Below are 57671 nucleotides of genomic sequence, written 5' to 3'. Positions count from 1 at the left end.
CGTCCGTATTATCAATTTTAGCACCTGAATAGTACCTCTTTTATTTAACCACTTAGAGATAAGTGGCGGACGCGGGAGGATTCGAACCTCCGACCGCCTGGTTCGTAGCCAGGTACTCTATCCAGCTGAGCTACGCGTCCGTACTATCAATTTTAGCACTTGAATAGTGCCTCTTTTATTTAACCACTTAGAGATAAGTGGCGGACGCGGGAGGATTCGAACCTCCGACCGCCTGGTTCGTAGCCAGGTACTCTATCCAGCTGAGCTACGCGTCCGAAATATCATTTTTAACACCTGATCAGTGTCTCTTTTATTTAACCACTTAGAGATAAGTGGCGGACGCGGGAGGATTCGAACCTCCGACCGCCTGGTTCGTAGCCAGGTACTCTATCCAGCTGAGCTACGCGTCCGTATTATCAATTTTAGCACCTGAACAGTGCCTCTTTTATTTAACCACTTAGAGATAAGTGGCGGACGCGGGAGGATTCGAACCTCCGACCGCCTGGTTCGTAGCCAGGTACTCTATCCAGCTGAGCTACGCGTCCATACAAAGAAAACCATTATAAATGGCGGAGGGGGAGGGATTCGAACCCTCGATAGGGCTACAAACCCTATACTCCCTTAGCAGGGGAGCGCCTTCAGCCACTCGGCCACCTCTCCGTCTTTGTGGGGCGTATAATATAGAACAGAAAAAATAAGTCAAACACTTTTCTTGTAAAAAATGACTATCTGGTGACAGATTGAACACACTGTCTTTTTTTCTAACAGTTTGCTCTAATCCTAATCATTTCTGGGGGTTGTGGAGGTTGAAAACTTACTCATTAAGCGCTGTTTGTGATCGAATACCTCTTCAAGATAGGAGTCTAAATACCCCAACTTTTGGAATTCGATAATACATTGCCTACAATATTCCCTTCTTGCGGCCTCATGCTTTGATTGTTCTTCGTCTAATTTCGGCATAATCTATGTTTTCTTATAACTTATTATGTGTGATTCATCCTAAATGCCCCGTCAGTATAGAAATGCCATCAGAAATTGCCAACTAACCTGATTGAGAAAATATGAACCAATTTCAGAAACAACAACAATAAAACACTGTTTTCAAATGTAAACGCGATAATTATTGAGAAAATAAAAATTATTTTTGAGAGATATCTTACAAAGATACAAGAAAAGCACCGCTCAAATACTTTAGAGCAAAACACATCTGATGCTCCTGGATTTTTTTATCTTACTTAAAGCAATAAAAAAATATAACGGTCAAAAAGTCATGTTCTGTTAAGTAATATAGAAATTGTCGATAGAGCTCTGAGGGTGTGCTCCAAAAAAAACGGCTTTCCAAGAAAGCCGTTTTTCAATTGACCTGTTATTAGTCCGCTTGTGGGCGCATATGCGGGAATAAAATAACATCTTTAATCGTTGGTGAATCAGTAAATAGCATCACTAAACGGTCGATACCAATACCTTCACCCGCGGTTGGCGGTAAGCCATATTCAAGCGCTTGAATGTAATCTGCATCGTAGTGCATTGCTTCGTCATCACCAGCATCTTTTTCTTCAACCTGACGCGCAAAGCGCTCAGCTTGGTCTTGTGCATCATTAAGCTCAGAGAAACCATTAGCAAGCTCACGACCACCTACAAAGAACTCAAAACGATCTGTAATGAATGGGTTTTCATCGTTACGACGTGCAAGTGGCGATACTTCCCACGGGTATTCAGTGATAAAAGTCGGTTGAATTAACTTATGCTCAGCTGTTTCTTCAAAGATCTCACATAAGAACTTACCTGCACCCCATACACATTTCTCTGGGATTTTAACGTGTACTTTTTTCGCATAAGCAACAAGCTCATCGAAGTGGTTTTCAGGGTCTTTGAAAATATGCGCGATTTCTTCAGCGTCAGGGCCGTACTTGATGATCGCATCAGCCATAGATAGACGCTCGAACTGTTTACCAAAGTCATATTCGATAGTCTCAACAACTTCGCCTTCAGCATTCTTAACTGTGTTAATCACCGTTGTCGTACCAAGTACATCTTGTGCGACAGTACGAAGCATATCCTCAGTTAAGTTCATTAGGTCGTTGTAATCAGCGTACGCCTGGTAGAATTCAATCATTGTGAATTCAGGATTGTGACGTGTTGAAAGACCTTCGTTACGGAAATTACGGTTTATCTCAAATACACGGTCAAAGCCACCTACCACTAAGCGTTTAAGGTAAAGCTCTGGTGCGATACGTAGGTACATATCGATGTCAAGTGCATTGTGATGAGTTACGAATGGGCGTGCCGTTGCACCACCAGGAATAACCTGAAGCATAGGCGTTTCAACTTCCATGAAGTCTCGCTCAGCTAGGAAACGACGAATACCTTCAATCACTTTTGAACGAATACGGAAAGTCTCACGCGTATCCATATTTGTGATCAGGTCAACGTAACGCTGGCGGTATTTAGCTTCTTGGTCTGTTAAACCGTGAAACTTTTCTGGTAATGGACGTAGCGATTTAGTTAGTAGCTCATACTGAACCATATCTACGTAAAGGTCGCCTTTACCTGACTTATGCAGTGGACCCGATACACCGATGATGTCACCGATATCTAATTGACCATATTTTTCTTTAAGCGTTTTTTGCACGTCTTTTGATGCATACGCTTGAATACGACCTTTCATGTCTTGCAAAACAAGGAAAGGACCACGCTTAGCAAGAATACGGCCAGCAACAGAAACCTGATGGTCTAATTCAACAAGCTCTTCTTTCGATTTATCACCAAACTTAGCCTGTAGATCAGCCGTATAGTCTTCACGGCGGAAGGTGTTCGGGTGGCCATTGGCATCACAATTCTCACGAATTGCATCCAATTTAGCACGACGCTCAGCAATGAGTTTATTTTCGTCTTGGATTTGATCTGTCATTTTTTAGCTCTTAGTTTAGCTTGTTGATTAAAGGCCTGATTTCAGGCTAGCTTCGATAAATTTATCTAAATCACCGTCTAATACTGCTTGAGTATTACGGTTTTCAACGCCAGTGCGTAAATCTTTAATACGCGAGTCGTCCAATACGTATGAACGAATTTGACTCCCCCAACCGATATCAGATTTAGCATCTTCTTGGGACTGCTTTTCGGCGTTTTGTTTTTTCATTTCAAGTTCAAACAACTTAGCTTTTAATTGCTTCATTGCTTGCGCCTTGTTCTTGTGCTGTGAACGGTCATTTTGACACTGCACAACTGTATTCGTTGGTAAGTGGGTAATACGTACCGCAGATTCTGTACGGTTTACGTGCTGACCACCGGCGCCCGATGCACGATATACGTCAATACGCAAATCTGCTGGGTTAATATCAATTTCAATATTGTCGTCAATTTCTGGGTAAATAAATGCAGATGCAAATGAAGTATGACGGCGACCTGTTGAATCGAATGGGCTTTTACGCACTAAACGATGTACGCCAGTTTCTGTACGTAACCAACCATAAGCATATTCACCTGATACACGTACCGTTGCACCTTTAATACCAGCTACATCACCATCGGTCGCTTCAACGATTTCAACTTTAAAACCTTTTGCTTCAGCCCAGCGTAAATACATACGTAGCAGCATGTTACACCAGTCTTGCGCTTCAGTACCGCCCGAACCTGACTGTAAATCGATGTAGGCATCGTTGGCATCTTGTTCACCTGAGAACATGCGGCGGAATTCTAGTTTTTCTAATTGAGCAACCAAGCCCTCTACTTCTTGCTGCGCTTCAACAAAAGTGTCTTCGTCTTCCGCTTCAATGGCAAGTTCTACTAGACCTTCAGCATCATCAGCACCAGCGACTAGGTTGTCGATAGTTTCAACTATCGCCTCTAATGAGGACTTTTCACGGCCTAAAGCCTGTGCTTTTTCGGGCTCATTCCATACTGCCGGATCTTCAAGCTCTGCATTGACTTCCTCTAAACGTTCTTGTTTTAGAGCATAGTCAAAGATACCCCCGAAGAAGCTCAGTACGTTCGCGAATTTCCTTGATTTGATTAATCACAGGATTCACTTCAAACATCTACATTACTCCAATTTACACCTTAAACATCTAGCCCACACACAGTATTTTCAGTTCTATTTACGGTGTTTGTTCTGGCAGGCTATCTAAACGGCCAATACTAACAAAATTTGCCATCATATATCAGCCCCAAAATGCGATAATTTTGGGGTTTAACTCAGATATCTAGCACCAATGAGGAAAATCACTCGGCACCATGACCTTTTATAACGATGCTGCTTGAATTTCACGTACAATCAGTTGTAATGAAAATTTGCCTCTAAACTCATTAACATCTAGCTGATATGCTACGTCTGCGTACTGGGCGGACATATTTGGCCACGCTCTCACATCAACGTTAAATGCGATAGCATCTACCAATTTACCGGTTGGGTGTTTTAATACTAATTTAAGGTGTTTTTCTGCAACCAGTCGCTGCTGCACCATTTCAAAGCGCTCACTAAAAATAGGTTCAGGAAACTGCTGCCCCCATGGACCGGCTGCTTGGAGCATATTGGCAAAGTCCATATTAAAACACTCACTTGGCAGCGCACCATCAGTGAGTAACACACTTTGTTTCAACTCCTCGGTCAATTGCGTTTCAACTTCCGCTTCGAATGCAGTCTTAAATGCTGTAAATTGTGATTCGTTGATACTTAGCCCAGCGGCCATAGCATGACCACCGAATTTCAAAATGAGGCCTGGGTTTTGTGTATTAATATGCTCCAATAAATCACGCATATGAACACCTTCGATAGACCGGCAAGAGCCTTTGATCTGTCCATCATCACCTTGCGCAAATATCACCGCTGGTCTGTGATACTTTTCCTTAAGTCGACCGGCCAAGATACCGATAACACCTTGGTGCCAATCATCCTGATACAAGCACACTGCCGTAGGTACGCTTTGGGTTTTATAGCTTAATCGTTCTAAAACAGCCTGTGCCTCTTGCTGCATACCCTGCTCTATTTCACGCCGTTCATGATTTAAGCTATCAAGCTCATTCGCAATCCGCCGCGCTTGATACTCGTCTTTTGCCAATAAGCAGGCAATACCCAAACTCATATCATCCAGACGTCCGGCAGCATTGAGTCTTGGGGCAAGCGAAAACCCAAAGTCACTGGCTGTGAGTCGGTTCATATTGCGATTAGAGACTTCAATCAGCGCTTTTATGCCCGGCCGTGTTTGACCATTTTTAATACGTGCAAGACCCTGAAATACCAAAGTCCGGTTATTTGCATCTAAGGCCACCACATCTGCAACAGTGCCTAATGCCACAATATCGAGCAATGAGGCTAAATTAGGTTCTGAACGTTGATTATTTTCAAAGTAAGAAACCGAACGCAGGTGATGACGTAATGCAATCAGAAGATAAAATGCAACACCAACACCCGCTATTGACTTAGATGGAAACTGACAATCATGTCGATTCGGATTAATAATGGCGTCGGCATTTGGCAAGTGTTCGCCCTGCAAGTGATGATCGGTCACGATAACTTTGATACCCGATGCTTTTACAATATCAATACCAGCAATACAGGAAATACCATTATCAACTGTTATCACCAAATCTGGTGCTAGCTGCACAATTTGCTCTGCCAAAGCAGGGCTAAGCCCATATCCAAGACTAAACCTATCTGGTACCAAATAGTCTACATGCTTAAAGCCGAATTCAGGTAATCCCTGCATCAAAACAGCAGTACTGGTCGCGCCATCTGCATCAAAATCGCCAACAATCAGAATACGTTGCTGAGCATCGAGTGCGGATGCCAAAATATCACATGCAACAGACATATCTTTGAATAGTTTAAAATCTAGTAATGTCGCGGCACTATTATTAAGCTCAGACGCAGATTGCACACCACGCGCCGCATAAAGCTGCTTGATTACAGGGTGAAGGGTATTTGGCAAATAGCTATCATCAACACGTTCTCGTGGCTGGATCTTAGTTTGCATAGAACTCTGATTACTCTTTATTAAACTTTTTATTGTTAAATTTGTGCCTGTATAAATCATGTACATGGCATTCACAGGCACAAAAAAAGGCCTACCGGCCTTTTATCTCAATGCAGCTATTATACGTAAAGCTTAAGACTTTGCATTTCTTTCTAATGACGCGGCTAACTCAGCTGCTGGCTGATAACCCGGGATCACGGTGCCGTCTTCAAGGATAATCGCTGGAGTCCCTGTCACACCAAACTTCTGACCTAATTGATAATGCTCAGCAACAGGTGCACTACAGTCTTTCACATCAGCTACAGGGTTACCCGCTTTCGCTTCTGTCATTGCCGCCGCTGCATCCTTTGCACACCAGACATTCATTAAATCTTCATAACCTTGGCTTTGAATACCACCTCGAGGGAATGCAAGATACTTAACCGTGATCCCCGCCGCTAAGTAATCATCTAGCTCACGGTGCAACTTACGACAATAGCCACAAGTGATGTCGGTAAAAACCGTAACTTGATGCTTTTCGTCTTTTGCTTTGTATACGATCATAGAGTCTTCGTAGTCTTTTAAGCCTTCTTTACGTACACCACTCAGCGCATCTTCAGTAAGGTTTTTCCTATTAGGAATATCAATCAATGCCCCCTGCATTAAATAACGGCCGTCCGTACTTGAATAGAAAACGCCACGATCAGTGATCACCGTTTTCAACCCAGGGATCGGGCTATCAGTAATATCGTTAACCGATAAACCTAAGCTAGCCAGCGATTGCTGGATAGGATTAATTGCAAAAACTCCTTCTTTTTGCGTTGATTCCTCTGCATACGCAGAAGCTCCGGCCGCAAGCGCGGCTGCTAAAAATAACTTTTTCATCTTTGTTCTCGTAAATTCGTTTTTCATTCACCAATAAGACCGTGGAACCACAAAAAAATTCCATCAGGCCCTTGGGTGGTGTTGCTCGTGTAAGGATTTAAGTCGCTCACTAGCAACATGGGTATAAATTTGTGTCGTTGACAAGTCACTATGGCCCAACATCATTTGCACAACGCGTAAGTCTGCTCCATGATTCAGCAAATGTGTTGCAAACGCATGACGTAACGTATGTGGCGATAACGGAGACTTCACATCAGCCAACATAGCATAGTGTTTGATTCTATGCCAAAAAGTTTGCCGTGTCATACCAATACCACGTTTGGAAGGAAATACAAAATCATTTGCATGCTTGACCATTTGAGGTCTACCAACATTCAAAAATTGCTCCACCCAACGCAATGATTCTTCACCCATTGGCACCATGCGTTCTTTACCACCTTTGCCCTTAACTAAAACGACAGCTTGACGCAAGTTGATTTGCTCTATCCTTAAACCAACTAATTCAGTCACCCGAAGGCCCGTTGCATAGAGTAATTCCAACATGGCTTTGTCTCTAAGTCCCATAGCATCTTCAACATTCGGTGCATTTAAAAGTGCCTCAACCTCTTGCTCTGAAAGTGTTTTTGGTAAGGATTGTGCTGTTTTAGGTTGTGCAATATTAACAAGTGGACTTTGGCTGATTTTTTTCTGGTTTACCCAGTAAAGATAAAACCGTTTCAGCGCACTAATTGAGCGGGCTGTACTTCTTGGCTTAAGACCCAAATCAACACGGTATGCCAAGTAAGCCTCTACGTCAGCCACACTGATGGCCAATATATCTTGGCTATCAAGCTCCGTCTGTATAAAGCTTGAAAACTTTTCCAAATCGGTTCTATATGCAGAAATGGTATTGTCACTCAACCCTTGTTCTAAAAATAAGGCGTCTAAGAATGATTCTATAGGATCGAAATCATCTTCTTCTAGTTCTAATATGGTTTCTTGTTCGTTCACGGGCTGCCTGTATCAATTGATTAAACCTTAAGGTAGACTGCCCCCATATAATAACAGCCATTTGAGTGAAGAATACAATGCAAATCGGGTTATTTTACGGTTCAACAACCTGTTATACAGAAATGGCCGCTGAAAAAATACAAGAAATCATTGGTAAAGATGTCATTTCTTTACACAACATCAAAGATGATCCATTGAAAAATGCAGAGCAATTCGACTTTGTAATTTTTGGTATTTCAACATGGGACTTTGGTGAATTACAAGAAGATTGGGAATCTCAATGGGACGACATAGATGGCGTTGAACTGGGCGGTAAAACCATTGCCTTATTCGGCATGGGCGACCAGCAAGGTTACGGCCAGTGGTTCCAAGATGCACTAGGTATGCTGCATGATAAAATTACCCCTCAAGGAGTCAATTTTATCGGCTTTTGGCCAAATTCAGATGACTATGAGTTTGAAGCATCAAAAGCACTGACAGAAGATGGAAAACACTTTGTTGGCCTTGCTTTAGATGAAGACAGCCAATATGAAAAGAGTGATGAGCGTATCGCAACTTGGATTGAACAAGTTATGACTGAATACGCAGCGACACTATAAAACACATGTGAGCGGGCATACCCGCTCACACAAAACTCAAACCCAAGAGACCTTTCTTATCCACGTCTGCATATTTGGAAAACCTTGCTCTTTACAGCTCATTTGATAAGCACCTAATAGCGGATGACCGATACCTCCACCTTGTTCGAACGCACTTATCAAGCTTTTACTATTACCTCTATATCCCGCGTTATGAAAAACAATATCAAGAGAAAAACCGAGATGCTTCGCCGCCGCGACTGACCATGCCGTCGCCGCCATTTCCTCTCCCATCATTTGCTGTTTTGGCCGTTGATGCTTTAATCCTGTTTTGTAGATATCACCATCTAACAGATGCCGCTCTTTTGGTTCACATACTGCGTAATGACCGGCCTCATGTAATATATCTCCAGGGTACGCCAGTTTATCCATGTCTATTTCCAACATCCCTTGGTTATGTCTAAGCCCTGGTAAAAAAGTCTTTTCCTCAAAGCTCACCACCCTATATGGCAAACTAATTTCGTCTAAAAAGCTCAGAACCAACTGTATCTGTTGCGCGCGTTCCATCACACTCTCCTTTCATTGTGCATAAGCTCGTCGTGCACAGCATTTACATTTTTAAATAAAACGCACGGCACAAACGCGTAAACTCTGCACTGTATTGATTTTTATCATCATAAATACACAAAGATTCTGTCACCAACGCCTGCTCTACTTTGGATAACTCAAACATAACCCGTGACACAGATTTAAGGGGCGTCGTTTTCACGTCGCATTGACGAATCAAAAATAGCCCTTGCGATTGCGCTTGCTTAATAAATATGTGTGCACCATCTGATGGCAGTATAATAGCTAGCCTGCCACAGTCAGAAGAAAGACGCAAAAACGACGAAATTAAGTCTGTAAAGCTCAAACTATCTGTATGTCTGGCTAAGTTCCGCTGTGCATTTTCCCCTTTTAAGCTTGCCTGAAAATAAGGCGGGTTGCTGAATATCAAATCAAACTTTCCCGACGACTCAAATTCTTGCACAGCAATGCGATGTAATTGAATATCTGGCCAAGGCGAGCATGCAATATTATGGCTTGCATCTTTACTTGCCAGCTCATCTATTTCAATCGCAGATAATGTTAAGTCTGGTAACCGCTGTTTTGCCATTAAACTCAACAACCCCGTTCCTGCACCTATATCAAGTACATTTTTCGCATTATCGAGCGATAACCACGCGCCAAACATAATCCCATCCGTTGAAACCTTCATTGCGGCATGGTTTTGGTCAATTTTAAATTGTTTAAATGCAAAGCTTGCCATATTGCACCTTTTAGAAAACGCCAAGCACAAGTATAATTCGGCTATTGTCCTTTATTTGTGATGCATTATGCAATTTTCTGAATTTGACCTTGATGGCAAGGTACTCTCTGCCATAAAAAAAATTGGTTATACAACCGCCACCAGCATTCAACAGCTGGCTATTCCTGAAGCGCTACTTGGGCGTGACATTCTTGCATCAGCGCCCACTGGCACAGGAAAAACAGCCGCTTTTCTCATTCCTGCAATTCAATATTTGCTGGATTTCCCAAGAAAAGACCCTGGATTTGCACGTGTTTTAATTATGACACCCACCAGAGAGCTTGCTTATCAAGTGCATGAACAGTGTCAGGCGCTTGCAGAAAACACGCATTTACGTATTGGCGTTGTCACAGGTGGTATAAACTATGGTAGCCACAAAGAAATCTTTGAAAAAAACAATGACATTCTAATAGCAACCCCAGGTCGCTTAATGGAATATTTGGAAACTGAAAACTTCCATGCTGACAATGTCGAACTGTTGGTGCTTGATGAAGCTGACCGCATGCTAGACATGGGCTTCAAAAAAGAGATGCTACGTATCTGTGAAGAGGCTAAAAACCGCCGTCAGGGCTTCTTATTCTCCGCAACACTTGAAGGGGATAGCGTTGAGTTATTCGCTGAACGCATGCTCAATGATCCTGCATTACTAGAAGCTGAGCCATCGAGAAAAGAAAAAGGCAAAATCCACCAGTGGGCTCATCTTGCCGACGACTACACACATAAATTAGCGTTGCTAACGCACTTACTAAAAAGCGAAGAAGTGCAAAAAGCCATTGTTTTCGTTAAAACTCGAGAGCGTCTAGAGCAGTTAATTGGTGAGCTGTATGCCAATGAAATCAAGACTACTTGGCTTCGAGGAGAAATGCCGCAAGATAAACGAATGACAGCGATGGCAAGTTTTCACAGTGGCAGAACCAATATCTTGGTTGCAACAGATGTTGCTGCAAGAGGGATTGATGTTCCCGACATAACGCACGTAATCAACTTTGATATGCCGCGCACTGCAGATATTTATGTTCACCGTATTGGCCGTACAGGCCGTGCAGGTAAAAAAGGTACGGCTATCTCACTGATTGAAGCACATGATGTTGAAATTTTAGGTAAGGTCGAGCGTTATACCGATCAAAAACTTAAACGACGTGCCATTGAAGGTCTAGAGCCGAAACACAAAGAAGCTAAGGCGCCGAAAAAGAAAAAGGACGCAGCAAAAATTAAAGCCAAGAAAAAAGCGGCTAAAACTAAGAGTAAAAAGAAAAAATAATAAAAAGCCCCAACAGGGGCTTTTTTGTACCGCACCGTTGCTGCTACTCTTAGTTTAACTTTGTGTGGTTAACACACAACGAAATGACGCATTTCATATTTCTGACGTGTTTAAATATCACACTCTACTTAGGCCAATATAAAATATAATCATCATGAATGAGCAGCAACGGCAACAATTAGAAAATCACTTGGCACACCTGAGACTCGAAATCGACCCTATATTAGCGAAACAATATCCAAGCTTTGCGGGGAAACCCTACCCCTTAGGCCGATGTAAAGAAATACGCAATGCCGTGCTTGATAAGTTGCATACACAATTAACACAAGAAAAAGTACCTGAAGCAATAGAGCCACTCTCAGCCAAGCTAAGTGGTGGGCAAGTACTTAAACCTGTCTGGGGGACACTCAGAGATGAATACTTCCAAAATGCGATTTTAATTGACGATTGGTATATTGATGCTGCAAACGATACCGTGAACCCCAACAAACCACGCGTTGAAATTGTAAAACTTGCCGAAAGTGGCTTTAGCGCCATCTCAAGTTTTGAGCAGTTTTGTACGATTGCACAAAAATACTGGCAGGTCACCTTATATCAGAACGATCTCTTTCCTGCACTTGCGCCGTTTTTACCGCTCGTATGCGTAAATCAGCAGGGCGCCTGTTGGCTAGGTGCTGCCAATGACGACATGATTTCATTGGCCAGAAAGTCAGAATTCAGGTTGAGCGAGCGTATTCTCTCTACGCTACCAAATACACCACAGCACATTAAAACCGCTTGGTACACGCAATATGGCTATCTCAGTGACCATTTATTACAGCGTACTGAAGTAGACCCTACAACATTTTGCCAATCATACCGCGCGCAGCAAAAAGACTCGGATTTATTATTCCGTGACGCTATCGTGAAAGCTTACTTACAGCTGGCGAAGGGGGTGAGTATTGCTTAAACCAAGCAGAGCCCAATAAAGCAAGTGTGACTATTGGGATTGACCATATATTCAGTGCTTGCCAGCCAATTTTACTTTCAAGCCAACCTGCAAATAGTGACGATAGCACCACCATACTAAATACAAAAAATTCATTTGCAGCTTGTGCCTTTGCGCGCTCGTGAGGTTGATATGTCTCACTCACCATTGACGTCGCACTGATAAACATAAAGTTCCACCCCACTCCGAGCAAAAATAATGCAACGAGAAAGTGCCAATGGCTCAGCCCGAGCAAATTGATGATGGCACAACCCAACATAAGCAAACAACCCACGATGACCATAACCACGGGAGTATACTGCTCCACCAACTTTCCAGTGAAAAAAGAAGGTAAAAACATGCCCAGTACATGCCATTCAATCACCAAAGCAGACTCTGCTAAATCAAAGCCATGGCGATGCATTGCCAGAGGGGTTGCGGTCATCAATAAATTCATCACAGAGTAACTGATCATGCCAATGAAGGCAGCAATCATAAATTGCGGTTGTGAAACGATTCGCTTGATCGGCCTTTGATGAAGTTGGCTCTGCTGTCCAGACACTTCGTTAAAAGTCACCAGTTGCAACAGTGTCAGGGCTATTAGATACACACAGGTTAATGCCAAAAATGAATTTGCAAAATTAACTTCAGGTAAATAGTGATTCACCCATACAGCTAAATTGGGTCCAAGTACCGCAGCAATAACCCCACTGGCCATTATCATAGAAATCGCACGAGCGGGTTTGTCACTGACCTCGATGGCCGCAAAACGATACAAGGTGGCGAAACCAATTCCTATGCCAATTAAAAATGTAGCTAAACAAAACAAATAAAACTGACTATTTACCAGTGCCATATAACCCAATATTGCACCTGATGTCCCAATAAGGTTACCCATACTAAAGCCTAACTTTCGGCCTGTTTTAGCCATCACCAATGAAGCGGGTACAGTTGCAAGCAATAATCCCAGCATTTGGGTCGCGATCGGCAAAGTAATTAAGGTGTCAGAGGCACTTAACTTCTGACCAACCAAAGCACTGATTGTCACCAGTAAGATATTGCCCGTGGTCATCAACCCTTGGCAGCATGCCAATAAAAAGACATTTTTATTCATTGTTCAGTGTCCTTACTTTTTTGCAAAAAATAGAGGATTTCCGCTAAGGCTAGAAAATAATATAGAAATGAAAACGGGTAATTAATTAACAAGTCAGACAGTTACAGCGTATGTTACCTCATCACAGCGGTATAATGCGATGAGGTAATAATCACTAACGTACTGCGTTATACATTCAGTACTTTTTAGAGCTAAATACAATAACTAGGCTTGCTCTTCACGCAAAAATACCGGCTCATTCGCTTTTTGTGTCGCTTCTTCGCTAAAATAATAGCCCGCAATGTCGAAAGCTTTCAGTGATTCAATATCTTTAACATTATTCTCCATAATGTATCTCGCCATCATGCCACGGGCTTTTTTCGCATAGAAGCTTATCACTTTATATTGGCCATTTTTACAGTCTTTAAATACCGGCGTAATAATGTCAGCATTAAGTGCTTTCTTGTCTACGGCTTTAAAGTATTCGTTAGAAGCCAAATTGATTAACTGGGTAGAACCAGATTCTGATAACGCTTCGTTAAGCTTTTCTGCGATAACCGCACCCCAGAATTCATACAAGTTTTTCCCGCGCGTGTTCGCCAATTTCGTACCCATTTCCAGACGATACGCCTGCATCAAATCTAATGGTTTTAATACCCCATAAAGGCCAGACAAAATCCTCAAATGTTGCTGTGTGTAATCAATCGTCTGATCTGATAGCGTAGTCGCATCAAGACCCGTATACACATCACCATTAAAAGCAAAAATCGCTTGCTTTGCATTATCCGCTGTAAATGGCTGAGACCAGTCGGCAAATCTCGCTGCGTTTAAACCAGCCAGCTTATCGCTGATTTTCATCAAACTGCCGATTTCTTGAGGACTTAAGTCACGACAGACTGAAATTAATGCTTCAGAATGCGTCAATAACTCAGGTAAGGTGTGGCGCGTTGTTGGCGCACTAGAGTCGTAATCGAGATTTTTTGCGGGTGAAATAACCGTGATCATTGATAGCCTATTGACTTAAATATTGATTAATGTCAATTTCAACACTATCCACAGTTGATCGCAAGCGTAAAATCTTCCGCCTTTAGGTGTTCAAACAAATAGCCGTAAGGTAAGACCGCACCTTTACTGTGGGTAAACACAACTCACCTAACCATAACAATAACCGTACCGGCAATGTCGAGCCATATGATCATCAATCATAAGGACATTTGACCTATAAAAGCTGATCACGGTATTGCAACATACGGTGTGTAATTTATTTAAGCTGCAAAATTAGGAATGAGGACAGCATGACTTCAGCATTAGATAGGCTAAAACAGCATTCATCGATCGTTGCCGATACAGGCGACATCGAAGCGATCCGTAAACATCAACCGGAAGACGCAACAACTAACCCTTCTCTTTTATTAAAAGCAGCACAGACGCCGGCCTATCAGCCGTTTCTAAAACAAGCTTTAGATTACGCAAAATCTCAAGAACAAGATGAGCAAAAGCAAATTGAACTCGCTTGTGACTACTTCGCGGTTTTAATTGGTAAAGAAATTGCTAATATCGTACCTGGCTATATCTCGACAGAAGTTGATGCTCGCTTGTCATTTGATACACAAGCCACTATTGCTAAAGCGGAGCAGCTTCTTGCGCTATATGCTGAGCAAGGCGTTAGCAAAGATAAGATCTTAATCAAAATCGCCTCTACTTGGGAAGGCATCAAGGCAGCAGAAGCACTAGAAAAACAAGGTGTAAAATGTAATCTCACGCTGCTATTCAGCCAAGCGCAAGCACGCGCATGTGCAGATGCAAACGTATTTCTCATTTCACCGTTTGTTGGCCGTATTCTTGACTGGCATGTAGCAAATGGTGTCGATAAGCCAACTGATCCACTTGACGATCCGGGTGTTCAGTCTGTTCGCACTATTTATGATTTCTACAAGCGTCATGGCTACAAAACAGTGGTGATGGGTGCAAGTTTCCGTAACACGGGTGAAATCGTCGCTCTAACAGGGTGTGATAAGCTGACGATTAGCCCAGCGCTGCTAGAAGAGCTAGGTGAATTAGCGGCAACTGAAGATTACCTACTAGAAAACGCACCAGCATCAGCAGACAAACCAGCACCGCTCACTGAGAGTGAATTCCGCTGGTTGCATAACCAAGATGCTATGGCCACAGAAAAGCTTGCTGAAGGCATCAGAGCGTTCGCGCATGCACAAGAAATTTTAGAGTCAGAAGTTTCTAAACTATAGTAGGAACTGAAATTAAAAAAGCGCCTCATTGGGCGCTTTTTTTTGCTATGTAAAACCAACTATCGGCGCATACTCAAATTCCTAAGTTTGATTACAGAGTTACCACACCAACTAACCGGCGTGTTACTACGATTAAATACATTGCCAGCCGGTTTGCCAGATACCGCCATTGTCATAGCCATACTATACAAACGATTATAATGGCCTTCAGAAAACTCTTTACTGTCAAACAAATATAGTTGATTACCCATTAATACCGCAAAATCATCTTCACATGTAAAAACAAGGTCAACTGTCTTACCCGATGCACCTGAAGAGCTTGATAAAGCACCAAAAGATGCGAATATCAAAGATAAAGCCAGTAGAGCTACTTTCATAATTATTTCCTTTAAGTCTTTTTAAGAAGCCATATTGTACCTATTAAGTATCTAAATCAAAAGCAAAATAAGTAGCTTCCCCCGACTTTCAATGTCATCAAAGTGTCACCTTGTTTTCACTTTATAGACATATTTGTGTTTTATTTTTCTACTGTCTGTGGTATACCAGCATTACTCAAGTGTGTTTTTCATGCAAATGGGGTAATGCTTAAACACATGTTTTGAGGTTAGTACATCAATAGGAGATATTCATGGATAGCCTAGACGATATGATTGAAGTTGTAGAAAGTCCAGAACCAAAAAAAAGAGCCTCTTCGAAGGGGAAAAAAAGAAAATGGCGTGAAATTGAAGCGCTAAAAGACAGACAACGCCTTCGTAAGGAATTGGAAGAACTAGATATATTCGCAGACAGTGTCGATTTAGACGAACTCGACTTTATATAGCAAAAAGGCTCTTTTATAGAGCCTTTTTGTTTGTCTGTATCTTACCTACTGACATGCTTGGCATGTCAGTTATAAGGCTTATATTTGCCAGTCGATGGGGGGTTTACCCATAGATTGTAGCAACGCGTTGGTTTTGGAAAAATGCTGACATCCAAAAAAACCTCTATGCGCCGACAGCGGTGAGGGATGTGGCGCATGCAAAACATGATGGCGTGACGTGTCTATCTCTTTACCTTTCTTTTGCGCGTGTGCGCCCCACAATAAAAATATCACCCCATCACAATGTTCATTAATGGTGTTTATCACCACATCAGTGAAACGCTCCCACCCCAACTTTTTATGAGAGTGAGCCTGACCTTGTTCGACAGTCAGCACCGTATTTAGTAACAAAACACCTTGTTGGGCCCAGGGTAATAAGTAACCATGAGCGGGGATCTCAAACCCATCAATATCGTTAACCAACTCTTTATACATGTTGACCAAAGAAGGAGGAACCTTTACCCCTGGTAATACCGAAAAACATAATCCGTGAGCTTGGTTTGGGCCATGGTAGGGATCTTGTCCCAGTATCACGACCTTAATATCCTCAAGTGCCGTTTCATTTAGCGCTGAAAATACCTGTTCATCGGGTGGATAAACTGTTACGCCCTCACTGCGTCTTTGCGCAACATGCGCCAAAGTTTCCTGTAAATAAGGCTGCTGCTTTTGAGCTTCAATGAGCGTTTGCCACGATATCATAGTCGCTTTCCGTAATAGTTTCTTGAGGCGTGCAGTTTATCACACAAATCTTGCACCCCTTCTAGCATTCGCGTGCTAAAACGATGCAGTAGGTCTGCATCAACTTCAATATATTGCTTGTGTTTGACAGCGGGGATCTCTGTCCACTTTTGCCACTGGACTTGCTGCGGTTGCTTTGCCGCTTTCTCGTTTGGAATAATAATAACTTGAGGGTGCTTAGCAATCACATTCTCGAGGCTAATTTGTGGATAGTCAGTGGTTGCTTCAGCAAATACATTTCGCACGCCGCACATAGTCAGTGTCTGATGTATCCATGTTTTGCCATTGATAGTCATCAATGGAGATGGCCAAAGCTGATAAAAAACATCCACTGTCACCTTATCATGGTACTGATTAATTATCTGCTGATAACGTTTATTAAACTTATCAGCAAGTTTCTCAGCTTGTACTTGGTGGCCAGTGAGTTTACCCAGCTTGATCAATTCCGCAGGCACTTGACGTATATCTTTGGAAACACTGTAAGCGATAGGAATACCCAGTGATTTTAACTTTTCAATATCTGCTTCTTTGTTTCCATTTTTCCAAACTATAACCATATCAGGTGACAGTGCGAGTACCTTTTCCAACTGGATCCCGTGGTAACCGCCAATTCGAGGTATACGATTGGCCGCTTCAGGGTAATCTGCATACTCGACAGTACCGACTATTTTATCACCTGCTCCAATCGCATATAAATTTTCAACAATATGCGGAGCCAATGCGATAATCCTGCTGGGCAGTTTAATTTCTTGCGCAAAGCTGCTTGCTGTGAATAACAAAGCCAGAACCAGCCACCAAATATGTATGGCCATTAGTAATCAAACCCTTTTTGCGCCTGAATACCAGCTTCAAAAGCGTGTTTTACATTTCTCACTTCACTGACGGTGTCTGCCAGCTCAGTAAGCCTACGGTGCGCACCACGACCGGTGATGATCACTGACTGCATTTTCGGCCTATTACTGAGCGCTTCAATCACCTCATCAAGGTCTAGATAATCGTAACTCACCATGTAAGTCAGCTCGTCTAATAAAACCAAGTCAATATTCTCATCTTGTAGCCATGCCTTTGCATGCTGCCACGTTACTTGTGCAGCTTGTGTGTCGCTTTCTCTATCTTGTGTTTCCCACGTAAAGCCCGTTTTCATTACCGCAAATGGGACACCCGCATTCTCTAGTAAATTACGCTCACCGCATTCCCATGTGCCTTTGATAAATTGCACCACTGCGGCGTTCATACCATGCCCAACACAACGAGCTACTGTGCCAAAACCCGATGTTGATTTGCCTTTACCATTACCGGTTATGACCTGCAAAATACCCTGCTCTATATTGGCTTTAGCCACTTTTTGGTCAACTTGTTCTTTTACTTTTTGCTGTCGCTCTTTGTGCTTATCTTGATTCTTATCCGTCATACTGGGCTCCTATACCTTAAGTTCAAATATCTTATCTATATCTAAATGTTGCTCACAAATATCCGCTAATTTATCAAGCTGAGCTTCACGATGCTGCGCCAGATCAAAGCCATCAAAATCAAACTGCTCATCACATGCCCATTGTAAAATTGCACGACTTGCAATGGGATTATCAAACAACCCATGCAAGTAAGTACCCGCTATCAAATTATCATCAGAAATAAAGCCATCTTTATGAAAACCTAATGGATGATCATTGAAGGTGAGAAAGGGTCGCTTTAACGCCTCTCCTCGACTTTGACCACAGTGGATCTCATACCCAGAAATGGCGACGGCTTTACCATTCAATAAACAGTGCCCAGACACATTGGTTAGCTGCTTTTTTTTACCAAGTTCTGTAGTCAATGCGGCTAATCCGAGCGCTTTGGTATGGGCTTGTGATGACTCCATATGCAGCGGATCATTAATTGCTTGTCCAAGCATTTGCAAACCACCACAAATGCCTAGCACCTTACCTTGATACCTAAGATGTCGATTGATTTCTTTATCCCAGCCTTCGCTGCGCAAAAAGGCTAAATCATTGATGACATTTTTACTGCCTGGAATGATGATCAGATCAACGTTACCAATTTTCTCACCATGACGCACATAGTTTAAATCCACTTTTGGATGTAATCTCAAACTGTCAAAGTCGGTATGATTGGAAATATGCGGCAACAATAAAACAGCGATACTTAACAGCGCATCATCGGTACGATTCTCTATAGAGATTGCATCTTCCGCGTCCAGAGCCAAACCATGTAAGTAAGGCAAAACACCTAACACGGGTTTGCCCGTATAGTCTTCAAGCCAGTCTAAACCGGATTGTAATAGACCGATATCACCACGAAACCGGTTGATCACAAACCCTTGCACCAAGGCTTGCTCCTGTTCACTCAACAACGCAAGCGTACCGACAAGATGCGCAAATACACCGCCTTTATCAATATCAGCAATAATGATCACTGGGCATTCGACTTCACATGCAAACCCCATATTGGCAATATCGTTTTCTCGAAGATTGATTTCAGCAGGACTGCCTGCGCCTTCCACCATGCAATATTGATAGGTTTGTCCTAATCGCTCATGGGACTCAATCACAGCCTGCATCGCAACCGCTTTATAATCATGATACTTGCCAGCTTCCATATTGGTCAGTGCTTGCCCATGCACAATGACTTGTGCACCTGTATCAGAATTGGGTTTCAGTAAAATGGGATTAAAATCAACACTGAGTGGCACCTTTGCCGCCACCGCCTGCAATGCCTGTGCCCGACCAATTTCTCCGCCACAGGGCGTAACGGCGCTATTAAGCGCCATATTTTGAGGTTTAAAAGGAGCAACTTTAAGTCCCTTGCGAGCCGCTACACGACACAGGCCTGCAACCAATGTGCTCTTACCTGCATCGGAAGTGGTGCCCTGTACCATCAATGTCTTCATTTTTGTTCACTTTTTTAAATTTAATGCCAAACCTGCCATGACAAAATCTACATGATCTGCCACAGCTGCAATATCTTGATGCAGACGACCTGACTCATCTACAAATTGACGACTCAGCGCTCCCATCGGCACAATGCCATGGCCCACTTCATTACTAACGAGTATTACCTTGCCTTTCGTTACCTGAAGCGCTGTAACTAGTTGAGATTTTTGTTTTTCGTACTCTGCGAACTCAACCTCACACAGACCATGAGTCAGCCATAATGTTAGGCAATCAACCAGTGCACACTGTGACGACGATAGATTGGCAATGATCGGTACGATGTCCCATGGACATTCAATCACGTTCCAGCAAGACAGCCTTGAAGCTTGATGATGTGCAATACGCTCGGCCATCTCTTCATCTTTGCTTTGTGCGGTTGCCACATAGATAAGCTCCTTGACTGAGCCACTCTCCAGCCAGTTTTGTGCTCTTTGCTCGGCAAGCGTACTCTTCCCCGAGCGTGCACCACCCAAAATGAGTTCAACATGCTTAGTCATATTAGGCTTACAACCAAAAAAGTATAAATCATTAATTCTGAGATTTGCTGCGCTGCGCCCAAGCAATCTCCAGTGTAACCGCCCAACTGTTTTTTAAACCAACACTGACACAAAAGGCGGGTAAGCCATAAAGTGACGATTAAAGCAATCACTTGCCATAACGTAAGCACTGAGCAGACTAAAGCAACAGCTATAACGGCAATGCCTGTTAAGTATAAAGTCGCACGACAGGCTAGCTGTAGGCTTTTTGCCACAGGCTTGACTTTACTCTGTGCATCTAGCTGTACATAAGGCAGCTTGCCAATCAAACTGGTCGCGCTTAGGCGGCTCAAAGACTGCGCCAACACAATCCCCCATAGCAGTGCAAATAGGTTGCCGCTAAGGGTAAGCATCAAGTGAAATTTACTCAGCATTAAGATAAGCAGCGCCACACTACCATAGGTGCCCAGGCGACTGTCCTTCATGATGTCCAGCTTCTGCTGCTGACTCCAACCACCGCCAAAGCCATCCCACACATCTGCAAACCCATCTTCATGAAATGCGCCTGTGAGCAAAACGCTTGCACCGATAGTGAACAGAATTGCAACGCTCATAGGCAATACAAGCGACAAAGCCCACAGCAAGAGTGCCATCACCAAGCCGATGCAAACACCCACACAGGCAAAGTAACGGCTAGACTGATTTATATCGGCATCCGTAACAGACGCCGTTAATTTAATCGGGACCCGAGTTAAAAATATCACGGCCAATTTAAATAGAGACCACTGTGTCATATCAGCCAACAACCTGGGTTACTTGCGCTTGGGAAAAGCTCGCCATATCGTTATAAATAGCCAATGCACTTTGAATTATTGGCAGTGCTAATGCTGCACCGCTTCCTTCCCCTAAGCGCATATCTAACTGCAGTAATGGCTCTACATTTAGCCACTCTAGCATCTTCTTATGCCCTTGTTCGTTAGAGCAATGCGCAAACACCATATATTGCTTCGCGTTGGGCAACATCGAAATAGCCAACATAGCCGCAGCTGTCGCAATAAAACCATCGACTAAAATTGGTTTTTGCGCCTCAGCGACGGCGAGCATAGCACCAACCATATGGGCAATTTCAAATCCGCCAACGCATTGTAAAATCTGTTTAGGGGCGTTGCTATCCAACTGATGAAGGTCAAGCGCCTGCTCTATCAGCAGCTGTTTTTTCGCAACAATATCTTGGCTTACACCTGTACCCTGTCCGACAGTCTCTTTCGGAGCTAAATTACATAGCACAGAAAAAATGGCGGCGGCAGACGTGGTGTTACCTATCCCCATTTCACCAAACGCAAACAAATTACAACCCATGTCCAACTCTGCTGCAACAAGCTGTTTGGCGTTCTCAAAACCTTGCGTTAACTGAGCTTCAGTCATCGCAGGCTGCAAATGAAAAGACGCAGTCGTTACCCCAAGCCTGTTGTCAATCACGCGACTGTTTTGAACAGGCTTAAGAATACCGCAATCCACTATATTTAGACGCCAACCCAATTGACGGGCCAAGACACAAATTGCAGCACCGCCATCAGCAAAATTTGCCACCATTTGGCCGGTGACTTCACTTGGTGCAATAGAGACGCCTTCGCTGGCAATGCCATGGTCGCCAGCAAAAATACTGACTGATGGATTTTCAATGCTAAAATGTTGCGCGGTCATTGTCTCTTTTGACATGCCTTGTGCGTAAATCAACACCAATTGCTTTGCCAGTGCCTCTAACTTACCCAATGAGCCTTGAGGTTTTGTTTTTAAATCTAGTTTTTGCTGTACAAAATCATTGTGTGTTAAATCTAAAGCAGGGATCATATGGGCCTCTGTTAAATACTTGCCGCTCGCTTGCGAAACATAAGTAAAGATAAGAAAAAGACGCTACCTATGGCCGCTGTAATCACACCAATAGGTAATTCTTGGTTTTCTATGATTATTCGGGCTAGCACATCCACCCACAGCATCAATAATCCACCGCTTAAAGCCGTGACTAACATGCCTAATACACGCGCTTGAGAGATAAAAAACCGTACTATGTGTGGGATCATTAAGCCAACAAAGCCTACACCACCACATGCTGCGACTAACACAGCCGTGATCAAAGAGCTCACTAATAACATGCCCAAGCGCAACCGGTGTACATTAACACCTAAAGTTACCGCGCTTTCATCGCCCAATAACAACGCATTTAAGTGCCTTCTAAAACATACGACTGTCATGATCCCACCTAACACCACAATCGCGGGTAACCACATCCACATCCAATCAGCACGGCTAAAACTCCCCAAGCTCCAAAAGATAATCGCGGTAACCGCTTGTGGATCACTCCAATATAAGAGCAAACTCGTAAACGCATTAAACAGAAAAGAAAGTGCAACACCCGCAAGCAGCATGTTTTCAATTTGTGCGGTACCTTTATGATACGCAATGACGAGCAATAAGCTCATAGCCCCTATGCTGCCAAGCAAAGCTGCGCCAGACATTGCTAAAGCGCTTTGCACACCGAATAAAGTCAGTAGTAACACCACACCAAATGACGCCCCCGAAGAAATCCCAAATAAATAGGGATCAGCAAGGGGGTTGCGTGTCACGGTTTGTAAAATTAGCCCCGCTGTCGCAAGACCCGCCCCAGCCAAAAATGCAAGTACGGTGCGCGGTAGCCTCAACTCTATAACAATTTTTTGTGCTAACTGCGAGCTGTCGTATGACCATAAAGCTAGCCAAACATCGTAAAAGTCGACTTGTACAGCCCCGATGCTTAGGGCACACACAAAGCTAAATAAACATGCAAGTAACAATGCACTGCTTGCAGCGAATCTCATACTCGTTCCCTCGATGATAACTCGCCACCACCCGATAAGTGATATTGATAACGAATATGTGGGATCTCTTGTTCACTCGCAGGGCATGCTTGGAGAGCCACATCGGCTTTGACGCCAAAAACTTGTGCTAACATGGACTCACTTACCACCTCTTTGGGCGTACCATGAGCAATAAGCTCTCCATGATTTAAAACGAGCATAGCGTCACAGAGGGCTGAGGCTAAATTTAAGTCGTGAAAAGAAGCAACCACCGTGATCCCAAATGACTTAGCAAGCGCCATAATTTCGATTTGATACTTCACGTCCAAATGACTGGTAGGTTCATCCATTAAGAGTAAAGTCGGCCGCTGTACAATGGCTCGGGCTATCATCACCCGCTGTTTTTCTCCCCCGGATAAAGACTCATATGATTGCTTTTGTTTATGAGTTAATCCGACCTTTAATAGCGCTTCTTGGATGGCCTGTCGGTCGCGCAGTGATACACTGGAAAATAGGCTTTTGTGCGGCGTGAGGCCCATGGCGACGACATCAAAAACAGCAAGATTAAATTGACTTGGGATCTCCTGAAGCACTGCAGCGACTTTGCGAGCATAACTTTGGCGGTCATACTCACTTACATCTTTGCCATTAATTCTGATAGTGCCAGATGTTGGACTCTGGAAGCGATATAAACACCTCAGTAAAGAGGATTTTCCGGCCCCATTAGGCCCGATGAGACCGATAAACTGACCCTCTTCAACTGAAAAGCTGATATTGGATAAAATCGATTTATTATTGATAACTAGATGTAAGCTATCGACTGATATTGGTGTTGCCGCCATAATTCCTCTACATGGGGCACACATCAGAATACCACTGTATCATTTATGACTTGGTAAAATGACATGACCTAAGTGCGCCCGCTTAAGTCTTTATTCCAACCTTGGTATCTGGCTTTAAATGAGTAGTCATGCAATCATTTTTACAGTTGCGGGGACAGCTGAGGGTTTACACCTCATTCCCAAGTGATGTCGAAATAATTTTGTGTATTATGAAGTCTAGATGGCTAAAACACAACTTTGGGCCATGCACTCCCTTGTTCGTCATAGAAAACTGACACCTGAATGACCTTGCCATATCCAACCTCAAAGCAGTTTAAATGATTTACAGCGCCTTCAGGCAATGCTAGCCAGTGTGCCAATAGCTGCTTCATAACCCCACCATGAGTCACAATGACGATTGTGTCATCACTGCTTTGAGATGTGAAAGCACACCACCAAGCTTTAATTCGCGCATTAAAACAGGCCATACTCTCTCCTTCAGGTGGTGTAACGGCCCAGGGGTTTTGCCAAAAGTCGCCAATACTGGGCGAGCGAGTATGCTGCCAAAGCCACTCATAGCTTTTACCATCCCAATCACCAAAGTTCATTTCTTGTAGTGCATTGACGACTGTGAACTCTGCATCCAGCTTTTCTGAAAATGCTTTTGCTACAAGCTGACATCGCTGTCTTGGCGAGCTGAGCACACGTTTTGGCTTGGGTAAACTATGGAGTGTTTTTAGTAATTGGTTTTGACTTTGTTCAGTTAAAGGAGGATCGGTTTGCCCTAATAACTTACCGGATAATATCGTTTCAGTATGACGAACAAAGTAAAGAGTTTGCAGCATATACTTGGAGATAATAAAAACGCAGGCTAGCCTGCGTTTTTATCTAATTATAGAATTTGGTTTTCGCGCCAAGATTGCTCTTTGGCTAAACGCTTTTTACGTTTGTCACATGGGTCATCACAATCACAGATTTTATCGATACCCATTGAGCCTAAACCACCACAGCTACTTGCCATTGATTTTTTCTGAACGATTACACCCACAGCCATAGCTGCAGCGATCAAGATAAGTAACCCAAAGGTAAGAATAAATAGTGACATAGGCAAAGGCCCCTCAATAAACTAGCTTGGTCAAGTTCCAAGCAACTGACGGTGTATTGACAATATTATATATCTAAATCCGTCAAAGTTGAATGAATTTACCACACTAAAAGCAATGATATTTAACCGGATCCACTGATTACTTTTTTACATCTAAATACGGCTTAAACGCAGTGCTTGAAAATGTCTCTAGGCCAGCGTCTGTCTTACTGATCAAGTACACGGGTAGATTATGCGCTTCAGCATAATCTCTTGCTCGTTGCGTTCCCATCACGGTAAGCGCTGTTGCCAAGCCATCAGCGGTCATTGCTGAAGGATGTAACACCGTCACAGACACCAAGTCATGGCGTACCGGTCTACCTGTACCCGGATCAATGAGGTGCGTGAATACCTCGCCATCCATTTCGTAAAAGATACGATAGTCCCCTGACGTGGCAATGGCATTATTACCCGGCTCTACAACTCGGTGAATTTGACGCTGTCCTGCCGGTGCATCCGGTTTTTCAATCGCTATTCGCCAAGGTGAACCATCCGGCTTATTGCCAGAGATACGCAGTTCCCCGCCAATCTCTACCATATAATTAGATAAGCCTTTTTTCTCAATCAACTCAGCGACTTTATCGATTCCATAACCTTTCGCCGTCGCTGAAAAAGATAGTTCAAGATGTGGCAGTGATTTCGCCAGCCCTTCATCTGTCAGCGCTAATTTATTTACACCGATATTTGCTTGCATGGCTTCAATGTCAGATTGCGAAGGTCTTTTGGTCGGTCTTTTATCCGGACCAAAGCCCCATAAATCAATCAGTGGTCCCATAGTCACATCTAAGGTTTTAGTCGACTCACCTAGGCGAATAGACTCTGCGATCACGGCACGAAAATCGCTACTAATCGGCATTACTGTATTGGCTTCAAGGCGATTAAAACGATTAATTTCTGAGTCAGGGATATAGGTAGACATGGATTGGTTAACTACCACAAGCGCTTCATCCACTTCTTGCTTAAAACGCTGCGCTTCTAAGCTCACCGGACCTGGAAATACTTTAATGTTATAGGTAGTTCCCATGGTTTTGCCGTTAATTTCAACCGGCTTTTGTTGAGTTTGCTGTTGTCCACAAGCGGACAAAAAAAACACCAAAAAAATAACAGAGAATAAATAGCTGAGTTTTTGCATCTACTTTTTAGTCCTTAAAGCATATAAAAAAACCCCTAGGGAATGCCCTAGGGGTTTAATCTCATTAAATACGATTTATCATCATATCTAAGTTCCTAATTAACCACCGAAGTCATCAAGTAGGATGTTTTCGTCTTCAACACCTAGATCTTTCAGCATGTTGATAACAGCCGCGTTCATCATCGGTGGACCACACATGTAGAACTCACAATCTTCAGGCGCTTCGTGGTCCTTCAGATAGTTTTCTAGTAATACGTTGTGGATGAAGCCTGTGTAACCTTCCCAGTTATCCTCTGGTTGAGGATCTGAAAGTGCTACGTGCCACTGGAAGTTTTCGTTGTCAGCTGCTAAGCCGTCAAAGTCTTCTACGTAGAACATCTCACGCTTAGAACGTGCACCGTACCAGAAAGACATCTTACGATCTGAGTTAAGACGCTTAAGCTGGTCGAAGATGTGTGAACGCATTGGTGCCATACCTGCACCACCACCAACGAATACCATTTCTGCATCAGTTTCTTTCGCGAAGAATTCACCGAATGGACCAGAGATAGTCACTTTATCACCTTCTTTTAGTGACCAGATGTACGATGACATCTTACCACAAGGTAGGCTTAGGTTATTTGGCGGCGGAGTTGCAATACGTACGTTAAGCATGATGATACCAAACTCTTCTGGGTAGTTTGCCATTGAGTATGCACGGATTGTTTCGTCATCAACCTTAGACTCAAGGTTAAAGAAGCCGAAACGCTCCCAGTCGCCACGATACTCGTCAGGAATATCGAAGTCAGCGTATTTAACGTGGTGAGCTGGCGCTTCAATCTGGATATAACCACCTGCACGGAAAGGTACAACCTCACCTTCAGGGATACCAAGCTTAAGCTCTTTGATGAATGTCGCTTTGTTATCGTTAGAGATAACTGTACATTCCCACTTTTTAACACCGAAGATAGACTCTTCTACTTCGATTTCCATGTCAGTCTTAACAGCAACCTGACACGCTAGACGACAACCTTCACGTGCTTCACCTTTAGTAATGTGGTCAAGCTCTGTTGGAAGAATATCACCACCACCAGAATGAACATGTACGCGACACTGGCCACAAGAACCACCACCACCACATGCTGATGAAATGAAGATACCTGCATCAGCTAGTGAGCCTAGTAGCTTACCACCTGGTGCCGAAGTAATTGCTTTATCTGCATCGCCATTGATGCCGATTGTGATGTCACCGCTTGGTACAAGCTTCGATTTCGCTGCGATGATGACTAGCACCAAGATCACAACGATAGCGATGAACATACTTACACCTAATACAATAGTTTCCATCGTATAGTTTCCTCGCTAATTAAAGTGAAATACCAGAGAATGACAAGAAGCCAAAGCCCATTAGACCTACAGTGATAAAGGTAATACCTAAACCACGAAGACCGTCAGGGATATCAGCATACTTCATCTTCTCACGAAGACCTGCTAGCAATACAATTGCAAGCGCCCAACCCACACCAGAACCGACGCCGAATACGACTGATTCTGTTAGGTTGTAGTTACGCTCAACCATGAATGCTACCGCACCGAAAATCGCACAGTTTACTGTGATCAGTGGCAAGAAAATACCAAGTGCGTTGTATAGCGCTGGGAAGAACTTGTCCAATGTCATTTCAAGGATCTGTACCAGTGCTGCAATTACACCGATGAAAGTCAAGAATTTCAAGAAGCTTAAGTCAGCCTCTGGGAAACCAAGCCACTCTAGTGCACCTGGTGCTAATACCGCGTGATAAACGATGTTGTTTACCGGTACAGCTACACCTAGTACGAAGATAACAGCAACACCAAGACCAAACGAGGTAGTTACTTTCTTAGATACCGCAAGGAATGTACACATACCTAAGAAGAAAGATAGCGCTAAGTTTTCAATGAAAACTGCTTTTACAAATAAGCTAAGATAATGTTCCATCTTTCTCCCCTTATGCCTTCGCTTCTACTTGGTCTTTCTTATAAGTACGAAGTACCCAAATGAAGAAACCAACTAAGAAGAATGAACTGAATGGCATAATTAATAGACCCATTGGCTGGTACCAACCACCGTCAGCAACAAGTGGAAGAATTTCAACACCAAATAGTGCACCTGCACCGAATAGCTCACGTACAAAACCAATTGTAATTAGAACTACTGAGTAACCAAGACCGTTACCGATACCGTCTAAGAAAGACATAAGCGGTGGCGACTTCATTGCGTATGCTTCAGCACGACCCATTACGATACAGTTAGTAATGATCAGACCAACGAATACCGTTAGTTCTTTAGCCGTAGCATAGACAAATGCTTGAAGTGTTTGGTCAACAACGATTACCAATGATGCGATAATCGTCATTTGAACGATGATACGTACACTTGACGGAATGTGGTTACGGATCAACGAGATAAATAAGCTTGAGAACGCAGTTACCACTGTCAAAGCAAGTGACATGATAAGTGCATTTTTAAGGCTTGAAGTAACCGCTAGCGCAGAACAAATACCCAGTACTTGCAGAGCAATCGGGTTGTTTGCGAAGACTGGTCCTAACAAGACTTCCTTCATTTCTTTTGCATTAGCCATTAGTTCAATGCCCCTTCACGTACTTTCGCTAGGAATGGACCAAACGCTTTGTCGCCTGTCCAGAACTTGAATGTGTTTTCAACACCGTTTGACGTCAGTGTTGCACCAGAGATGCCATCAACTTTGTTTACATCGCTGCCAGCTGTGCCTTTTACGATATCAACAGGTAGTTGCTTGCCTTCCCAAGTAGCTGTCCACTTAGGATTCTGGATTTCACCACCAAGACCAGCGGTTTCGTTATGCTGATAGAAGTTGATAGCTTTAATGGTTTTTGTATCAAGTTCAAGTGCGATGAAACCATACATGATGCCCCAAAGACCATAACCTTGAATAGGTAAGATCACAGACTCAACCTGACCATTGCTGCCTTTGGCAAGGTATACAGGAGACTCATGAGTCATACGAAGTACGCCAGCTAAGTCTTCTTCTTTTGGAAGTGCAAAACTGCGCTCCGCATCAAACTTAGTCATTGTAAAATCGAATGAGTTTGGATCTGTTTCAACAAACTCACCTGATTTAAAGTCAACAACGCGAGCATCAATTACTTCGTTGTACTTTTGAGCAACGTTTTCAACGTCTTTAAAACCAGCCGCAGCTAGAATGTTACGTTGAACATCTTCAATTTTGTTAGCTTGCTGTAGTGGGCGTAACTGTACTGCCGCAAAAGATACGACGATTGCACACACTAAACACAGACCAACAACAACGCCTAACGTTTTGCCGATAGTTTCATTGTTACTAGACACGTGCCAATCTCCTCTTCACATTAGACTGCACAACAAGGTGGTCGAATAGCGGTGCGAATAGGTTAGCGAATAGGATTGCTAACATCATACCTTCTGGGTATGCCGGGTTAACAACACGGATAAGAACAACCATAACACCAATTAATGCACCGTATGCCCATTTACCTTTATCAGTGAAAGACGCAGAAACTGGGTCAGTCGCCATAAAGAACATACCAAATGCAAAACCACCAAGTACTAAGTGCCAATGCCAAGGCATAGCAAATGTCGTGTTCGTGTCAGAACCGATCATGTTCAGTAGCGTAGACATCACCACCATACCTAGGAATGTACCTAGTACGATGCGCCATGACGCGATACGAACATACATCAAGAACAAACCACCAATTGCTAGTGCTAGCGTCGACGTTTCACCCATTGAACCTTGGATAAAGCCGTAGAATGCATCCCACCACAACTGCATGTTGTTGTAATCTAATGAACCGATCGCTGCTTGACCTAAGTATGTAGCACCAGAGAATGAATCTACTGCTGTCCATACTGTGTCACCTGAGATATCACCTGGGTATGCGAAGAAAAGGAACGCACGACCAGCAAGTGCAGGGTTAAGGAAGTTACGGCCTGTACCACCGAATACTTCTTTAGCTACCACAACACCAAACGTGATACCTAGTGCAACTTGCCATAAAGGAATGGTTGCAGGCAGGATCAATGCAAATAATACTGAAGTTACGAAGAAACCTTCGTTTACTTCGTGCTTACGCACTGATGCGAATAATACTTCCCAGAAACCACCTACGATAAACACCGTACCGTAAATAGGTAAGAAGAAGCACGCACCATAAAACATTTTCGCTGCCCAGCCAGAATCTGCTGTCAGCTCACCACCTAGCGCTTGGAAAATACCAGCTTGCCAAGTAGATGCGATGTCAAAACCACTACCAATAGCTAATGCCGCTTGGTGACCGATGTTGAACATACCAAAGAACATAGCCGGGAACGTCGCCATCCATACCAAAATCATGATACGTTTAAGATCGATGTTATCACGCACGTGCGTGCCGCCTTTGTTTACATAACCAGGAGTATAGAAAACCGTCGCGATAGCTTCATAAAGCGCATACCACTTCTCGTGTTTTCCACCTGGTTCAAAGTGAGGTTCAATGTCTTCTAAAAATTTCTTTAAGGCCATTTTTAACCTTCCTTCTCGATAGTAGTCAGGCAATCACGTAGGATTAAGCCAAAGTCATACTTGCCTGGACATACGAAGGTACACAATGCTAAATCTTCTTCGTCAAGCTCAAGCGCACCTAAAGAGATAGCGCTATCTAGATCGCCTGCGATCAGATCACGAAGTAATAGCGTTGGTAGGATATCCAGAGGCATAACACGCTCATAGTTGCCGATTGGCACCATTGCACGCTTAGAACCACCAGTAGACGTTGTAAACTTGAACAAACGGCTAGGTGCTAAGTGTGAAATGAATGTACGTGTCACAGAGAATTTTTTACTACCTGGCGCAATCCAACCAAATAGTTCTTTCTCACGACCTTCAAGAAGAACTGAAACCTGTACGTGGTAACGACCTAGGAAACCATGAGGGCCGGCTGCTGTTTTACCAGCTAACACAGAGCCAGAAATGACTCGGTTATCACCGTCTTCAAGTTCACCAGATACTAAATCTGTTAACGACGCACCAACTTGAGTTTTAACTAAACGAGGATTCTTTACGCGAGGACCTGCTAAAGAAACAACTCGATCAGTGTAGATCTCGCCAGTTAGGAACAGCTTACCAAACGCGATAACGTCCTGGTAACCTAAGTGCCAAACTTGCTTGTCTGCACCAACTGCATCTAGATGATGGATATGAGTACCCACTAAGCCTGCTGGGTGAACACCCGCGAACTCATGTACTTCTACTTGTGATAGCGAAGAGCTTGGTACTTTACTACCAGACTGCTTACACACAAATACTTTGCCATCAGTTAGACGTGAAACCACAGCAAGACCCGCTTCAAACGCTTCAACGTTTTCAGCAATGATCACTGCAGGATCTGCGGCTAATGGGTTAGTATCTATGGCTGTCACGAAGATTGAGCTCGGCGTTGCACTTGGAACAGCAACACGGCTAAATGGACGTGCACGTAGCGCTGGCCACTGACCAGATTCAATAAGCATTTCTTTAACTTTCTCACGATCTAGGTTGCTTAAATCAGCAGCTGCGACCTTGTCGAAAGTGATTTGCTCATTGCCTTGCACTTCAATCACGACAGACTGAAGAACACGCTTAGCACCACGGTTGATTTCTTTAACTACACCAGAGGCTGGCGCAGTAAACTTGACGCCAGGATTCTTTTTGTCTTCAAAAAGAATTTGGCCTTTTTTGACTTGGTCATCCACGCGAACATGCATGGTTGGACGCATACCAATAAACTCTTCACCAAGCACAGCTACGCGTTTGATGGCAGCGCCATCATGAATAGCTTGCTGTGGTGCGCCCTCTATGGGTAAGTCCAGACCTTTTTTTATGTTGATCATACGCACTTGCATTACATTAACGGAAAGAAATTGAAAAATCTTTAGTTATCACGGCCGCTATCTCATCGTGTTTTCAGTATCAAAGAACTCGCCTAATCAAAAGAGACTTGACAAAAGCCAAATCAACCAAAAACAAGCGTCGTGATATATAGTCCTCACATATTTCCGCAATTTTAACATTAATCGCCCTGACTATGCGAGTAGAATTATCAAATTAATACGACTTAACAATGGTTTTAGCTCAGTTCAGCTAATTGCGATTAATTCAATATAGACCAAAGTGGTATTGAATGAGAAAAAGATAGGTGTGTTTAGTGGGATAAATATATGATGGTGAAGCAAGCACGCTTCACCATCAGCTCAATAATTAAACTAAATTATTGATTTCAGCAATAGTATTCACATCAGCGTCATAATCAACGCCGTCAACACCAAAACCAAATAATTTCAGAAACTCGTTGTGATAACCTTCGTAGTCAGTTAATGCATCGATAGTATCAGTATCTACAGTGTCCCAAATATGTTGAATGCGTGCTTGCACACCATCTTCTAGCTCTTTGTAGTTCTGGAACAGGTGACCATCGTCATCAAAACGCGGGCTATCGCTGTACAGGCTTTCATTGAATAGGCCATGGATCTGCTCGATAGTCCCTTCATATGTGCCATCTTCTTTCGTCACTTTGAATAATGCAGAGATATAAAGTGGCATGATTGGAATTGCAGAACTCGCTTGTGTCACAACGGCATTTAAAGAAGACACGTAAGCTTCGCCATTTAATGCTGCAGTAGATGCTTTAATTGCTGCTGCGGCTCTGTCCAAATCTTCTTTTGCTTTACCAATTGTTGCATGCCCATAGATTGGCCATGTTAGCTCTTTGCCAATATAAGTATAAGCCGTTGTCTTAAAGTTATCTGCTAATACATCTGCTTGCTTAAGTGCATCTAGCCAAAGCTCCCAGTCTTCGCCGCCCATCACTTTAACCGTATTGGCAATTTCGTCTTCGTTTGCTGCTTCAACACTCACTTCGTCGATAACGCGCTTAGAAGTATTGAGGTTTTTAGTTGTAATGGCTTCGCCAATTGGTTTTAGTACTGAACTGTGTGTTTCGCCTGTTTTAGGGTCAGTACGACGAGGTGATGCTAGGCTGTAAATAATTAAATCTACTTTGCCCATATCAGCTTTGATCGCTTCAATTGCTTTTTCTTTCAACTCAGTTGAAAACGCATCACCATTAATGTTTTTAGACCACAAACCTGCTTTATCAGCCGCGTTTTGGAACGCCGCAGTATTATACCAGCCTGCAGAGGCTGTTTTTTTCTCAGTACCTTCTTTTTCAAAGAAAATACCCAATGTTTTTGCGCCAGAGCCAAATGCAGCTGTAATACGAGACGCTAGACCGTAGCCAGTAGAAGCACCAATTACTAGCACATTTTTAGGACCATCTTTTAACTCGCCCTGCTGTTTTACATAAGCGATTTGCTCTTCTACGTGTGCAGCACAGCCTGCTGGATGAGCGTTTGTACAAATAAAACCACGGATCTTCGGCTTAATTACCATTCTATTTCCTAATAAATTTTGAATTTGTTTCAGATATTTAGGCCCATCATTTGCAACAAGAAAACCAAGGGTTGAACCAGATGGTGCCAGAAAAATTGCGTTATAGTGTAATCTCTGATGACCTAAACACAGGTCTGATCAGCTAATTAGTCGAACTTTGAACCACCTAAACAGTTAGGAGATGCTGGAACTTGTTCTGATTGTTGATTAAACTCTTTAGGTGTAAAAGCATGGATAGCTAGGGCATGTATATCGTTGGCCAATTCTGATTTCAGCACATCATTAATACGTCGATGACGTGGTAACAAGCGCAAACCATCAAATTCTTCACTGACGACGATCACTTTAAAATGTGATTCGCTCCCGCGACTGTGCATATGGCTTTCATTGATCACTTCAAGATGTGTGCAATCAATGGCATCACTGAGCTTTGTGTGGATTTGTTGCTGCATAGACATGGGTATACTCTTTACTATCATATTGTTAAACACCAATACTATACGCCCTAAATAAGGATTAACCAACCGTTCTAAACGCCCTAAATAAGGATTAACCAACCGTTCTAAACGTCAAGTTTATTCGACCTTGCTTCACTTTTGCTTGCTTCGGCAAGCTATGATCATAGTCCCGCTGACTTTCTCCAGACATAATTAACAAACTGCCAGTTTCAAGCACAAAAGAAGTGAGTTCCCGTGTTTGTCGATGGCGTATTTTGAACATTCTTGGTGCACCCAAAGATATCGAGGCTATTAGTGGTTTATTGCCCAACTCTTTTTCATCGTCACTGTGCCAACCCATTGTATCCATGCCATCACGATACCAGTTAACCAGCAGTGCATTAAAAGCTTTATCATATTGATTTTTTAAGCGCTGGCGCATGGCATCCAATGCGGGCAGCCATGCAACATTATCCAATGACTTACCTGAGTAGCTATAATGTACACTCGGGTCGGCAACGAAACACTGTAACCTCGGAATCAGATGATATTTACCATAGACCTGAATTTTTGGCTGTTGCCAAGGCAAACTCGTGGTTAAGTGCTCATATAAGGCCAAGCTTTTATCAAAAGAGATAACCTGTGGAAAATACGTAAAGCCTTCAGGCAAACATTCTTTGTTCAGCTGTGACATGATATTATGCACTCACATTGTTAGTGAAAAATATAGACCTATGACAACCGACGCGGTATTGGCTAATCGCCCATTTACTTTACATCGATTTCCTCTAGAACAAAAAAATCGCAGTTTACAGGCTTGGGATGCCGCAGACGAGTATCTACTTGAACACATCAGCGAAGACTACTCTGATGTGCGAAAAATATTGGTATTAAACGACAGCTTTGGCGCACTTAGTTGCGCACTATCCGTTATTTACCAACATGATGCTCAGCTCCCTGTCATTCATTTTGTCAACGACTCCTTCGTGAGCACCGCAGCATGTAAATACAATCTAAACGAAAACCAGCTACCGGATACCCATATCTCATTTTTAGATAGCTTGGATGCGCTTCCCCATGACATCGATTTAGTGATACTAAAAATACCTAAAAATGCCGGTTATTTACAGCACCAGTTAGCAAAACTGAGTCACTTACCCGCAGACATCCCTGTTATTGCCGCAGGTAAAGCAAAAGAGATCCATACCTCGACACTAAAGTCGTTTAACCATTTTATCTACGAACCAAAAACCAGTTTGGCCGTTAAAAAGTCTCGATTAATTTTTTCTAAAACAACCAACAAGCCCGTTGTTTGCAAGTTTCCAGTATCTTGGTCATTAGAAAATACAGAGATGACCATCACCAATCACGCCAATGTCTTTTCGCGTGATTCCTTAGATATTGGCGCACGGTTTTTCTTTAACTACCTACCTGCAGGAAAAAAGGCACTCAACATCATTGATTTGGGGTGCGGTAATGGCGTGATTGGACTGCAAACATTAAACCGTATGCCCAATGCGAAAGTCACCTTTGTGGATGAATCTGCGATGGCTGTAGCAAGTGCAAAAATGAATGTCGAAAATAACCTGCCAGATAGACTCTCTGACTGCCAATTTATCCACAATGATTGTTTGACTGACTTTACGCCAAATAGTGCCGATTTAGTGCTGTGTAATCCGCCATTCCACCAAGCACAAGCGATCACAGACCACATTGCTTGGCAAATGTTTTTACAGGCTAAGTATACACTGCGTAATGGCGGCGAACTCAGGATCATTGGAAATCGTCACTTGGATTATCAAGATAAGTTGCAGCGCCTTTTTGGTAATTGTAAGGTACTGGGCAATAATAAAAAGTTTACCGTATTAAGCGTAATAAAAAGGAGCTAATCATGGCCAAAATTATCTACTCTCTCGCAACTGCAGGCATGCTGGCTGTATTGTCTGGCTGCACAGCAGCGCCAAAGTCGGTGATCATGAACCCACAATATTCCGAAGGCCAAGTTGTCCAGCTGAACATGCCTGTTAATGTCAATGTGATGGATTTAAGAACATCCAAGTTTACTGTCAAAGTGCTTAATACAGAGCCCGCAGTTTACTTGCCTGATGCAAACTTGCCGGTCACTATTTCTAATGTATTTAAACAGGCCTTAATTGAGAATAATGCGAATGTCACTCCTGAGGCCAAAACCACCATCACTTTAGAGATTAATAAGTTCTTAGCACAGGTCACTGAAACATATAGCAAACATGAAAGCAACGCAGAAGCCGAGTTTAAAATTACGGTAAACAAAGCGGGAAATACTTTTAGTAAATCTTACACAGGCAAACGTACGCTATCAGGCTCATTAAAGCACGACCAAGCAAAAGTTGAAGGTCAGCTCAATGTGTTAGCAGAAAAACTCATCGCACATATAATTGAAGACAAAGAACTCACAAACTTCATTGCACAATAATAACAAGGAGTTTTAATATGATCCGCTTATTCGCTTTTGCATTAATAATCATAACAGCCAACTTCGCACACGCCGCCAATAAAGAAGGACGGTTTGTCCAAAAAGACAATCTATTCCCTAAAGTTCAAATCAATACTTCGCTAGGTAAAATTATTGTAGAGCTGGATCGCTCGCGCGCGCCACTAACAGTAAATAATTTTCTAACCTATGTTGTCAATGGTGACTATAAAGGCTCGGTTTTTCACCGTGTAGAACGTGATGAGGTGAATGAAAAAGACTTTGTTATCCAAGGTGGGGGATACGACAAAGACTATGATGGTATGTTCGAGCGCAAGCCCATTTTTAATGAAAGTGGCAATGGCCTAAAAAATGAGATGTATTCGGTCGCAATGGCTTATCAAGACAGCAAACCACATTCGGGGACACGGCAGTTTTTCTTTAACATGGATGACAATGACCATCTAAACCCAGGCAGAGACTGGGGATTTGCTGTATTTGGTAACGTAACAGATGGCTATGAAACTTTGGACAAAATCATGCAAGTGGAGACTGGCTACAATCAGAAGTTGGGATATTCATTTATTCCTAAAACAGCGGTCATCATTCATAGTGTCGATATTTTACCTGCTGAAGAGTTTTAATTAAACAATGATGACATCGGCCAGTATTTCCCAGTATCTGAGTTATTATAAAGACAAGCGACTGCTAACAGTATTTGCATTTGGCATGAGCCAAGGTTTCCCTTGGGTGTTAATTGGCTCGGTGATGTCTGCCTGGCTCAAAGACGAAGGCCTCAGTCGCAGTTTAATTGGTTTATTTGGTATTGTTTTTGGCGCCTACACTATCAATTTTTTGTGGTCTCCACTGGTAGACCGGTTAAAGCTTCCCTTGCTTGGAAACATGCTAGGCCAGCGTAGGAGCTGGATTTTACTAGGGCAAATAGTCGTTACCGCCAGTGCCGCATGTTTAGCGTTTCTTGATCTAAAAACGAGTCTGTTTTATGCGGCTCTACTGTGCTTTTTAATTGCCCTATTTGCTGCAACACACGATATTGCCATCGATGGTTATCGTATTGATGTGCTACCGCAATCAGAAAGTGAAAAGTCTACAGCAGCTGCAGCTATGGCAACATCTGGTTGGTGGAGCGGCTATGCCCTGCTTGGCGCCATTCCTTTTTTCGCAGCCGATCTGCCAAATATATCTTGGTCTGATGTTTATTTGCTACTCGCTGTAATAATGGCATTACTTTGTGTTGTTACCTTGATAGCAAAAGAACCAGAATCACATCGTGATACTGCTCAAGCGCAAATACAAAAAGCCTATGAAGAAAAGCTATCTCAACTTGGCCATTCCAAAGCCAATAAACTGCTAGCGTGGCTAGGTGTTACGCTAGTCGCGCCCTTTGTCAGCTTTTTTAATAAGAATGGTGTCAAGACCGCACTCGCGCTATTGACCTTTATCTTTTTATTTAAGATTGGCGAAGCGTTTTTGGCACGTATGTCTATCGTATTTTATAAAGAAATCGGTTTTACCAATACGCAAATTGCACAATATTCAAAGCTAGGCACCGGGCTCATTACCATTGTATTTGCTTTCCTTGGCAGTATTTTCAACCACAAATATGGCATAGTCAAAGGCCTGTTTATCAGTGGTGTCGCAATGGCAGCCTCTAATTTGATTTTTTCTTGGATAGCGGTTGCGGGACCAAAAGAGTCACTTTATGGGCTAGCAATTGTAGTGGATGGTTTTACGCAAGCTTGGTCTCTGGTTGCTATGGTCGCTTTCATTTCTATGTTATGCGATAGAACCTTTAGTGCAACACATTATGCGCTACTAGCATCTTTAGGCAGTTTAGGTAGAACAGTACTATCGAGTTACAGTGGTGTGGTTATTGATGATTGGCTGGGTGGCAATTGGGCTGTCTTTTTTGTCATAACAGCATTAATGGTGCTCCCTTCCTTACTCTTTCTGTATGTTATTCGACATAAACTCTACGCAATAGAGGCAGAGTATAAGAGAAAAGACTAAGGTGCATTTCCTTGCACCTTGTACACTATAATTCAATCAAGGATTATAGTTCTTCTTTATTGATTAAAGATAAGCCTTCATACGGGTCAACTTCTAGCGCTTCACAATAGCGTAAAAACTCAATCACATCTAAACGGCGCTCTTGGTTTTCAATCTTTCCGATGAAAGAATGTGGCGTACCTAAAACTTGAGCAAGGCTACGCATTGTATGACCTTTCTCATGACGCTTTGATTTCAACCATTTTGTTAACTTTCCGTTTTCTTCCGAAGAAACCGTTTTACCCATCATAAATAAACATCTCCTACTTGATGATTAATCTCAACTGGCCTCGTGAAATTTGCCCGTCTCACTCAGCTGGCTATTGTATTTTAAAAAATAATACCTCTGTAGGCCTTATAGGCCTTGCACATTTCCTGTATTAACAACAGGTGTGTTCCTATGTACCCAATTAGGTATAGACTATCTTACCGCTAAAACCTAATAAATTTTTGAAAAACTATATTCGTTTTTTTCATGTAGGGTACATACTACACTTTAACAAAAATTTTATATCTTGTACCAGTATTTGAAATAATTTATTTTTCTTTTAAAAATAAGCATTTACAGCTAATCTTAAAATTAACCCAAAAAAAGGACCTCAAAATGTTCCGGATTTTATTTTTATTGCCACTTGTTCTGTGCTTCGGATGGTATTATTTTTTACGGGTCAATAATGTGCCCATTAAGCAAGGAAAACGCGGTTTTATTTATATTCTTCTATTTTCAGCATTTATCTTAGGCTTTTTTGTCTTGATGATGCACGTAACCAATCCTGCATAAAAAAGCCATGCTATTGCATGGCTTTTTCACTGTGATTTAAAACTGCTTCAGTTACACACTGAAACTGGCACCACATCCACACGTAGTCGTCGCATTTGGGTTACTAACGAAAAAGCGAGAACCTTCTAACCCTTCAGTATAATCAACAACACCGTCCACTAAGTACTGAATGCTCATAGGGTCAACCACCATGACTACACCATTTTTCTCGATCTCCAAGTCGCCAGGGTTTACCTTCTCATCAAACGTAAATCCATATTGAAACCCAGAGCATCCTCCACCAGTTACGTATACACGAAGCTTTAGTTCAGGATTTTCCTCTTCGGAAATCAATTCTTTTACGCGCGCAGCTGCTGCATCGCTAAACTTAATCGGTAACTCTTCTGACATGTGCATTCGACCCTTGTACAATAATTAACGGAATTATCTAATACCCGACTATTTTAATCAAGTATGCTCATGTCCCTAAACTCTTGCACATCTAGTCTGTACCCAAACTGAATAACCACGCCATAAAAGTGTATAAAGCTAGATTTATGTCAGGGACTTAGTATTATTCTTTTGATAAAATACTGTTGAACCTTATACCCAAGCATTAAATTATGACACTTGATCAAGTTAGGCGACGCCTTGCACAACCTAGAACTTCTGCCCAACTTTGCTTACTAGGCGTATGTGCTGGGTTGATTGCTGCGGTTTTAATCATCTTGTTTCGTTTAATGATCGAACTTGTCCAATCAACCTTTCTTGAAAGCCACGATGATTTTACATCTTTAGCAGAACATCAAAGGTTGCTACTTCCTGTTGGGGCCGCTTTAGTCATTGCGCTGTTTGCAAACTTAACTGGGTTTAAACACTACAGACTTGGTATTCCCTTTGTTATTAACCGAATAAAACACCATTATGGCCACATGCCAATTTGGAACTCTGTAAACCAATTTTTTGGCGGCGGAATTGCTTTGATTTGTGGTTTTTCCGTTGGGCGTGAAGGACCATCCGTGCATATGGGAGCAACCGGCGCAAGTGTTCTGACTGAGCGTTTACACTTACCTCATAACGCAGCAAGAACTCTTGCCGGATGTGGTGTTGCTGCCGGCATCGCCGCCTCATTTAACACGCCCTTAGCCGCTGTTATTTTTGTTATGGAAGTGGTACTCAGAGAGTATAAAATTCATATTTTCGTACCAATTATGCTGGCAGCTGTTACAGGTGCTTTAGCAACACAATTTGTGTTTGGTAATGTATCAGAGCTCTCTCTTATCCAAATTGAAATGCTCAGCTTTTGGCACTATCCCTACCTCATCATTTGTGGATTTGCTCTCGGAGCTATAGCTTTTGCATTCAATCAAAACCTGATGTTAATTATCAAAACGTTTAAACCTATAAGTATGTTTCCACGTTTACTGCTTGCAGGTTTAATTGCAGGGTTAATAGGTTATATGGTACCAGAGGCGATGGGTTCAGGTATGAGCGCCATTAAACTTGCCGTTGAAACTCCAGACAATTTGCAGTTACTCACGACTATTTTTATTGCCAAACTACTCGCCACCTTGTTTGCAATTGGACTGGGTATTCCCGGCGGATTAATAGGTCCGGTTATAGGGCTTGGTGTTATCATGGGCACACTTATGGCATTTTTTGCGCAATTTATTTCACCAGACGCCAATGTTGCTGGTACCTATGGTGTACTTGGTATGGCGGGGCTTTTAGCCGCAACTTTACATGCCCCATTGGCAGCTTTGACAGCGGTAATGGAGCTGACCTCAAACCCACAAATTGTTGTACCTGCCATGTTGGTGATCTCCACGGCTTACGTTACCGCATTGCAAGTCTTTGGCAATCGCTCAATTTTTATTCAGCAACTTGACTTTCAGGGCTTGCCATATCAAGTTTCGCCAGCCAAAGAAGCACTGCAAAAAGTCGGAGTCGTCGAAGAGATGGAAGAAGACTTTAAATTGCTGTACTCAAATGACCCAGAACAAATTAAGACAACACTCAGCGCTGTAGATAGCCAAACACCACTCATTACTTACGATGAAGAAAATGGCTACCGTCTAGCAGAGTATGATTTAACCTTGGTATCTGATGACAGTGCAACAATTAAGTATTTGCCACTACAAGGTCTCAGTACCCAAGCAACATTGGCTGAGGCATTTGAAATCTTAAAAGACAAGCGCTCGGGCGCAGTCTATGTTTACAACCAAAAAGATAGCTTACAAATAATGGGGGTTGTGCGCTGGGACAAATTGCGTCACATCCTCACAATGAGAAACAGTTTACTTTAAGCAAGAATAATAAGGGGCATTATGAGCGCTTTGCTGATTTACAAAGCTTTGCACATATTTTTTATGGTCGCGTGGTTCGCTGGCATTTTTTATCTGCCACGGTTATTTATCTATCACACCATGACAGAAGAAAAAGCCTGCTCTGCCATGCTGAAAGTTATGGAGCGAAGGCTACTTTACTTTGTTACTCCATTCGCAGTTTTAACCACCGTCTTTGGTGTACTGACTATCGTGGAGTACGGTAGAGAGTGGTTCAAGTATAATATGTGGCTGCACTATAAATTAGTGTTTGTCATTATTCTTTATATTTATCATGCCTATTGCTTCAAGCTGCTAGCCGACTTCAAGCACGATAGAAATATTCGCAGCACGCGGTTTTATCGCTTCTTTAATGAGTTTCCGGTGTTCTTATTACTGCCCATCATCTTACTCGCAGTGTTGAAGCCTCTTTTTTAATATAAATATGACGGTATCATGCCGTCATACTCTCCTGTTGACGCGCAATTATGCTATCATATCGTTCCAGTAACCTGCGTTGCCAAGGTTATCTCGGTTAGGAGCGCACCCTTGCCTCCTGTTGTCAATCTGTGATTAGGAATCGCCGCATGCTAAGTTTCCAAGGTGAAAACATCCTTTCTGTCAATCAACTCGATAGAGAAGCCATTGAATTAATTTTTGACGTTGCCAAACGCATGGAACCTTATGCTAAAAAGCATAAGCGTACTCAAGTGCTTGAAGGTGCTGTACTGGCAAATTTATTCTTTGAGCCAAGCACTCGTACCCGTGTCAGTTTTGGTACTGCATTTAACTTATTAGGTGGGTTAGTAAGAGAAACCACAGGCATGCAAAGCTCTGCATTAGCTAAAGGTGAATCCTTATATGATACAGCGCGTGTTATTTCCGCATATGCTGACGCTGTTGCCATGCGCCACCCTGATGCAGGCAGCGTGGCTGAATTCGCCACAGGCTCAGATGTACCTGTTTTGAATGGCGGTGATGGACCCAATGAGCACCCAACACAAGCATTGTTAGATTTATTAACGATTGACCGAGAGCTTAGCCGCTTCGACCGAACTGTTGATGGCATGCATATCGCACTAGTGGGTGATCTGAAGTACGGCAGAACCGTGCATTCCCTATCTAAGCTTCTCTGCCATTATAAAAATATCAAGTTCTCAATGGTTGCGCCAGATGGCTTGCAAATGCCAGATTATGTCTTAGATGCAGTCTCTAATGCTGGACACCAAATCGAGCTAGTGTCTCAAATGGAAGGCAATCTAGCTGCTGATATCGTTTACCAAACGCGTATTCAAGAAGAGCGCTTCCCTTCTCAAGAAGAAGCAAATAAGTACCGTGGAGGCTTCAGAATAAGCCAAGCAATCTACGACGCACACTGTAAGCCTGAGTCAGTGTTAATGCACCCATTGCCTAGAGACAGCCGCAGTGATGCAAATGAACTGGACAACGATTTAAATAGTAATGATAACTTGGCAATTTTCAGACAAGTACAAAACGGTGTACTGATCCGTATGGCGCTTTTCGCACTGACACTCGGCGTTGAAAACAAAGTACAGCAGTACGAAACCAACGTACCTTGGTTCAGTAGAAAACGCCAAAGTTAATCAAAAAGGATACATTATGACAATTAGCCAAGACTTATTTGAGCGTGCACAAACCTCCATCCCGGGAGGCGTCAACTCACCAGTAAGGGCATTTAATGGAGTGGGTGGCACACCATTATTCATCACTAAAGCAGAAGGTCCATTTACCTTTGACGCTGACAATAATCGTTACATTGATTATGTTGGCTCGTGGGGGCCGATGATCCTTGGCCACAACCACCCAGAAATAAAACAAGCAGTACTAGAAGCTGTTGAGAATGGACTGAGCTACGGCGCGCCTACCGAAACAGAAATATTAATGGCTGAGAAAGTCAAAGAGCTTGTTCCGTCAATCGAAAAAGTTCGTATGGTGAGCTCTGGTACCGAAGCAACGATGAGTGCGATCCGCCTTGCTCGAGGTTTCACTGGCAGAGATAAAATTTTAAAATTCGAAGGCTGCTATCATGGTCATGCGGACTCCTTATTAGTGAAAGCAGGCTCTGGTGCACTAACAATGGGCGTACCAAATTCACCGGGTATTCCAGCTGACTTTGCTAAACATACGCTAACGGTATCATTTAATAAGTTAGATGAAGTCAAAGCGATTTTTGAAGAGTATAAAGACGAAATCGCCTGTATCATCGTTGAACCTGTTGCTGGCAATATGAACTGTATTCCGCCTGTTGAAGGTTTTTTAGAAGGTCTTCGTGCAATATGTGATGAGCACAAGTCAGTGCTTATTTTCGATGAAGTGATGACTGGCTTCCGCGTTGCCCTTGGGGGTGCACAAGCTTATTACAATATCGAACCAGATCTAACTTGCTTAGGTAAAGTGATCGGGGGCGGTATGCCAGTAGGCGCTTTTGGTGGTAAACGTGAAATCATGGACTACATCGCGCCTGTAGGACCTGTTTATCAAGCTGGTACACTTTCTGGAAACCCAATTGCAATGGCAGCAGGCCTTAAAGCACTTGAACTACTCTCTGAGCCTAACTTACATGAAACGTTAGAAGCAAAGAGCAAAGCCCTGTGTGCTGGGTTTCAAACCGCAGCAGAAAAACACGGTATTCCACTGACAACTAACTATGCCGGCGGCATGTTTGGCTTCTTTTTCACTTCAGCAGAGCGCGTTGATACGTACCAACAAGCGACTGAGTGTGACCTAGAAAGGTTCAAGCGCTTCTTCCATTTGATGCTAGAAGAAGGTGTGTATCTTGCACCATCTGCGTTTGAGGCAGGCTTTGTCAGCACGATGCACAGCGATGAGGATATTGAGAACACCATTGCTGCTGCAGACCGCGCTTTCGCAAAACTTCTTGCTTAAATAAAAAAGCCCCTCGCGGGCTTTTTTTTCATCTTGAAAAAAAATTTCTTTTCCTTTGAACTATTCTTTGAATTACTAAGGTCTCTATCTCGTGACTCAATAACAAAGACTTAAATTATGACAGGACTCAGATCACTATGTAGCCCCGCCATCGCATTCATGGCGCAACTAAAATACAAAACAAAAATTAGCCTCGTTTTTGGTATTTTGCTCTTACCACTGGCATTGAGTCTGTTTTTTCTTAATTCAACGTTGACTCACTCAATTCAAGTCAGCCAACAACAGCAGCAAGGGCTCAATCTCTATCCAAAACTGTTGGAAAATATTATTAATGACAGACAACAAGATAACCAAAGATTACTTGCCCAAAGTGGCTTTTCTGTCAACTCAAAAGCTTCGAACACACCGTTGGAGCAAGTCTCTATCGTATCCAAATTAGCCATCGATAATGACTTAAGTCGCTCTTACTTAAATCGTTCATTAGTCGAATCTCTGCCAAAGGTTGTGTATCAGATCAACGATATTGCGGAACAAGCCAATGGGATAATTAGCCGTGGTCGATTTACGCCAGACTCCTTCATTGCACTGTCTAACCTCAACAAGGCACTACCCATCGTAAAATCGCAACTACTCGATAAGTTAGAAGTCGCTGCATTAGAGAGCCAGTTCGTAAAACAGCAGTTGTCGACGCAAATTAACGCGCTTAATGCAGCACTAGATAGCTATCAGCAATCAATTAAAACCAAACTGCTCGACCCAGATGATATTGAACTGACAGCTGGTGCGTTTTCAACTGCACACCGCAATGTTCAACGGAAGACACAAGACTTAGTAGAAGCCGCGCTGCCTACGCTTAAAGCAATGCTGCAAGAAAAACTAGAAAGAGAGCAAACTATTCGTAATTTAGTAGCTGCCGCGTCTATTCTCAGTTTATCCATCGCGCTTTATCTGATGCTTGGATTTTATTTCGCAGTCGTAGACACTATTTCTGAGTTTTCACAATCAGCACAGCGTGCAGCACAAGGTGACCTGCGTGCTCGTGCAACCTCCCACGGAAGTGATGAGCTCAATGACATCGTCGCTCAATACAACCGAGTACTCGATGCCTTTACCGAGCTGCTTGGTGATGTGCACAATACCACCAGCGACTTGCACCATGCCACAGATAAACTGAGTCACATTAGCCAAGATACACGCCATGATGTGGCGCAACAGCAAATCAAAATCTCTGGTATACATGCTGCTTTGTCTGAAATGGCAAGTGCAGCGGACTCAGTTGAAACCTCGGCGCAACATGCTACAGAACTTGCAAGTACCGCTGCTGAACAAGTTAAACAGGGCAGCCTTAATACCACAGAGCTTGCACAACATATGACGGTACTACAAAGTGAATTTGAAGAAAGTCGACTCGCCTTAGATAAACTGGCTCAAGATAGCCAAAACATCAGTAAAGTAAGTTTAGGGATAAGTGAAATTGCTGAGCAAACGAATTTACTTGCGCTCAATGCGGCAATTGAAGCTGCCCGTGCAGGTGAACAAGGACGCGGTTTTGCCGTAGTTGCTGATGAAGTGCGCACATTAGCAAAACGCACACAGCAACAAACTGAAGAGATCCACACCATCATCAAATCATTGCAAAACGCCTCAAATGATACACAGCAAAAAATGCTTAGCAGTGTTGAAAAGATGGAGAGAGGCGTGACAGCAGCTACCCAAACTAATCAAATCTTAAGTGCAGCAGAGCAAAGCATGACCGATATTGATCAGCAAGGGCATGTCATTAGAGAGCTTGTTCAGCAACAAACGCAAGCAACACAACAAGCTCTCTCAGAGTCCAGTGAAATCAGTGACCTTGCAGAGCACACTTTGGGTTCTGCAGAAGCCACTCAAGATGATGCACATCAGCTCAGTAGCATGGCTGCCAACTTAAAATCAGCGATGAGTCAGTTTAGAACTTAATCATCACTGACAGTTAGGTTTTGGATTAAAGAGCTCCGCTCGCAGTGGCAATTGTATCGCTGGGCCGCAATGTGGCGCAGCTTGCTTGCCCGTTTGCTTATTAACAAACGCCCACTTAACGCCTTCGGGTCGTTCATCGACTATGGCTTGTGGGTTAAGCGGTTTCAAATAACGAATATAAAGCTCAAGTGCTCCTCGACCACCAGTTAACTTAGCAGGTTTATTATCATCACGCCCAATCCATGTCACTGTAACTGTGTTTTGATCAAAGCCAGTGAACCAGCTATCTCGCATGTCATTACTCGTTCCAGTTTTACCTGCAAGTTGTATCGAGGGAAAGTGTTTATTTAAGCGCTTACCAGTACCACTTTTTGTCACTCGTTTCAGACCATATTTAGTCATATATACAGAAACAGGATCGAAACGCTGTGTGCGTTCTGGACGATGCTTATATAGCGTCTTACCGGCAGAATCAGTGATCGCAGAAATACTGGTTAGTTCACTGTAACGGCCATTAGCAGCCAACGTAGTGTACATTTGCGCAACGTCAAAGCTTGATAGCTCAACAGCTCCCAATAACATCGAAGGATAAGTTGGAATATCGCTCTGTATACCAAGTTCCATCATTGTATCTGCGACTTGATGCACCCCCACGTCTAAACCTAGATTTACCGCTGGTATATTCAAGCTTTTACTAAATGCTTCATATAAAGGTACCTGCCCTCTAAATTTATGGTCAAAATTTTCCGGTGACCATGTTTTACCTGAAGCATCAGTCACTTGCAAAGGGGCATCCTCAATCAATGTCCCTAAATCATAGTCCTGCTGCAAAGCCGTCAAATAAATCGCTGGCTTAACCAACGAGCCCACACTCCGTTTAGTGTCTAATACACGGTTAAAGCCAGAAAATCGCATTTGTCTGCCTGCAACCAAAGCTGAGACGCCTGACTTTTCTGCATTCACAGAGATCATCGCAACTTCTAATCCCGAGGTACCAAAACGGCGCTCCAAATACGGTAACCCTGACACGATAGCCTCTTCCATCGCGCTTTGTTTTTGCAACTCAAAATACGTAAAGATCCGCACACCTGCGTGAATAATATCGTCACTAGGGACTAAATTTTTTAGCTCTCTATTCACTAACTCCAGATAGCCTGGATAGGACTGTAGCAGACTCTCCTTCAAAGGCTGGATCTCAATTTGACGCTCCAGTGCCTGACGATATTCAGTGGTTGTGATAATGCCATTTTCTGCCATCAGACGCAGTACTAAGTCTCTACGCTCCATAGTCCGCTCAGCATACCTGCGCGGATTGTAAAACGAAGGCCCTTTCACCATCGCCACTAATAGTGCGATTTGGTCGAACTCTAATTCATCAACGGGTTTTGCAAAATAAAACTCCGAAGCCAAACCCATACCATGCACGCCCTGATTGTAAGCTTGCCCTAAATAAACCTCATTAAGGTAGGCTTCTAAAATTTCATCTTTGCTATATCTGTAATCCAAGATTAAAGCGATAAACGCCTCATTTATTTTTCGAATGATTGAGCGCTCGCGAGTAAGATAAAAGTTTTTTGCCAGCTGCTGTGTCAACGTACTGCCACCTTGTACCGTGCGGCCTGCGCGTATATTGCTGTATAATGCTCGCATGATTGACCAAACAGACACCCCATGATGTTCATAAAAGTTACGGTCTTCTACTGCTAAAAGTGCTTGCTTTAACACATTAGGAAATTTAGCCAATGGCACAAATTCACGATCTTGATTTGTCTCATTTCCAATACGTGCAATTTGCACAGGCTCTAGTCGTTCACCAGAAATACGTCGGCCACTTTCATCAACGATATTTGCCAATTTCTTACCCGCAAAGTTCAGCGTGAAGACCCGTGATGACTCTGCACCTTCATAAAACTCAAATGCTCGCCGGAAAATGGTGATAGTACGTCCTTGAATGAGATATTGGCCAGTTCCTTTTATTCTATTAACCCTTGAATAATTAAGCCGTTCTAACTCCCAAACCACTTCTTCCTCAGAAAGATATTGATCCGGATAAAATGACATAGCCCGCGCATAGACTTGCACAGGCAATTGCCACTTATTTCCTTCAAATTGCTTGCTTACTTTGGCGTCTAGATAAACAACATACATTGCCACCGCACAACAAACAGCAAGGCCACCTTTCCATATTAATGCCCAAAGTGTTTGCAACACTCTTGATTTAAATAATCCAAGACGCTGCTTTAATGACATTTTTTTAGGGTTAGGTGCTTTTTTCGTGGACCGTTTTGGCTTTGATTTATTTGCAGGAGTACGTTTTTTCTCTGACATTTACCGAAGCGATATTTACCTTAATTACAATGATGCTAGATTAACTTAGATTAACTGTCACTGAAACTAAAAAAGCAGGCTGACGCCTGCTTTTTTAAGTGCTTACAAACTAGTGATTCCGTATTGTGACAAATTCAGGGTAAGCATCCACACCACAGTCGTGTTGATCCATGCCACTGAGCTCCTCTTCTTCAGTCACTCTGATCCCCATGGTTTTTTTCAACAGCGCCCATACTAAGTATGATGTGACAAAAACAAAGCCTAGAATCGAAACCAGTCCAATTAGTTGTGATATGAAGTTAGCATCACTATTAGAAAACGGTACCATCATCACCCCTAGACAGCCACACACCCCGTGTACAGAAATTGCGCCGACAGGGTCATCAATTTTCAGTTTGTCTAGTGTGACAATACTAAACACCACTAAACTGCCGCCAAGCGCACCAAGAATACAAGCTAACAGAGGTGTTGGAGAAGCAGGCTCCGCCGTAATCGTTACAAGACCTGCTAATGCACCATTCAAAATCATTGTTAAATCAGCTTTTTTCCACATGATTTTACAGACTAACAGCGCTGAAATTGCGCCTGCGGCTGCGGCTGCATTGGTATTGAGCATGATCTGGCTCACCGCAATCGCATTTTCTTTATCCGCTAAAAAGAGCTGCGATCCGCCATTAAATCCAAACCAACCCATCCACAAAATAAATGTGCCAAGCGTTGCTAGTGGTAAATTAGAACCTGGGATTGGGTAGATCTCTCCATGCTTGCCATACTTTCCTTTTCTAGCACCTAACAAGAGTACACCAGCCAATGCAGCTGCAGCTCCTGCGCCATGCACTATGGCAGAACCTGCAAAGTCAACAAACTCTAATTCAGATAAGAAGCCAGCTCCCCAACTCCAATAGCCCTGAATTGGATAGATAAGCCCAGTAAGTACCACTGTAAATAACAAAAATGCCCATAACTTCATTCTTTCAGCAACTGCACCAGATACGATAGACATCGCCGTCGCAACAAATACTACTTGGAAGAAAAAGTCAGATTCAAGCGCGTGATCTGCATCGGCGGATGCTTCACCGATCAAGGTGCCAAAACTGGGCACAAAGCCACCTTCTGAGTTACCCACATACATTATATTGTAGCCAATCAGTAAATACATGGTGCATGCGATAGCGTAGAGCGCAATATTTTTAGTCAGAATTTCAGTGGTGTTTTTCGATCTCACCAAACCAGCCTCAAGCATGGCAAAACCTGCGGCCATCCACATCACTAAGACACCTGATATTAAAAAATAAAAAGTATTGAGTGAAAATTGTAATTCTATGATTGTGTTATCCATCAGGTGCTCCTCAAATAGCTTCTTCGTCTAATTCACCCGTGCGGATCCGCACGATTTGCTCTAGGTCATAAACGAAGATCTTGCCATCGCCTATTTTTCCGGTGTTTGCTGCTTGTGTTAAGGTGTCGACGACGCGTTGGCAGTTTTCACTGTGAGTCGCAATTTCAATTTTAATTTTGGGGATAAAGTCGACTTGGTATTCTGCTCCTCGGTACAGTTCAGTATGACCTCGTTGTCGACCAAATCCTTTAACATCGACCACGGTCATGCCCTCTATCCCAAGTTCGGCAAGTGCTTCTCGCACTTCGTCTAATTTAAAAGGCTTGATTATCGCACTTATCATTTTCATTGTTGGCCTCCAATGGAGAGTGATTCCTATTGTTGATGGAATACACAATCCAACCTTTATGCCAAAAAGATAAGTTAATATTTATCAGTAAGATATGATTACAAAGAAGAAAAAAAGATTAAAAAATGCACTTAGGTGGTGCACTGTTCAATTATTTTGTTTGATTTGGTGCAAGCGGTAACAGCACTATTGCGACCCTGCGCTTTGGCTTGATATAAAGCCTTATCTGCATGACGCATTACTTCGCTTAAAGTTGAAAACTCACATTTTGCAATTCCAATGCTTAGGGTACATCGCAGTCGATGCTCATCCACATGGAAAACGTTATCTGCAAACTTCATACGAAAATTATCAAAAGCCGCTTTCGCTTTACGCATATCACTTTCGGCCAACAGTACGGCGAATTCTTCACCACCAACTCGTGATACTAAGCTATCAGAAAATGACTCATTCAGTAGCTGCGCCACTTGTGTAAGAATACTATCCCCACCTAAATGACCATATTGATCATTGATCTCTTTAAAGAGATCGAGGTCAAGTAAAGCCAAACAGCTGTGGTCCAGCCCTGTTTTTAGTAAGCGGTCCATTTGCTGGCAAAAATAACGTCGATTATATAGACCGGTTAGGTAATCCCTATGAGCATAGTCTTTTATCTCAGCAATCAAGTTAAGCTGTTCCATGGTTTGCATTACACGGCAATGGAATTCTTCATTCATAAATGGCTTCATCAGAAAGTCATTTGCACCGTATTTAATGAACTTTGCAGACAACCCATGAGTTCCTGCACCAGACAATCCAACAATGGCCAAATCATCTCTACCGCGGAAGTTGCGAACAGCTTTTACTAATTCGAAGCCATCCATCGTTGGCATAGCATAGTCAGTTAATAGCAGTTTTACTTCATGATCAGCTTTAAGCATAGTAAGTGCTTGCTCACCGTCTTGTGCTTCAAAAACGGTGAATAGCTGTTTTTCTAGCATTTGCCTCATAACCGCCCGGCTAATCATTGAGTCATCAGCAATCAGTGCTTTGCAGCCTTGGTTACGCAGTAACCGGCTCACAAGTTTTATTGCATATAAGTACGAGTCACGGTTATCTTTGATGACATAGTCGACCACTCCCATTTCAAGCATTTGTTGTCGACTGTATTCATCAATTTTAGAAGTCAGAACAACTGTAGGCACGTTATGGCTTAAAGTTAATTGCACCACTTCAGCGTCCATTGCATCAGGCAATGTTAAATCTACCAAGGCTAAAGTGTAGCGATTACTCGCAAGTAGCGCTTTACTTTCCTTGAGAGACCAAGCAAAGTCTATGTCGACATTTAAATATTGTGATGCCAAATGGCGTAAGATCTGTTGAACAACCTTACTATCTTCAACAATTAATACTTTTTGCATAGAAACTTTCTCTAATGACTACAGTGAGAGCGTAGCTAAACAAGAATTTAACAGAGCTAAATACTTTAATACTACAGACATAAGGGTGAAATATACGCGATTTTTGTGACAAAAAAAACCTGCATCGCCCCTAAATGGTAAACAAATTGTAATGGGCTGCAATTATTGCTGTTTAGTCTCATTGACTTTGAATTCAGCATTAAAAAAGCTTTAAATGTAAGCTGGAAGAGAATACCGAGGAACCCCATGACAGCTGTACCTAAAATTATATCAGGTCTAGTATTACTGTGTATCAGTGCGCTCAGCAGTGCCAATAGTAATCCACACGGCCAATTAAGCTTTGACATAGATCATCAGGTCACAACAAAACATAAAACAACCATCAATGGCTCAAAGCTAAACTACTCCGTATCAACGGGCACACAGCCATTGTGGGATAACGAAGGCCACCCAATTGCTTCTTTGCATTATACCTACTACAAAAAAGATAAAGTAAAGGACATAGCAAAGCGACCGCTGCTTATTTCATTCAATGGTGGACCCGGTTCCGCGTCAGTTTGGATGCACATTGCTTATACAGGACCGCGAGTGCTCAAAATAGACGATGAAGGCTACCCGATGCAACCGTATGGTCTAAAAGATAACCCTTACTCTGTTCTAGACACAACCGATATTGTTTTTGTAAACCCCGTTAATACTGGTTATTCACGAGTATTGCCAGACAAACAAGGCAAAATGCCTAGCAAAGAATTCCAACAAAAGCAGTTTTTTGGCGTCAATGCTGACGTAAAATACCTAGCAGCGTGGCTCAATACATTTATTAATCGCCACGATAGAGCACTCTCTCCCAAGTTTTTAATTGGTGAAAGCTACGGTACAACTCGTGTTGCAGGGCTTGCTCATGAATTACAAAATCAGCAATGGATGTATTTGAACGGTGTGATTTTGGTTTCTCCTACAGATATTGGGATCAAACGTGATGGTCCTGTTAAAGCGGCTAATCGCTTACCTTATTTTGCGGCAACAGCATGGTACCACAAGGCATTAGATAACCAACTTCAAAATAAAGACTTACTTGAATTGTTAGAAGAGGTAGAAGCTTATACACTTAATACCTATCTCCCTGCGCTTGCTAAAGGCGCGATGATCAGTGATAAAGAAAAACAAGACGTTACCGCTCAAGTTGCCAAGTATTCTGGTTTATCTGAGCTGTTTGTCGCACAAAATAACTTAGATATCCCAGCTGCAGCATTTTGGAAAGAACTGCTTCGTGATAGAGAGTTAACCATCGGCAGACTTGACTCAAGGTATTTGGGTATCGATAAACGTGCTGCAGGTGACATCCCTGATTACTGGCCAGAACTCACTTCTTGGTTGCATTCATTTACACCAGCTATCAATCACTATTTCCGCCAAGAACTCAATTACAAAACAGATATAAAATACAATATGTTTGGCTCTGTCCACCCATGGGACAGAACAAAGAATAATGTTGGTGAACGTTTACGTTTAGCGATGGCGCAAAACCCTTATTTACATGTGATGGTTCAGTCAGGGTATTACGACGGCGCAACTAACTATTTCGATGGTAAGTACAATTTATGGCACTTAGATCCAAGCGGTAAAATGAAAGATAGGCTGAGTTTTAAAGGTTATCGCTCCGGTCATATGATGTATCTGCGCTATGAAGACCTGAGACTCTCAAACGAAGACTTAAGAGAGTTTATTTTGCAAGCTTTGCCTAAATCTGGTCAAGCTGCTAAATATTAACCCTTTCGAAGTGGAGGACTCCCCTCCACTTTTTATTCCAATTTCTCTGTGTATCACCTCATTTATTCCATCCGTTACCCACAAGTAGCACAAAGCCAATTCTGGTCAATTGCAATAAGCCACTCTCGTAGATTTATTCAATGCTTCCGATGGCTTTTTGGGTATACTCTTCCTATTAGAAAAAAATGAGATCATCTATGAGTGACCAATTTAGAGTTGTTTTTGTCGGATTTAATGCTGATACAGACAGCCAAAATGCGATGGAAAGCTTAGCCACAAAGTTAGGCGTATCAAAGAAAAAAGTTGTTGCATTTACACAGGGGAAACCGCTATTTGGTGCAACTGATAAAAATAAGTGCTTAAAGCAGGCTAAGCTACTAGCCATTTATGGATTTCAAAGCAAAGTACAGCCTCAGCAAAGCGATATGCCAAGCTCACCTGCCGCCAATAATGCAGCAAACGAACGAGTATTTGAAGCCCTTGATTATATCACCAGTAGCCTAATTAGAATTGAAGAAAAGCTAGAAGAGCTTGAGCAACGAGTAGATGGACAAAACAAAAGTGGTGAAGAAAAAGAAGACAACCAATGGCAAAGTGATGAGCTCTTTGATGAACTTGACTTAGATACCGAGCCTAAACCAAAGTCCAAAAAGCTACTTTATACACTGCTTACCATTTTATTTATCTTACTCATTATATTGGGCTTCAGCTTAGCTTTCCCTGAAATGGTACAGCTCTAATGAAAGAAAATTCAAGTTGCGACATAGAAAAAGCGCAAGTTAGAAAAAATATTCGTATATCCGTACGAAAAAAAAGAAATTCTTTGGATGAAAATTTTCAAACTAAAGCTGAATATGATTTAAATATTAATTTTATTCAACATATAAAACCCCAAAAAAGCACCCGTATTGGGGTCTACTTACCCAATGATGGAGAACTTAGAACAACCCTTTTAATTCAAACACTTTGGGATAGTATGGTGGACGTTTACCTGCCTGTAATCCATCCCTTTAGCGGCACTACTTTGCTATTCCAAAGATATGAAAAAAACTCAACCATGAGCCAAAACCGCTATGCTATCTTAGAACCTAAATTGAATTGTAATGAAATTTGCCCAATAGAGCAGTTGGATTATTTGTTAATGCCATTAGTCGCATTTGACGAACAGGGTAATAGGTTAGGTATGGGTGGCGGTTATTACGACCGAACACTTGCCAATTATTATAATCAAGGGTGGAGCAAGCCTAGGTTAATCGGATTAGCACATGACTGCCAGAAGGTCAGTCAACTTCCGATTGAAGCATGGGATGTACCTTTACCCGCAATATTGACGCCTAGCCAATATTACCAGTGGCGCTAAATTTATTGGTTCCTAAAATTCACGCTTAAGAGAGTAATTATTTGTCATACAATTCGAGTGTTTAAGCGTATAATCTCAACCAACTTAAAGACAACAAAGTGATTACGTTATGACACAAGATGAAATGAAAAAAGCGGCTGCTTGGGCAGCACTAGAGCATGTAGAAGAAAATACCATTGTCGGTGTGGGCACAGGTTCTACTGTGAATCACTTTATTGATGCTTTGGGCAGTGTTAAAGATGACATTAAAGGCGCGGTCTCTAGCTCAGAAGCATCAACTGAAAAACTGAAAGCACTCGGTATTGAAGTTTTTGAACTGAATGATGTTACACAGCTAGATGTGTATGTAGATGGTGCTGATGAAATCAACGAACATGGCCACATGATAAAAGGCGGTGGCGCTGCACTTACACGCGAAAAAATCGTTGCTGCGGTTGCAAAAAAGTTCGTATGTATTGTTGACCAGAGCAAGCATGTTAGCACGTTGGGTAACTTTCCGCTGCCAGTAGAAGTTATTCCAATGGCACGCAGCTATGTTGCAAGAGAATTGCTAAAACTAGGTGGAGACCCAGTTTACCGTCATGGGGTCACTACAGATAACGGCAACGTCATTTTAGACGTGCATGGATTAAATATTACAGATCCGAAAGCATTAGAAGAGCAGATCAACCAAATCGTCGGTGTTGTCACTAATGGGCTTTTTGCTCACCGAGGTGCAAACACTGTAATTACAGGGACACCACAAGGTCCACAAACTAGGTAATAGGAATGAGTCATGAGTAAGGTATCTTTGTCTAAAGATAAAATTAAAATATTATTGTTAGAAGGTGTGCACCAAAGTGCTGTCGAAACATTAAAGCGCAATGGTTACAGTAATATCGAGTACCTCAAGACATCGCTACCTGAAAGTGAATTAATCGAGCGTATCAAACATGTGCATTTTGTTGGTATACGCTCACGTACTCACCTATCTGAAAATGTACTAAACGCGGCAGAGAAGCTCGTTGCTGTCGGCTGTTTTTGTATTGGTACTAACCAAGTCGATTTAGATGCAGCTAAACGCCGTGGTATTGCCGTCTTTAACGCACCGTTTTCTAATACACGTTCAGTCGCAGAGTTAGTACTTGGCGAGATCTTACTGCTGTTTCGCGGTATTCCAAAACGCAATGCTATGGCACATCGAGGCCAGTGGTTTAAATCAGCAATCGGCTCTTTCGAAGCGCGTGGCAAAACACTCGGTATCATTGGATATGGCCACATAGGTACGCAACTTGGCATCATGGCAGAGAATATTGGCATGAAAGTCGAGTTTTATGACATCGAGGACAAGCTCACTCTCGGTAACGCGCAGCAAGTACAAAACCTCACACAACTACTGCAGCGCGCAGATGTGATCAGTTTGCATGTACCAGAAACACCACAGACCAAAAACTTAATTGGCATGGCTGAAATTGAAGTCATGAAACAAGGCGCAATACTGATCAATGCATCACGAGGTACCGTTGTGGATATTGATGCACTGGCTGAAGCGCTACAACATGAAAAGCTCGCTGGCGCTGCCATCGATGTATTCCCAGTTGAGCCTAAGTCAAATGACGAAGAGTTTGTTTCTCCACTCAGAGAGTTCGACAACGTCATTTTGACACCGCATGTAGGTGGTTCAACCCAAGAAGCGCAAGAAAATATCGGTATTGAAGTGGCGGGTAAATTAACTAAATACTCAGATAATGGCTCAACCGTCACAGCGGTCAACTTTCCTGAAGTATCACTGCCTGAACTCTCTAACCGCAGTCGCTTATTGCATGTGCACGAAAATAGACCTGGTGTACTCACGCAGATTAACCAAGCGTTTGCTCAACATGGCATTAATATCGCTGCTCAATACCTGCAAACAGACGATTGTATTGGTTATGTCGTGATTGATGTTGATAGTGACCACTCAGAAGTTGCGTTGAAAGAACTAAGCGCTGTTGAGGGTACGATCAGAGCACGTATTTTACATTAATGTTTAATACAAGAATTTACAAAAAAACCGGCAAACTGCCGGTTTTTTAATGACTTATTTAACAAGTCAGGTCAAATAAAAAAGCTGCTTTAAAAGCAGCTTTTTTCAGGGTTATTTCTAGGCATTAAGCCATGAAATCAACACCTTCTTTAATGTCTTTTTCAAGCGTCGCTAACATGTCGTCTTTTGCTTTTTGCTCAAAAGCGCTTAGCTCGCCGTATGGTAATAGCTCTTCAACGCCATTTTTACCAAGACGGATAGGCTGTGCAAAGAATTCTGCATCGCCTGTGTTACCTTCAACGTACGCGTACTCAAATACGTTTTCTTCGCCTTGAAGACCTTTAACAAGTGAGAAGCAGAAACGTGCTGCAGCTGCACCCATTGAAAGTGTTGCAGAACCACCACCTGCTTTTGCTTCAACAACTTCAGTACCTGCGTTTTGGATACGCGTAGTAAGAGAAGCAACTTCCTCATCAGAGAACTCTACACCTTCAACTTGAGAAAGAAGAGGTAGAA

The 57671-nt window shown here is 42.7% G+C and carries 57 protein-coding genes, 6 tRNA genes and 1 riboswitch (2 of these 64 cut by a window edge); of the genes, 19 read left to right on the top strand and 44 right to left on the bottom strand.

Features of this window, described 5'->3' with window-relative positions; genetic code table 11:
* The 11 genes from S4054249_RS05175 to xerD form a co-directional block, all read right to left on the bottom strand.
* A tRNA-Arg gene (locus S4054249_RS05175) sits at positions 1-5 on the bottom strand (it extends 72 nt beyond the left edge of the window).
* A 58-nt stretch (positions 6-63) separates the two neighbouring features.
* Positions 64-140: transfer RNA gene (locus tag S4054249_RS05170), tRNA-Arg, on the bottom strand.
* Positions 141-198: 58 nt separating this feature from the next.
* Positions 199-275 (bottom strand) — tRNA-Arg (locus tag S4054249_RS05165).
* Positions 276-333: 58 nt separating this feature from the next.
* Positions 334-410: transfer RNA gene (locus S4054249_RS05160), tRNA-Arg, on the bottom strand.
* Between the two features lie 58 nt (positions 411-468).
* A tRNA-Arg gene (locus S4054249_RS05155) sits at positions 469-545 on the bottom strand.
* Positions 546-567: 22 nt separating this feature from the next.
* Positions 568-660 (bottom strand) — tRNA-Ser (locus tag S4054249_RS05150).
* A gap of 709 nt (positions 661-1369) precedes the next feature.
* A complete protein-coding gene (gene lysS / locus S4054249_RS05145; protein WP_046354382.1) occupies positions 1370-2911 on the bottom strand; it encodes a lysine--tRNA ligase in 1542 nt (513 codons plus the stop codon).
* A gap of 27 nt (positions 2912-2938) precedes the next feature.
* Positions 2939-4037 (bottom strand): peptide chain release factor 2 gene (gene prfB / locus S4054249_RS05140; RefSeq protein ID WP_145924979.1). Its coding sequence is split into 2 segments (ribosomal slippage): positions 2939-3961 and positions 3963-4037, totalling 1098 coding nucleotides; the frame shifts between segments, so codons are not numbered across the junction.
* A gap of 204 nt (positions 4038-4241) precedes the next feature.
* Complete coding sequence (gene recJ / locus S4054249_RS05135; protein WP_046354384.1) at positions 4242-5972, bottom strand: single-stranded-DNA-specific exonuclease RecJ; 1731 nt, start codon at positions 5970-5972, stop codon at positions 4242-4244.
* A 132-nt stretch (positions 5973-6104) separates the two neighbouring features.
* Positions 6105-6836, bottom strand: coding sequence for a bifunctional protein-disulfide isomerase/oxidoreductase DsbC (dsbC, locus tag S4054249_RS05130; protein WP_046354385.1), 732 nt, complete (start codon positions 6834-6836; stop codon positions 6105-6107).
* A gap of 63 nt (positions 6837-6899) precedes the next feature.
* Positions 6900-7826 carry a site-specific tyrosine recombinase XerD gene (xerD, locus tag S4054249_RS05125; RefSeq protein WP_046354386.1) on the bottom strand — a complete coding sequence of 309 codons (927 nt, stop codon included), beginning with the start codon at positions 7824-7826 and terminating at the stop codon, positions 6900-6902.
* 77 nt (positions 7827-7903) lie between these two features.
* On the opposite strand from xerD, the gene fldB reads away from it, so the two are divergent.
* The gene (gene fldB / locus S4054249_RS05120; RefSeq protein ID WP_046354387.1) at positions 7904-8425 is read left to right on the top strand and encodes a flavodoxin FldB; all 522 of its coding nucleotides are present in this window, start codon (positions 7904-7906) and stop codon (positions 8423-8425) included.
* A gap of 36 nt (positions 8426-8461) precedes the next feature.
* Here fldB and S4054249_RS05115 read toward each other — a convergent pair whose 3' ends face one another.
* Entirely contained in the window at positions 8462-8971 is a 510-nt protein-coding gene (locus S4054249_RS05115; RefSeq protein WP_046354388.1) for a hypothetical protein, read from the bottom strand.
* Between the two features lie 43 nt (positions 8972-9014).
* The gene (locus S4054249_RS05110; RefSeq protein WP_046354389.1) at positions 9015-9713 is read right to left on the bottom strand and encodes a tRNA1(Val) (adenine(37)-N6)-methyltransferase; all 699 of its coding nucleotides are present in this window, start codon (positions 9711-9713) and stop codon (positions 9015-9017) included.
* 67 nt (positions 9714-9780) lie between these two features.
* Here S4054249_RS05110 and srmB point away from each other — a divergent pair, with 67 nt between their 5' ends.
* Together srmB and S4054249_RS05100 are read left to right on the top strand one after the other, a co-directional pair.
* Complete coding sequence (gene srmB / locus S4054249_RS05105) at positions 9781-11013, top strand: ATP-dependent RNA helicase SrmB (protein WP_046354390.1); 1233 nt, start codon at positions 9781-9783, stop codon at positions 11011-11013.
* 154 nt (positions 11014-11167) lie between these two features.
* Positions 11168-11962 (top strand): hypothetical protein, encoded by a 795-nt coding sequence (locus S4054249_RS05100; RefSeq protein ID WP_046354391.1) that lies wholly within the window; start codon positions 11168-11170, stop codon positions 11960-11962.
* Here S4054249_RS05100 and S4054249_RS05095 read toward each other — a convergent pair.
* Positions 11913-13094: an MFS transporter gene (locus S4054249_RS05095; protein WP_046354392.1), complete on the bottom strand. Its 1182-nt coding sequence runs from the start codon at positions 13092-13094 to the stop codon at positions 11913-11915. The two genes, S4054249_RS05100 and S4054249_RS05095, sit on opposite strands and share 50 nt — an antisense overlap.
* A 204-nt stretch (positions 13095-13298) precedes the next feature.
* A complete protein-coding gene (gene yaaA, locus S4054249_RS05090) occupies positions 13299-14078 on the bottom strand; it encodes a peroxide stress protein YaaA (protein ID WP_046354393.1) in 780 nt (259 codons plus the stop codon).
* Positions 14079-14368: 290 nt separating this feature from the next.
* On the opposite strand from yaaA, the gene tal reads away from it, so the two are divergent.
* Entirely contained in the window at positions 14369-15319 is a 951-nt protein-coding gene (gene tal, locus S4054249_RS05085) for a transaldolase (RefSeq protein ID WP_046354394.1), read from the top strand.
* Positions 15320-15378: 59 nt separating this feature from the next.
* Here the strand turns inward: tal and S4054249_RS05080 are convergent, their stop codons facing one another.
* Entirely contained in the window at positions 15379-15696 is a 318-nt protein-coding gene (locus S4054249_RS05080; protein ID WP_046354395.1) for a hypothetical protein, read from the bottom strand.
* Between the two features lie 251 nt (positions 15697-15947).
* Here S4054249_RS05080 and S4054249_RS05075 point away from each other — a divergent pair, with 251 nt between their 5' ends.
* Positions 15948-16139: a DUF3545 family protein gene (locus S4054249_RS05075; RefSeq protein ID WP_039611677.1), complete on the top strand. Its 192-nt coding sequence runs from the start codon at positions 15948-15950 to the stop codon at positions 16137-16139.
* A 78-nt stretch (positions 16140-16217) separates the two neighbouring features.
* On the opposite strand, the gene ung is transcribed toward S4054249_RS05075, so the two are convergent.
* The 21 genes from ung to S4054249_RS04970 all read right to left on the bottom strand — a co-directional run bounded on the left by ung (position 16218) and on the right by S4054249_RS04970 (position 34826).
* Positions 16218-16877 carry a uracil-DNA glycosylase gene (ung, locus tag S4054249_RS05070; protein ID WP_046354396.1) on the bottom strand — a complete coding sequence of 220 codons (660 nt, stop codon included), beginning with the start codon at positions 16875-16877 and terminating at the stop codon, positions 16218-16220.
* A complete protein-coding gene (locus tag S4054249_RS05065) occupies positions 16874-17728 on the bottom strand; it encodes a cobalamin-binding protein (RefSeq protein WP_145924978.1) in 855 nt (284 codons plus the stop codon). The genes ung and S4054249_RS05065 overlap by 4 nt, the downstream gene beginning before the upstream one ends.
* A complete protein-coding gene (gene cobO / locus S4054249_RS05060) occupies positions 17728-18327 on the bottom strand; it encodes a cob(I)yrinic acid a,c-diamide adenosyltransferase (protein WP_046354397.1) in 600 nt (199 codons plus the stop codon). The genes S4054249_RS05065 and cobO overlap by 1 nt, the downstream gene beginning before the upstream one ends.
* 9 nt (positions 18328-18336) lie before the next feature.
* Positions 18337-19806 (bottom strand): cobyric acid synthase, encoded by a 1470-nt coding sequence (locus S4054249_RS05055; RefSeq protein WP_046354398.1) that lies wholly within the window; start codon positions 19804-19806, stop codon positions 18337-18339.
* A 6-nt stretch (positions 19807-19812) separates the two neighbouring features.
* Positions 19813-20346, bottom strand: a complete 534-nt coding sequence (gene cobU, locus S4054249_RS05050; protein ID WP_046354399.1) for a bifunctional adenosylcobinamide kinase/adenosylcobinamide-phosphate guanylyltransferase — start codon at positions 20344-20346, stop codon at positions 19813-19815.
* Positions 20343-21119, bottom strand: a complete 777-nt coding sequence (gene cobS, locus S4054249_RS05045) for an adenosylcobinamide-GDP ribazoletransferase (RefSeq protein ID WP_046354400.1) — start codon at positions 21117-21119, stop codon at positions 20343-20345. The genes cobU and cobS overlap by 4 nt, the downstream gene beginning before the upstream one ends.
* A gap of 1 nt (position 21120) precedes the next feature.
* Positions 21121-22176 (bottom strand): nicotinate-nucleotide--dimethylbenzimidazole phosphoribosyltransferase, encoded by a 1056-nt coding sequence (cobT, locus tag S4054249_RS05040; protein ID WP_046354401.1) that lies wholly within the window; start codon positions 22174-22176, stop codon positions 21121-21123.
* Between the two features lie 11 nt (positions 22177-22187).
* Positions 22188-23180, bottom strand: coding sequence for a FecCD family ABC transporter permease (locus S4054249_RS05035; protein WP_046354402.1), 993 nt, complete (start codon positions 23178-23180; stop codon positions 22188-22190).
* Positions 23177-24001: an ABC transporter ATP-binding protein gene (locus S4054249_RS05030; protein ID WP_046354403.1), complete on the bottom strand. Its 825-nt coding sequence runs from the start codon at positions 23999-24001 to the stop codon at positions 23177-23179. Before S4054249_RS05030 ends, S4054249_RS05035 begins: the two co-directional genes overlap by 4 nt.
* A gap of 82 nt (positions 24002-24083) precedes the next feature.
* Positions 24084-24208: riboswitch (cobalamin riboswitch) on the bottom strand.
* Between the two features lie 17 nt (positions 24209-24225).
* Positions 24226-24825: a histidine phosphatase family protein gene (locus S4054249_RS05025; RefSeq protein WP_046354404.1), complete on the bottom strand. Its 600-nt coding sequence runs from the start codon at positions 24823-24825 to the stop codon at positions 24226-24228.
* Between the two features lie 47 nt (positions 24826-24872).
* Positions 24873-25085: a (Na+)-NQR maturation NqrM gene (nqrM, locus tag S4054249_RS05020; RefSeq protein WP_039611686.1), complete on the bottom strand. Its 213-nt coding sequence runs from the start codon at positions 25083-25085 to the stop codon at positions 24873-24875.
* 139 nt (positions 25086-25224) lie between these two features.
* A complete protein-coding gene (locus S4054249_RS05015; protein WP_046354405.1) occupies positions 25225-26256 on the bottom strand; it encodes an FAD:protein FMN transferase in 1032 nt (343 codons plus the stop codon).
* A gap of 99 nt (positions 26257-26355) precedes the next feature.
* Positions 26356-27582: an NADH:ubiquinone reductase (Na(+)-transporting) subunit F gene (gene nqrF, locus S4054249_RS05010; protein ID WP_046354406.1), complete on the bottom strand. Its 1227-nt coding sequence runs from the start codon at positions 27580-27582 to the stop codon at positions 26356-26358.
* 19 nt (positions 27583-27601) lie between these two features.
* Positions 27602-28210: an NADH:ubiquinone reductase (Na(+)-transporting) subunit E gene (gene nqrE, locus S4054249_RS05005; protein WP_039611689.1), complete on the bottom strand. Its 609-nt coding sequence runs from the start codon at positions 28208-28210 to the stop codon at positions 27602-27604.
* A gap of 10 nt (positions 28211-28220) precedes the next feature.
* Positions 28221-28853, bottom strand: a complete 633-nt coding sequence (locus S4054249_RS05000; protein ID WP_039611690.1) for an NADH:ubiquinone reductase (Na(+)-transporting) subunit D — start codon at positions 28851-28853, stop codon at positions 28221-28223.
* On the bottom strand, positions 28853-29599 hold the full coding sequence (locus S4054249_RS04995) for a Na(+)-translocating NADH-quinone reductase subunit C (protein ID WP_023399564.1): 747 nt from the start codon (positions 29597-29599) through the stop codon (positions 28853-28855). The genes S4054249_RS05000 and S4054249_RS04995 overlap by 1 nt, the downstream gene beginning before the upstream one ends.
* A complete protein-coding gene (locus tag S4054249_RS04990) occupies positions 29592-30791 on the bottom strand; it encodes an NADH:ubiquinone reductase (Na(+)-transporting) subunit B (RefSeq protein ID WP_046354407.1) in 1200 nt (399 codons plus the stop codon). The genes S4054249_RS04995 and S4054249_RS04990 overlap by 8 nt, the downstream gene beginning before the upstream one ends.
* 2 nt (positions 30792-30793) lie before the next feature.
* On the bottom strand, positions 30794-32137 hold the full coding sequence (locus S4054249_RS04985; RefSeq protein WP_046354525.1) for a Na(+)-translocating NADH-quinone reductase subunit A: 1344 nt from the start codon (positions 32135-32137) through the stop codon (positions 30794-30796).
* A gap of 367 nt (positions 32138-32504) precedes the next feature.
* The gene (gene fabV, locus S4054249_RS04980) at positions 32505-33695 is read right to left on the bottom strand and encodes an enoyl-ACP reductase FabV (protein ID WP_046354408.1); all 1191 of its coding nucleotides are present in this window, start codon (positions 33693-33695) and stop codon (positions 32505-32507) included.
* A gap of 146 nt (positions 33696-33841) precedes the next feature.
* Positions 33842-34153, bottom strand: coding sequence for a BolA family protein (locus tag S4054249_RS04975; RefSeq protein WP_046354409.1), 312 nt, complete (start codon positions 34151-34153; stop codon positions 33842-33844).
* Between the two features lie 91 nt (positions 34154-34244).
* Positions 34245-34826, bottom strand: coding sequence for an alpha-ketoglutarate-dependent dioxygenase AlkB family protein (locus tag S4054249_RS04970; protein WP_046354410.1), 582 nt, complete (start codon positions 34824-34826; stop codon positions 34245-34247).
* A 40-nt stretch (positions 34827-34866) separates the two neighbouring features.
* Here S4054249_RS04970 and S4054249_RS04965 point away from each other — a divergent pair, with 40 nt between their 5' ends.
* Genes S4054249_RS04965 through S4054249_RS04950 form a run of 4 tightly spaced genes read left to right on the top strand, consistent with a single transcriptional unit; the run spans position 34867 to position 38615 of the window.
* Positions 34867-36021 carry a methyltransferase gene (locus tag S4054249_RS04965; RefSeq protein WP_046354526.1) on the top strand — a complete coding sequence of 385 codons (1155 nt, stop codon included), beginning with the start codon at positions 34867-34869 and terminating at the stop codon, positions 36019-36021.
* Between the two features lie 2 nt (positions 36022-36023).
* Positions 36024-36587 (top strand): YajG family lipoprotein, encoded by a 564-nt coding sequence (locus S4054249_RS04960; protein ID WP_052960844.1) that lies wholly within the window; start codon positions 36024-36026, stop codon positions 36585-36587.
* 17 nt (positions 36588-36604) lie between these two features.
* On the top strand, positions 36605-37228 hold the full coding sequence (locus S4054249_RS04955) for a peptidylprolyl isomerase (RefSeq protein ID WP_046354411.1): 624 nt from the start codon (positions 36605-36607) through the stop codon (positions 37226-37228).
* Positions 37229-37235: 7 nt separating this feature from the next.
* Positions 37236-38615, top strand: coding sequence for an AmpG family muropeptide MFS transporter (locus tag S4054249_RS04950; protein WP_046354412.1), 1380 nt, complete (start codon positions 37236-37238; stop codon positions 38613-38615).
* A 43-nt stretch (positions 38616-38658) separates the two neighbouring features.
* On the opposite strand, the gene S4054249_RS04945 is transcribed toward S4054249_RS04950, so the two are convergent.
* Both S4054249_RS04945 and erpA read right to left on the bottom strand, forming a co-directional pair.
* Entirely contained in the window at positions 38659-38904 is a 246-nt protein-coding gene (locus S4054249_RS04945) for a helix-turn-helix domain-containing protein (RefSeq protein ID WP_023399554.1), read from the bottom strand.
* A 582-nt stretch (positions 38905-39486) separates the two neighbouring features.
* Positions 39487-39825 carry an iron-sulfur cluster insertion protein ErpA gene (erpA, locus tag S4054249_RS04940; protein WP_046354413.1) on the bottom strand — a complete coding sequence of 113 codons (339 nt, stop codon included), beginning with the start codon at positions 39823-39825 and terminating at the stop codon, positions 39487-39489.
* A 212-nt stretch (positions 39826-40037) separates the two neighbouring features.
* Between erpA and S4054249_RS04935 the strand changes: the two genes are divergently transcribed.
* The 5 genes from S4054249_RS04935 to S4054249_RS04915 all read left to right on the top strand — a co-directional run bounded on the left by S4054249_RS04935 (position 40038) and on the right by S4054249_RS04915 (position 46604).
* Positions 40038-41720 (top strand): chloride channel protein, encoded by a 1683-nt coding sequence (locus S4054249_RS04935; RefSeq protein WP_046354414.1) that lies wholly within the window; start codon positions 40038-40040, stop codon positions 41718-41720.
* A 21-nt stretch (positions 41721-41741) separates the two neighbouring features.
* On the top strand, positions 41742-42176 hold the full coding sequence (locus S4054249_RS04930; RefSeq protein WP_046354415.1) for a CopD family protein: 435 nt from the start codon (positions 41742-41744) through the stop codon (positions 42174-42176).
* Between the two features lie 149 nt (positions 42177-42325).
* Positions 42326-43342 (top strand): aspartate carbamoyltransferase, encoded by a 1017-nt coding sequence (locus tag S4054249_RS04925; RefSeq protein WP_039611702.1) that lies wholly within the window; start codon positions 42326-42328, stop codon positions 43340-43342.
* Between the two features lie 16 nt (positions 43343-43358).
* The gene (gene hemL / locus S4054249_RS04920) at positions 43359-44645 is read left to right on the top strand and encodes a glutamate-1-semialdehyde 2,1-aminomutase (protein ID WP_046354416.1); all 1287 of its coding nucleotides are present in this window, start codon (positions 43359-43361) and stop codon (positions 44643-44645) included.
* 117 nt (positions 44646-44762) lie between these two features.
* Complete coding sequence (locus tag S4054249_RS04915; protein WP_046354417.1) at positions 44763-46604, top strand: methyl-accepting chemotaxis protein; 1842 nt, start codon at positions 44763-44765, stop codon at positions 46602-46604.
* Between the two features lie 3 nt (positions 46605-46607).
* Here the strand turns inward: S4054249_RS04915 and mrcB are convergent, their stop codons facing one another.
* The 4 genes from mrcB to S4054249_RS04895 all read right to left on the bottom strand — a co-directional run bounded on the left by mrcB (position 46608) and on the right by S4054249_RS04895 (position 52020).
* The gene (gene mrcB, locus S4054249_RS04910; RefSeq protein ID WP_046354418.1) at positions 46608-48932 is read right to left on the bottom strand and encodes a penicillin-binding protein 1B; all 2325 of its coding nucleotides are present in this window, start codon (positions 48930-48932) and stop codon (positions 46608-46610) included.
* Between the two features lie 109 nt (positions 48933-49041).
* Positions 49042-50271, bottom strand: a complete 1230-nt coding sequence (locus tag S4054249_RS04905; RefSeq protein ID WP_046354419.1) for an ammonium transporter — start codon at positions 50269-50271, stop codon at positions 49042-49044.
* 10 nt (positions 50272-50281) lie between these two features.
* Complete coding sequence (locus tag S4054249_RS04900) at positions 50282-50620, bottom strand: P-II family nitrogen regulator (protein WP_039611707.1); 339 nt, start codon at positions 50618-50620, stop codon at positions 50282-50284.
* Positions 50621-50751: 131 nt separating this feature from the next.
* Complete coding sequence (locus S4054249_RS04895; protein WP_046354420.1) at positions 50752-52020, bottom strand: GGDEF domain-containing response regulator; 1269 nt, start codon at positions 52018-52020, stop codon at positions 50752-50754.
* A gap of 246 nt (positions 52021-52266) precedes the next feature.
* On the opposite strand from S4054249_RS04895, the gene S4054249_RS04890 reads away from it, so the two are divergent.
* The 5 genes from S4054249_RS04890 (at position 52267) to serA (ending at position 57155) form a co-directional block, all read left to right on the top strand.
* Positions 52267-53790: a S10 family peptidase gene (locus tag S4054249_RS04890; protein WP_046354421.1), complete on the top strand. Its 1524-nt coding sequence runs from the start codon at positions 52267-52269 to the stop codon at positions 53788-53790.
* 197 nt (positions 53791-53987) lie between these two features.
* Entirely contained in the window at positions 53988-54530 is a 543-nt protein-coding gene (locus S4054249_RS04885) for a hypothetical protein (protein WP_046354422.1), read from the top strand.
* Entirely contained in the window at positions 54530-55150 is a 621-nt protein-coding gene (locus tag S4054249_RS04880) for a 5-formyltetrahydrofolate cyclo-ligase (RefSeq protein ID WP_046354423.1), read from the top strand. Before S4054249_RS04885 ends, S4054249_RS04880 begins: the two co-directional genes overlap by 1 nt.
* A 109-nt stretch (positions 55151-55259) precedes the next feature.
* Positions 55260-55913, top strand: a complete 654-nt coding sequence (gene rpiA / locus S4054249_RS04875) for a ribose-5-phosphate isomerase RpiA (RefSeq protein ID WP_046354424.1) — start codon at positions 55260-55262, stop codon at positions 55911-55913.
* 12 nt (positions 55914-55925) lie between these two features.
* Complete coding sequence (gene serA, locus S4054249_RS04870; protein ID WP_046354425.1) at positions 55926-57155, top strand: phosphoglycerate dehydrogenase; 1230 nt, start codon at positions 55926-55928, stop codon at positions 57153-57155.
* 124 nt (positions 57156-57279) lie between these two features.
* On the opposite strand, the gene mdh is transcribed toward serA, so the two are convergent.
* Positions 57280-57671, bottom strand: the 3' end of a protein-coding gene (gene mdh, locus S4054249_RS04865) for a malate dehydrogenase (RefSeq protein ID WP_046354426.1). Its footprint extends 544 nt past the window's final position; 392 of the gene's 936 nt are visible here — the last part of the coding sequence; the start codon falls outside the window, past its right edge — the gene reads right to left on this strand; its stop codon occupies positions 57280-57282.

Source organism: Pseudoalteromonas luteoviolacea (assembly GCF_001750165.1).
Taxonomy (GTDB): domain Bacteria; phylum Pseudomonadota; class Gammaproteobacteria; order Enterobacterales; family Alteromonadaceae; genus Pseudoalteromonas; species Pseudoalteromonas luteoviolacea_G.
Note: the sequence above shows the minus strand (reverse complement) of the source record. Positions and strands in the feature narration are given on the sequence as shown.

What these genes read in the sequence shown, in the direction of transcription:
- lysS (WP_046354382.1), bottom strand. Translation starts at nt 2,911, where the DNA reads ATGACAGATCAAATCCAAGACGAAAATAAACTCATTGCTGAGCGTCGT.
- recJ (WP_046354384.1), bottom strand. Translation starts at nt 5,972, where the DNA reads ATGCAAACTAAGATCCAGCCACGAGAACGTGTTGATGATAGCTATTTG.
- dsbC (WP_046354385.1), bottom strand. Translation starts at nt 6,836, where the DNA reads ATGAAAAAGTTATTTTTAGCAGCCGCGCTTGCGGCCGGAGCTTCTGCG.
- fldB (WP_046354387.1), top strand. Translation starts at nt 7,904, where the DNA reads ATGCAAATCGGGTTATTTTACGGTTCAACAACCTGTTATACAGAAATG.
- S4054249_RS05115 (WP_046354388.1), bottom strand. Translation starts at nt 8,971, where the DNA reads ATGGAACGCGCGCAACAGATACAGTTGGTTCTGAGCTTTTTAGACGAA.
- S4054249_RS05110 (WP_046354389.1), bottom strand. Translation starts at nt 9,713, where the DNA reads ATGGCAAGCTTTGCATTTAAACAATTTAAAATTGACCAAAACCATGCC.
- srmB (WP_046354390.1), top strand. Translation starts at nt 9,781, where the DNA reads ATGCAATTTTCTGAATTTGACCTTGATGGCAAGGTACTCTCTGCCATA.
- S4054249_RS05100 (WP_046354391.1), top strand. Translation starts at nt 11,168, where the DNA reads ATGAATGAGCAGCAACGGCAACAATTAGAAAATCACTTGGCACACCTG.
- S4054249_RS05095 (WP_046354392.1), bottom strand. Translation starts at nt 13,094, where the DNA reads ATGAATAAAAATGTCTTTTTATTGGCATGCTGCCAAGGGTTGATGACC.
- yaaA (WP_046354393.1), bottom strand. Translation starts at nt 14,078, where the DNA reads ATGATCACGGTTATTTCACCCGCAAAAAATCTCGATTACGACTCTAGT.
- tal (WP_046354394.1), top strand. Translation starts at nt 14,369, where the DNA reads ATGACTTCAGCATTAGATAGGCTAAAACAGCATTCATCGATCGTTGCC.
- S4054249_RS05080 (WP_046354395.1), bottom strand. Translation starts at nt 15,696, where the DNA reads ATGAAAGTAGCTCTACTGGCTTTATCTTTGATATTCGCATCTTTTGGT.
- S4054249_RS05075 (WP_039611677.1), top strand. Translation starts at nt 15,948, where the DNA reads ATGGATAGCCTAGACGATATGATTGAAGTTGTAGAAAGTCCAGAACCA.
- ung (WP_046354396.1), bottom strand. Translation starts at nt 16,877, where the DNA reads ATGATATCGTGGCAAACGCTCATTGAAGCTCAAAAGCAGCAGCCTTAT.
- S4054249_RS05065 (WP_145924978.1), bottom strand. Translation starts at nt 17,728, where the DNA reads ATGGCCATACATATTTGGTGGCTGGTTCTGGCTTTGTTATTCACAGCA.
- cobO (WP_046354397.1), bottom strand. Translation starts at nt 18,327, where the DNA reads ATGACGGATAAGAATCAAGATAAGCACAAAGAGCGACAGCAAAAAGTA.
- S4054249_RS05055 (WP_046354398.1), bottom strand. Translation starts at nt 19,806, where the DNA reads ATGAAGACATTGATGGTACAGGGCACCACTTCCGATGCAGGTAAGAGC.
- cobU (WP_046354399.1), bottom strand. Translation starts at nt 20,346, where the DNA reads ATGACTAAGCATGTTGAACTCATTTTGGGTGGTGCACGCTCGGGGAAG.
- cobS (WP_046354400.1), bottom strand. Translation starts at nt 21,119, where the DNA reads ATGACACAGTGGTCTCTATTTAAATTGGCCGTGATATTTTTAACTCGG.
- cobT (WP_046354401.1), bottom strand. Translation starts at nt 22,176, where the DNA reads ATGATCCCTGCTTTAGATTTAACACACAATGATTTTGTACAGCAAAAA.
- S4054249_RS05035 (WP_046354402.1), bottom strand. Translation starts at nt 23,180, where the DNA reads ATGAGATTCGCTGCAAGCAGTGCATTGTTACTTGCATGTTTATTTAGC.
- S4054249_RS05030 (WP_046354403.1), bottom strand. Translation starts at nt 24,001, where the DNA reads ATGGCGGCAACACCAATATCAGTCGATAGCTTACATCTAGTTATCAAT.
- S4054249_RS05025 (WP_046354404.1), bottom strand. Translation starts at nt 24,825, where the DNA reads ATGCTGCAAACTCTTTACTTTGTTCGTCATACTGAAACGATATTATCC.
- nqrM (WP_039611686.1), bottom strand. Translation starts at nt 25,085, where the DNA reads ATGTCACTATTTATTCTTACCTTTGGGTTACTTATCTTGATCGCTGCA.
- S4054249_RS05015 (WP_046354405.1), bottom strand. Translation starts at nt 26,256, where the DNA reads ATGCAAAAACTCAGCTATTTATTCTCTGTTATTTTTTTGGTGTTTTTT.
- nqrF (WP_046354406.1), bottom strand. Translation starts at nt 27,582, where the DNA reads ATGGAAACTATTGTATTAGGTGTAAGTATGTTCATCGCTATCGTTGTG.
- nqrE (WP_039611689.1), bottom strand. Translation starts at nt 28,210, where the DNA reads ATGGAACATTATCTTAGCTTATTTGTAAAAGCAGTTTTCATTGAAAAC.
- S4054249_RS05000 (WP_039611690.1), bottom strand. Translation starts at nt 28,853, where the DNA reads ATGGCTAATGCAAAAGAAATGAAGGAAGTCTTGTTAGGACCAGTCTTC.
- S4054249_RS04990 (WP_046354407.1), bottom strand. Translation starts at nt 30,791, where the DNA reads ATGGCCTTAAAGAAATTTTTAGAAGACATTGAACCTCACTTTGAACCA.
- S4054249_RS04985 (WP_046354525.1), bottom strand. Translation starts at nt 32,137, where the DNA reads ATGATCAACATAAAAAAAGGTCTGGACTTACCCATAGAGGGCGCACCA.
- fabV (WP_046354408.1), bottom strand. Translation starts at nt 33,695, where the DNA reads ATGGTAATTAAGCCGAAGATCCGTGGTTTTATTTGTACAAACGCTCAT.
- S4054249_RS04975 (WP_046354409.1), bottom strand. Translation starts at nt 34,153, where the DNA reads ATGTCTATGCAGCAACAAATCCACACAAAGCTCAGTGATGCCATTGAT.
- S4054249_RS04970 (WP_046354410.1), bottom strand. Translation starts at nt 34,826, where the DNA reads ATGTCACAGCTGAACAAAGAATGTTTGCCTGAAGGCTTTACGTATTTT.
- S4054249_RS04965 (WP_046354526.1), top strand. Translation starts at nt 34,867, where the DNA reads ATGACAACCGACGCGGTATTGGCTAATCGCCCATTTACTTTACATCGA.
- S4054249_RS04960 (WP_052960844.1), top strand. Translation starts at nt 36,024, where the DNA reads ATGGCCAAAATTATCTACTCTCTCGCAACTGCAGGCATGCTGGCTGTA.
- S4054249_RS04955 (WP_046354411.1), top strand. Translation starts at nt 36,605, where the DNA reads ATGATCCGCTTATTCGCTTTTGCATTAATAATCATAACAGCCAACTTC.
- S4054249_RS04950 (WP_046354412.1), top strand. Translation starts at nt 37,236, where the DNA reads ATGATGACATCGGCCAGTATTTCCCAGTATCTGAGTTATTATAAAGAC.
- S4054249_RS04945 (WP_023399554.1), bottom strand. Translation starts at nt 38,904, where the DNA reads ATGATGGGTAAAACGGTTTCTTCGGAAGAAAACGGAAAGTTAACAAAA.
- erpA (WP_046354413.1), bottom strand. Translation starts at nt 39,825, where the DNA reads ATGTCAGAAGAGTTACCGATTAAGTTTAGCGATGCAGCAGCTGCGCGC.
- S4054249_RS04935 (WP_046354414.1), top strand. Translation starts at nt 40,038, where the DNA reads ATGACACTTGATCAAGTTAGGCGACGCCTTGCACAACCTAGAACTTCT.
- S4054249_RS04930 (WP_046354415.1), top strand. Translation starts at nt 41,742, where the DNA reads ATGAGCGCTTTGCTGATTTACAAAGCTTTGCACATATTTTTTATGGTC.
- S4054249_RS04925 (WP_039611702.1), top strand. Translation starts at nt 42,326, where the DNA reads ATGCTAAGTTTCCAAGGTGAAAACATCCTTTCTGTCAATCAACTCGAT.
- hemL (WP_046354416.1), top strand. Translation starts at nt 43,359, where the DNA reads ATGACAATTAGCCAAGACTTATTTGAGCGTGCACAAACCTCCATCCCG.
- S4054249_RS04915 (WP_046354417.1), top strand. Translation starts at nt 44,763, where the DNA reads ATGACAGGACTCAGATCACTATGTAGCCCCGCCATCGCATTCATGGCG.
- mrcB (WP_046354418.1), bottom strand. Translation starts at nt 48,932, where the DNA reads ATGTCAGAGAAAAAACGTACTCCTGCAAATAAATCAAAGCCAAAACGG.
- S4054249_RS04905 (WP_046354419.1), bottom strand. Translation starts at nt 50,271, where the DNA reads ATGGATAACACAATCATAGAATTACAATTTTCACTCAATACTTTTTAT.
- S4054249_RS04900 (WP_039611707.1), bottom strand. Translation starts at nt 50,620, where the DNA reads ATGAAAATGATAAGTGCGATAATCAAGCCTTTTAAATTAGACGAAGTG.
- S4054249_RS04895 (WP_046354420.1), bottom strand. Translation starts at nt 52,020, where the DNA reads ATGCAAAAAGTATTAATTGTTGAAGATAGTAAGGTTGTTCAACAGATC.
- S4054249_RS04890 (WP_046354421.1), top strand. Translation starts at nt 52,267, where the DNA reads ATGACAGCTGTACCTAAAATTATATCAGGTCTAGTATTACTGTGTATC.
- S4054249_RS04885 (WP_046354422.1), top strand. Translation starts at nt 53,988, where the DNA reads ATGAGTGACCAATTTAGAGTTGTTTTTGTCGGATTTAATGCTGATACA.
- S4054249_RS04880 (WP_046354423.1), top strand. Translation starts at nt 54,530, where the DNA reads ATGAAAGAAAATTCAAGTTGCGACATAGAAAAAGCGCAAGTTAGAAAA.
- rpiA (WP_046354424.1), top strand. Translation starts at nt 55,260, where the DNA reads ATGACACAAGATGAAATGAAAAAAGCGGCTGCTTGGGCAGCACTAGAG.
- serA (WP_046354425.1), top strand. Translation starts at nt 55,926, where the DNA reads ATGAGTAAGGTATCTTTGTCTAAAGATAAAATTAAAATATTATTGTTA.